This window comes from Streptomyces sp. Y7 (assembly GCF_043195415.1).
In the GTDB taxonomy this organism is placed as follows: domain Bacteria; phylum Actinomycetota; class Actinomycetes; order Streptomycetales; family Streptomycetaceae; genus Streptomyces.
Genome location: NZ_JBIDDQ010000010.1, coordinates 169,629 through 226,227, shown reverse-complemented (window position 1 = coordinate 226,227; position 56,599 = coordinate 169,629). Strand labels below are relative to the sequence as shown.

General features: G+C 71.5%; 54 protein-coding genes and 1 tRNA gene (1 of these 55 running past the window's edge). 32 read left to right on the top strand and 23 right to left on the bottom strand.

All coding sequences use genetic code 11. The annotated features are described in order from the left end of the window. A protein-coding gene (locus tag ACGFW6_RS25530; RefSeq protein ID WP_393514159.1) for a P1 family peptidase crosses the window boundary here: on the bottom strand, positions 1-508 show its 5' portion. Its footprint begins 521 nt before the window's first position; the window shows 508 of its 1,029 coding nt (coding positions 1-508); the start codon lies at positions 506-508; its stop codon lies beyond the left edge, outside the window. Between the two features lie 87 nt (positions 509-595). Continuing rightward, positions 596-1,834 (bottom strand): low temperature requirement protein A, encoded by a 1,239-nt coding sequence (locus ACGFW6_RS25525; RefSeq protein WP_393514156.1) that lies wholly within the window; start codon positions 1,832-1,834, stop codon positions 596-598. A 100-nt stretch (positions 1,835-1,934) separates the two neighbouring features. Here ACGFW6_RS25525 and ACGFW6_RS25520 point away from each other — a divergent pair, with 100 nt between their 5' ends. After that, the gene (locus tag ACGFW6_RS25520) at positions 1,935-2,120 is read left to right on the top strand and encodes a hypothetical protein (protein ID WP_393514153.1); all 186 of its coding nucleotides are present in this window, start codon (positions 1,935-1,937) and stop codon (positions 2,118-2,120) included. Between the two features lie 4 nt (positions 2,121-2,124). On the opposite strand, the gene mscL is transcribed toward ACGFW6_RS25520, so the two are convergent. From mscL to ACGFW6_RS25490, 6 genes are all read right to left on the bottom strand, one after another. Beyond that, positions 2,125-2,583: a large conductance mechanosensitive channel protein MscL gene (mscL, locus tag ACGFW6_RS25515; protein ID WP_393514150.1), complete on the bottom strand. Its 459-nt coding sequence runs from the start codon at positions 2,581-2,583 to the stop codon at positions 2,125-2,127. A 147-nt stretch (positions 2,584-2,730) separates the two neighbouring features. Beyond that, positions 2,731-3,372, bottom strand: a complete 642-nt coding sequence (locus ACGFW6_RS25510; RefSeq protein ID WP_393514147.1) for a hypothetical protein — start codon at positions 3,370-3,372, stop codon at positions 2,731-2,733. A gap of 292 nt (positions 3,373-3,664) precedes the next feature. Further along, positions 3,665-4,507, bottom strand: coding sequence for an S-methyl-5'-thioadenosine phosphorylase (locus ACGFW6_RS25505; RefSeq protein WP_393514144.1), 843 nt, complete (start codon positions 4,505-4,507; stop codon positions 3,665-3,667). 80 nt (positions 4,508-4,587) lie between these two features. Then, complete coding sequence (locus tag ACGFW6_RS25500) at positions 4,588-4,911, bottom strand: FmdB family zinc ribbon protein (protein ID WP_393514141.1); 324 nt, start codon at positions 4,909-4,911, stop codon at positions 4,588-4,590. A 67-nt stretch (positions 4,912-4,978) separates the two neighbouring features. Further along, a complete protein-coding gene (locus ACGFW6_RS25495; protein WP_393514138.1) occupies positions 4,979-6,271 on the bottom strand; it encodes an MFS transporter in 1,293 nt (430 codons plus the stop codon). Between the two features lie 281 nt (positions 6,272-6,552). Continuing rightward, complete coding sequence (locus ACGFW6_RS25490; RefSeq protein WP_393514214.1) at positions 6,553-8,049, bottom strand: potassium/proton antiporter; 1,497 nt, start codon at positions 8,047-8,049, stop codon at positions 6,553-6,555. A gap of 259 nt (positions 8,050-8,308) precedes the next feature. Between ACGFW6_RS25490 and ACGFW6_RS25485 the strand changes: the two genes are divergently transcribed. Continuing rightward, positions 8,309-11,071, top strand: a complete 2,763-nt coding sequence (locus tag ACGFW6_RS25485) for a penicillin acylase family protein (protein WP_393514135.1) — start codon at positions 8,309-8,311, stop codon at positions 11,069-11,071. A 70-nt stretch (positions 11,072-11,141) separates the two neighbouring features. On the opposite strand, the gene ACGFW6_RS25480 is transcribed toward ACGFW6_RS25485, so the two are convergent. Continuing rightward, complete coding sequence (locus tag ACGFW6_RS25480) at positions 11,142-11,756, bottom strand: 5-formyltetrahydrofolate cyclo-ligase (RefSeq protein WP_393514132.1); 615 nt, start codon at positions 11,754-11,756, stop codon at positions 11,142-11,144. Positions 11,757-11,849: 93 nt separating this feature from the next. Here ACGFW6_RS25480 and galU point away from each other — a divergent pair, with 93 nt between their 5' ends. From galU to ACGFW6_RS25440, 8 genes are all read left to right on the top strand, one after another. Then, positions 11,850-12,752, top strand: a complete 903-nt coding sequence (gene galU, locus ACGFW6_RS25475; RefSeq protein ID WP_393514129.1) for a UTP--glucose-1-phosphate uridylyltransferase GalU — start codon at positions 11,850-11,852, stop codon at positions 12,750-12,752. Positions 12,753-12,756: 4 nt separating this feature from the next. Continuing rightward, positions 12,757-14,079: a gephyrin-like molybdotransferase Glp gene (gene glp, locus ACGFW6_RS25470; protein ID WP_393514126.1), complete on the top strand. Its 1,323-nt coding sequence runs from the start codon at positions 12,757-12,759 to the stop codon at positions 14,077-14,079. Between the two features lie 86 nt (positions 14,080-14,165). Further along, a complete protein-coding gene (gene moaC, locus ACGFW6_RS25465) occupies positions 14,166-14,660 on the top strand; it encodes a cyclic pyranopterin monophosphate synthase MoaC (protein WP_393514123.1) in 495 nt (164 codons plus the stop codon). Next, the gene (locus tag ACGFW6_RS25460; protein ID WP_393514120.1) at positions 14,657-15,157 is read left to right on the top strand and encodes a molybdenum cofactor biosynthesis protein B; all 501 of its coding nucleotides are present in this window, start codon (positions 14,657-14,659) and stop codon (positions 15,155-15,157) included. The genes moaC and ACGFW6_RS25460 overlap by 4 nt, the downstream gene beginning before the upstream one ends. Before the next feature lie 20 nt (positions 15,158-15,177). After that, a complete protein-coding gene (locus tag ACGFW6_RS25455) occupies positions 15,178-15,837 on the top strand; it encodes a GNAT family N-acetyltransferase (protein WP_393514117.1) in 660 nt (219 codons plus the stop codon). Between the two features lie 196 nt (positions 15,838-16,033). Beyond that, positions 16,034-17,311, top strand: coding sequence for a gephyrin-like molybdotransferase receptor GlpR (glpR, locus tag ACGFW6_RS25450; RefSeq protein ID WP_393514114.1), 1,278 nt, complete (start codon positions 16,034-16,036; stop codon positions 17,309-17,311). A gap of 85 nt (positions 17,312-17,396) precedes the next feature. Continuing rightward, positions 17,397-17,470 (top strand) — tRNA-Ala (locus ACGFW6_RS25445). Positions 17,471-17,586: 116 nt separating this feature from the next. After that, positions 17,587-18,816, top strand: coding sequence for an MFS transporter (locus tag ACGFW6_RS25440; RefSeq protein WP_393514111.1), 1,230 nt, complete (start codon positions 17,587-17,589; stop codon positions 18,814-18,816). Between the two features lie 4 nt (positions 18,817-18,820). Here ACGFW6_RS25440 and ACGFW6_RS25435 read toward each other — a convergent pair whose 3' ends face one another. Beyond that, complete coding sequence (locus tag ACGFW6_RS25435) at positions 18,821-19,297, bottom strand: GNAT family N-acetyltransferase (protein WP_393514108.1); 477 nt, start codon at positions 19,295-19,297, stop codon at positions 18,821-18,823. Positions 19,298-19,374: 77 nt separating this feature from the next. On the opposite strand from ACGFW6_RS25435, the gene ACGFW6_RS25430 reads away from it, so the two are divergent. Then, positions 19,375-20,178 carry an exodeoxyribonuclease III gene (locus ACGFW6_RS25430; protein WP_393514105.1) on the top strand — a complete coding sequence of 268 codons (804 nt, stop codon included), beginning with the start codon at positions 19,375-19,377 and terminating at the stop codon, positions 20,176-20,178. A gap of 74 nt (positions 20,179-20,252) precedes the next feature. Here ACGFW6_RS25430 and ACGFW6_RS25425 read toward each other — a convergent pair whose 3' ends face one another. Next, complete coding sequence (locus ACGFW6_RS25425; protein WP_393514211.1) at positions 20,253-20,867, bottom strand: MerR family transcriptional regulator; 615 nt, start codon at positions 20,865-20,867, stop codon at positions 20,253-20,255. Between the two features lie 157 nt (positions 20,868-21,024). On the opposite strand from ACGFW6_RS25425, the gene ACGFW6_RS25420 reads away from it, so the two are divergent. The 4 genes from ACGFW6_RS25420 (at position 21,025) to ACGFW6_RS25405 (ending at position 24,742) form a co-directional block, all read left to right on the top strand. Next, positions 21,025-22,614 carry a flavin-containing monooxygenase gene (locus tag ACGFW6_RS25420; protein ID WP_393514102.1) on the top strand — a complete coding sequence of 530 codons (1,590 nt, stop codon included), beginning with the start codon at positions 21,025-21,027 and terminating at the stop codon, positions 22,612-22,614. After that, positions 22,611-23,555 (top strand): alpha/beta fold hydrolase, encoded by a 945-nt coding sequence (locus ACGFW6_RS25415; protein WP_393514099.1) that lies wholly within the window; start codon positions 22,611-22,613, stop codon positions 23,553-23,555. The genes ACGFW6_RS25420 and ACGFW6_RS25415 overlap by 4 nt, the downstream gene beginning before the upstream one ends. After that, positions 23,552-24,436 (top strand): SDR family oxidoreductase, encoded by an 885-nt coding sequence (locus ACGFW6_RS25410; protein WP_393514096.1) that lies wholly within the window; start codon positions 23,552-23,554, stop codon positions 24,434-24,436. The genes ACGFW6_RS25415 and ACGFW6_RS25410 overlap by 4 nt, the downstream gene beginning before the upstream one ends. A gap of 87 nt (positions 24,437-24,523) precedes the next feature. After that, positions 24,524-24,742 carry a hypothetical protein gene (locus ACGFW6_RS25405; protein WP_393514093.1) on the top strand — a complete coding sequence of 73 codons (219 nt, stop codon included), beginning with the start codon at positions 24,524-24,526 and terminating at the stop codon, positions 24,740-24,742. Between the two features lie 182 nt (positions 24,743-24,924). Here ACGFW6_RS25405 and ACGFW6_RS25400 read toward each other — a convergent pair whose 3' ends face one another. Continuing rightward, complete coding sequence (locus ACGFW6_RS25400; RefSeq protein WP_393514090.1) at positions 24,925-28,164, bottom strand: S41 family peptidase; 3,240 nt, start codon at positions 28,162-28,164, stop codon at positions 24,925-24,927. Between the two features lie 166 nt (positions 28,165-28,330). Here ACGFW6_RS25400 and ACGFW6_RS25395 point away from each other — a divergent pair, with 166 nt between their 5' ends. The 7 genes from ACGFW6_RS25395 (at position 28,331) to ACGFW6_RS25365 (ending at position 34,790) form a co-directional block, all read left to right on the top strand. Beyond that, entirely contained in the window at positions 28,331-28,930 is a 600-nt protein-coding gene (locus ACGFW6_RS25395) for a TetR/AcrR family transcriptional regulator (protein ID WP_393514087.1), read from the top strand. A gap of 104 nt (positions 28,931-29,034) precedes the next feature. Continuing rightward, positions 29,035-31,269 (top strand): MMPL family transporter, encoded by a 2,235-nt coding sequence (locus ACGFW6_RS25390; RefSeq protein WP_393514084.1) that lies wholly within the window; start codon positions 29,035-29,037, stop codon positions 31,267-31,269. Positions 31,270-31,400: 131 nt separating this feature from the next. Beyond that, a complete protein-coding gene (locus tag ACGFW6_RS25385) occupies positions 31,401-31,889 on the top strand; it encodes a YbaK/EbsC family protein (protein ID WP_393514081.1) in 489 nt (162 codons plus the stop codon). Beyond that, a complete protein-coding gene (locus ACGFW6_RS25380) occupies positions 31,886-32,731 on the top strand; it encodes an EamA family transporter (RefSeq protein WP_393514078.1) in 846 nt (281 codons plus the stop codon). Before ACGFW6_RS25385 ends, ACGFW6_RS25380 begins: the two co-directional genes overlap by 4 nt. Before the next feature lie 207 nt (positions 32,732-32,938). Further along, positions 32,939-33,349, top strand: coding sequence for a hypothetical protein (locus tag ACGFW6_RS25375; RefSeq protein WP_393514075.1), 411 nt, complete (start codon positions 32,939-32,941; stop codon positions 33,347-33,349). Between the two features lie 18 nt (positions 33,350-33,367). Further along, a complete protein-coding gene (locus ACGFW6_RS25370) occupies positions 33,368-34,510 on the top strand; it encodes a hypothetical protein (RefSeq protein ID WP_393514072.1) in 1,143 nt (380 codons plus the stop codon). 1 nt (position 34,511) lies between these two features. Beyond that, positions 34,512-34,790 carry a hypothetical protein gene (locus tag ACGFW6_RS25365; RefSeq protein ID WP_393514069.1) on the top strand — a complete coding sequence of 93 codons (279 nt, stop codon included), beginning with the start codon at positions 34,512-34,514 and terminating at the stop codon, positions 34,788-34,790. Positions 34,791-34,793: 3 nt separating this feature from the next. Here ACGFW6_RS25365 and ACGFW6_RS25360 read toward each other — a convergent pair whose 3' ends face one another. Then, the gene (locus ACGFW6_RS25360) at positions 34,794-35,507 is read right to left on the bottom strand and encodes a class I SAM-dependent methyltransferase (RefSeq protein WP_393514066.1); all 714 of its coding nucleotides are present in this window, start codon (positions 35,505-35,507) and stop codon (positions 34,794-34,796) included. A gap of 32 nt (positions 35,508-35,539) precedes the next feature. Further along, entirely contained in the window at positions 35,540-37,009 is a 1,470-nt protein-coding gene (locus ACGFW6_RS25355; RefSeq protein ID WP_393514208.1) for a metallophosphoesterase, read from the bottom strand. Positions 37,010-37,302: 293 nt separating this feature from the next. On the opposite strand from ACGFW6_RS25355, the gene ACGFW6_RS25350 reads away from it, so the two are divergent. Next, entirely contained in the window at positions 37,303-37,578 is a 276-nt protein-coding gene (locus ACGFW6_RS25350; protein ID WP_393514063.1) for a DUF1876 domain-containing protein, read from the top strand. 17 nt (positions 37,579-37,595) lie between these two features. Here the strand turns inward: ACGFW6_RS25350 and ACGFW6_RS25345 are convergent, their stop codons facing one another. The 6 genes from ACGFW6_RS25345 to ACGFW6_RS25320 form a co-directional block, all read right to left on the bottom strand. After that, positions 37,596-38,765: a serine hydrolase domain-containing protein gene (locus tag ACGFW6_RS25345; RefSeq protein ID WP_393514060.1), complete on the bottom strand. Its 1,170-nt coding sequence runs from the start codon at positions 38,763-38,765 to the stop codon at positions 37,596-37,598. 36 nt (positions 38,766-38,801) lie between these two features. Continuing rightward, complete coding sequence (locus ACGFW6_RS25340; protein WP_393514057.1) at positions 38,802-39,251, bottom strand: organic hydroperoxide resistance protein; 450 nt, start codon at positions 39,249-39,251, stop codon at positions 38,802-38,804. 123 nt (positions 39,252-39,374) lie between these two features. Beyond that, on the bottom strand, positions 39,375-39,836 hold the full coding sequence (locus ACGFW6_RS25335) for a MarR family winged helix-turn-helix transcriptional regulator (protein WP_393514054.1): 462 nt from the start codon (positions 39,834-39,836) through the stop codon (positions 39,375-39,377). Then, positions 39,833-40,639, bottom strand: coding sequence for an energy-coupling factor ABC transporter ATP-binding protein (locus tag ACGFW6_RS25330; protein ID WP_393514051.1), 807 nt, complete (start codon positions 40,637-40,639; stop codon positions 39,833-39,835). Before ACGFW6_RS25330 ends, ACGFW6_RS25335 begins: the two co-directional genes overlap by 4 nt. Continuing rightward, entirely contained in the window at positions 40,627-41,388 is a 762-nt protein-coding gene (gene cbiQ, locus ACGFW6_RS25325; RefSeq protein WP_393514048.1) for a cobalt ECF transporter T component CbiQ, read from the bottom strand. The genes ACGFW6_RS25330 and cbiQ overlap by 13 nt, the downstream gene beginning before the upstream one ends. A gap of 1 nt (position 41,389) precedes the next feature. After that, positions 41,390-42,454: an energy-coupling factor ABC transporter permease gene (locus tag ACGFW6_RS25320; protein WP_393514045.1), complete on the bottom strand. Its 1,065-nt coding sequence runs from the start codon at positions 42,452-42,454 to the stop codon at positions 41,390-41,392. 166 nt (positions 42,455-42,620) lie between these two features. Here ACGFW6_RS25320 and ACGFW6_RS25315 point away from each other — a divergent pair, with 166 nt between their 5' ends. Beyond that, on the top strand, positions 42,621-42,983 hold the full coding sequence (locus ACGFW6_RS25315; protein ID WP_393514042.1) for an SsgA family sporulation/cell division regulator: 363 nt from the start codon (positions 42,621-42,623) through the stop codon (positions 42,981-42,983). Positions 42,984-43,007: 24 nt separating this feature from the next. Here the strand turns inward: ACGFW6_RS25315 and ACGFW6_RS25310 are convergent, their stop codons facing one another. Beyond that, a complete protein-coding gene (locus tag ACGFW6_RS25310; RefSeq protein ID WP_393514039.1) occupies positions 43,008-44,684 on the bottom strand; it encodes a penicillin-binding transpeptidase domain-containing protein in 1,677 nt (558 codons plus the stop codon). Positions 44,685-44,788: 104 nt separating this feature from the next. After that, positions 44,789-46,426, bottom strand: coding sequence for a penicillin-binding transpeptidase domain-containing protein (locus tag ACGFW6_RS25305; RefSeq protein ID WP_393514036.1), 1,638 nt, complete (start codon positions 46,424-46,426; stop codon positions 44,789-44,791). A 233-nt stretch (positions 46,427-46,659) separates the two neighbouring features. Between ACGFW6_RS25305 and ACGFW6_RS25300 the strand changes: the two genes are divergently transcribed. Next, a complete protein-coding gene (locus ACGFW6_RS25300) occupies positions 46,660-47,649 on the top strand; it encodes a calcium-binding protein (RefSeq protein ID WP_393514033.1) in 990 nt (329 codons plus the stop codon). Positions 47,650-47,652: 3 nt separating this feature from the next. On the opposite strand, the gene ACGFW6_RS25295 is transcribed toward ACGFW6_RS25300, so the two are convergent. After that, the gene (locus tag ACGFW6_RS25295) at positions 47,653-49,404 is read right to left on the bottom strand and encodes a dolichyl-phosphate-mannose--protein mannosyltransferase (protein ID WP_393514030.1); all 1,752 of its coding nucleotides are present in this window, start codon (positions 49,402-49,404) and stop codon (positions 47,653-47,655) included. 62 nt (positions 49,405-49,466) lie between these two features. Here ACGFW6_RS25295 and rsmI point away from each other — a divergent pair, with 62 nt between their 5' ends. The 7 genes from rsmI to ACGFW6_RS25260 all read left to right on the top strand — a co-directional run bounded on the left by rsmI (position 49,467) and on the right by ACGFW6_RS25260 (position 56,563). After that, positions 49,467-50,315, top strand: coding sequence for a 16S rRNA (cytidine(1402)-2'-O)-methyltransferase (rsmI, locus tag ACGFW6_RS25290; protein WP_393514027.1), 849 nt, complete (start codon positions 49,467-49,469; stop codon positions 50,313-50,315). A 191-nt stretch (positions 50,316-50,506) separates the two neighbouring features. Further along, a complete protein-coding gene (locus tag ACGFW6_RS25285) occupies positions 50,507-50,917 on the top strand; it encodes a hypothetical protein (RefSeq protein WP_393514024.1) in 411 nt (136 codons plus the stop codon). 47 nt (positions 50,918-50,964) lie between these two features. Continuing rightward, positions 50,965-51,846 carry a TatD family hydrolase gene (locus ACGFW6_RS25280; RefSeq protein WP_393514021.1) on the top strand — a complete coding sequence of 294 codons (882 nt, stop codon included), beginning with the start codon at positions 50,965-50,967 and terminating at the stop codon, positions 51,844-51,846. A gap of 141 nt (positions 51,847-51,987) precedes the next feature. Beyond that, the gene (locus ACGFW6_RS25275; protein WP_393514018.1) at positions 51,988-53,385 is read left to right on the top strand and encodes a ubiquitin-like domain-containing protein; all 1,398 of its coding nucleotides are present in this window, start codon (positions 51,988-51,990) and stop codon (positions 53,383-53,385) included. A 42-nt stretch (positions 53,386-53,427) separates the two neighbouring features. Then, a complete protein-coding gene (rsmA, locus tag ACGFW6_RS25270) occupies positions 53,428-54,336 on the top strand; it encodes a 16S rRNA (adenine(1518)-N(6)/adenine(1519)-N(6))-dimethyltransferase RsmA (protein ID WP_393514015.1) in 909 nt (302 codons plus the stop codon). Next, a complete protein-coding gene (locus ACGFW6_RS25265) occupies positions 54,333-55,250 on the top strand; it encodes a 4-(cytidine 5'-diphospho)-2-C-methyl-D-erythritol kinase (protein ID WP_393514012.1) in 918 nt (305 codons plus the stop codon). The genes rsmA and ACGFW6_RS25265 overlap by 4 nt, the downstream gene beginning before the upstream one ends. Positions 55,251-55,480: 230 nt before the next feature. Further along, entirely contained in the window at positions 55,481-56,563 is a 1,083-nt protein-coding gene (locus ACGFW6_RS25260; protein WP_393514009.1) for a peptidoglycan recognition family protein, read from the top strand. Positions 56,564-56,599 lie beyond the last annotated feature (36 nt).

Below are 56,599 nucleotides of genomic sequence, written 5' to 3'. Positions count from 1 at the left end.
TGCCGATCCCGCCCTTGACCGGCCCGACGGTCGCCCCCGTGCCCGCGCCCACACAGCCCTGACGTACCGGTGCACCGGGTTCGCTCGCGGCGGCCGCCTCGACCGCCGCCCGCCCGGTGGCCGCGTCCGGCCGGGCCCGGAAGTCGCCGCCCCGCCCGAGGTCGAAGACACAGGCGGCGGGCACCACCGGCACCACATGCGCCGGATCCACCCCCACGCGCACCCCGCGCCGCTGCTCCTCCAGCCAGGCCATCACCCCGGACGCCGCGTCGAGCCCGTACGCGCTGCCCCCGGTCAGCACGATCGCCTCGACCTTCTGCACGAGGTTGCGCGGATCGAGCGCGTCCGTCTCCTTGGTGCCGGGCCCGCCACCGCGCACGTCCACGGCGGCGACGGCCCCGCCCTCCGGCGCGAGGACCACGGTCGTGCCGGTGAGCCAACCCCCGCCGGTCCGTGTCTCGTGCCCCACCCGGAGTCCGGCGACATCTGTCAGAGCGTCAACTGTCATGGGGCCAGTCTCGTCCAGCCCCCGCCGCGACGGGGCGCGCCGGCGTGAGGTCCGGCCATGTGGGGGGGGCTCCGCCGGGGCGGCCCGTCAGCCGACCGGTGTTCTCGTCTCCGTCCCGCGATCGTGGGTCGTCATACGTGCCGACAACGTCTCCCCGGTCGCCACCGCCAGCGCCGAGACGATGCCGGCCGCGAGCACCGCCCAGTCGCCCAGGAACGTGCAGCAGATCACCAGCAGGGCCGTGGTCGGGAGCACCAGCTGCTGGGCGATGCCGACCTTGAAGTAGCGCGAGTGCAGCAGCCAGACCGTGAGCAGATACAGCGCCGTCGGCAGGGTCACCGCGGCCGACGCCGCCAGCGTCGAGATGTGCGCCTTGCCCACGGCATGCTCGACCGCCACCTCCAGACCGGCCCCGATCGCGGCCGCCGAGGCGAAGACCACGTAGTGGCCGTAGCCCCACAGGAACGCCTGCCTGTTGGAGCGCAGATGACCGTGGATCGGCACCACGAAGTAGATCCACCAGGCGGCGAAGATGATCAGCAGGCCGCCGGCGGCGATCGGCAGCACCTCGCCCAGGGCGTCGTTCTCGTCGATGCCGGTCTTCACGGCGACCGTGGCCGCCGCGATGGTCTCGCCGAGGACGATGATCGTGAACAGGCCGTACCGCTCGGCGATGTGATGGGGGTGCCAGGAGGTGGGGTGCTCCCGCTCCGCGAACGGCGGCACGCACATCTCCAGGATCGCCATCACAAGGAACCACCAGGGCCGGACGTCCTCGGGCAGGGCCACCAGGCCCACCCAGCCGATCTGGCACAGCAGCACGCCGCCGGCGTACCGCAGGGCCATTCTCCGCTCCGGCCCCGAACTCGACCGGGCCACCCGCAGCCACTGACCCACCAGAGCGAGCCGCATGATCACATAGCCGAGGAGCACCGCCAGGTACTCGTGATCCTCGAACGCCCTGGAGATCCCTGCCGCCAGGACCAGTACCCCGGCGATCTGGAGCAGGGTGACGACCCGGTACAGGACGTCGTCGTTGTCGTAGGCCGAGGCGAACCAGGTGAAGTTCATCCAGGCCCACCAGATGGCGAAGAAGACCATCGCGTAGTCGAGGATCCCCTGGCCCGCGTGACCCTCCGCGACCGCGTGCACCAACTGGATGCCGGCCTGGGCGATGGCCACGACGAAACACAGGTCGAAGAAGAGTTCCAGGGGAGTGGCGACCCGGTGGGTCTCACCACGGCCACGGGCGCTCAGCCTGCGCAGCGGGCGTCGGCGTCCGTGAGGGCGGGGCGAGTCCGGCGCGGGAGTGGAACTGGACGTCATGGGGACAAGCACAGCAGATGGCGCGGGGAATTTCTCCTGTAGGGGATCACCCGCCCGCGGGGGACAGGGGCGGTCCGCACGGGGGCCGTACCCTGGACGCATGAGCACCGCCCCCGACCCCGCCCCGGAGCCGCGTGAGCCGAAGGCCGCGCTGATCTTCGACGACCCGCTGGACCAGCAGTCCTCGGACGACACGGACCGTGGATGGGGCGAACGGCAGGGCGGCGGCGACAGCGCGGCCGACCTGAAGCGGTTCCTCGACGAGAAGCCGCCCCACCACCTCTGAGCCGCTACTGCTCGTTGTGCCCCGAGCCGCGCTGCGCGACCAGCGCGTCGCGGATCTCCTTCAGCACCTCCAGCTCGGTCACCTCGATGACCTCGTGCGTGCTCTCCTTCGCCTTGCGACGGGCCTCCACGCGGGCCAGGTACTTCGCCATGGGCAGGACCATCAGGAAGTAGACGACGGCCGCGGTGATCACGAAGCTGAGCGCCGCTCCGAGCACCGAGCCCCACAGGATCTGGATGCCCTGCTCGCCCCCACAGGTCGAGCTGAGGCAGGAACTGTAGTGATCGAGGTTCTTCGTGCCGATCGCTCCGACCAGTGGGTTGATGACGCCCTTCACCACGGCGTTCACGATGTTGGTGAAAGCGGCACCGATCACCACCGCGACCGCCAGGTCGACGACGTTTCCGCGCATCAGGAAGGCCTTGAAGCCCTCCCAGACGCTCGGTCCCTTGTTCTCGCTCACTCCCGAGCCACCCCTCGCACACACAGCTTGTGGAACAGACCGCTCCGCAACCTACGTCAGCGCTCGGCCATCCTGTCCAATGGGGGCCCTCCAACGAGTGACTTGACAGCGGGTCGCCCGTGGTCCGGCTCGGCCCCATGATCCGGCTCAGCACAGGGTCACCGCCAGGCGGGCCGTGGCGCCGGCTCCCGCGAGACGGGCGGCCGTGGCACGCGGCACCGACAGCACGACCAGCGCCCCGCTCTCCACGGCGGAGTCCAGTGGTTCCGGCACCTTCGTCACCCGGGCCCCGCGCGCGACCACCCGTGCGGTACCGCCCGTCGCGGTCTCCTGCGCGGCGATCACGTCGACACGGTCGCCGGGCCGCAGCAGCCGCACGGTGGCCCCGTCGGAGATCCGCACGGGCGCGGACACCGGGGCGGACACGGGCTCGACGGCGCGGTGCCGGCGCGTCGGCTCCGCCACCGGGTGCCCCCGTGCCCGGTCGGCCTCCCGCGGCCCCGCCGCGACGAGCGCCGCGGCGGTCACGGCGAGCCCGGCCGCCAAGGCCCGCCTGCGATGCCGGACGAGCCGGCGCAGACGATGCCGCCCGCCGCGCACCCGTACCGGAGCGAAGTGCGGCACCTCGCAGGTGGCCGGGGCATCGCCGCCCGCCGGGAGCGGAACGGCCGGGGAGGAAGAGGACAGGAAAGGCGAGGACGGGAGGGACGGGGGCGACGACGGGAAGGGTGAGGACGCCGACGGGAAGGACGAGGGCGAGAAGGGCGAGAAGGACCGAGCAACGGACATGGGGGGCACCACCTGCGACGACGGAACGGCTTGCCCGCTCACGATGAGTCATCCCGCCGACGCGCGCCGGGCCCCGTGGACTACCGACCGGTTGTGGAAAACTCCCCCACCCGAATGAGGGCTTCCATCGCATCTGCGAGAGGCCCCGGCACCGGCAGGCCCGATACCCGAACCCGCCCCGACCACCGAGAGGCCCGTCACCCGGACCCGCCCCACCCCCTGCAGCAACGTGAACCCCGGATCCATCCCCCACCCCTACGGCAACGCGAACCCCGGATCCGTCCCCCCACCCCTACGGCAACACGAACCCCGGATCCATCCCACCCAGCGCCTTCGCGCACAGACAGTCCCGCTCCTCGTTCGCCGGCAGCCCCGCCACCGCGTCGAAGAGTACCCCCCGCAGTCGGTCCACGTTGGCCGCGAACACCCGCAGCACTTCGTCGTGGGAGACGCCCTCGCCGGTCTCGGCGCCCGCGTCCAGGTCGGTGACCAGCGTCAGCGACGTGTAGCAGAGCTCCAGTTCACGGGCGAGCGCCGCCTCGGGGTGACCCGTCATGCCCACCACCGACCACCCCTGGGCCTGGTGCCACAACGATTCGGCACGGGTGGAGAAGCGCGGCCCCTCCACCACGACCAGCGTGCCGCCGTCCACCGGCTCCCAGTCCCGCCCGCGCGCCGCCTTCAGCGCGGCCGCGCGCCCGGTGGGGCAGTAGGGGTCGGCCAGCGACACGTGCACCACGTTCGGCACGGTGCCGTCGGGCAGCGGCAGCCCGTCGAAGTACGTCCCCACCCGGGACTTCGTGCGGTCCACCAGCTGGTCCGGCACCAGCAGCGTGCCCGGCCCGTACTCGGGCCGCAGGCCGCCCACCGCGCACGGGCCGAGGACCTGGCGCGCACCGAGCGAGCGCAGCGCCCAGAGGTTGGCGCGGTAGTTGATCCGGTGCGGCGGCAGATGGTGGCCGCGTCCGTGCCGGGGCAGGAAGGCGACCCGCCGGCCGGCGATCTCGCCGAGGAAGAGGGAGTCGCTGGGCGGCCCGTAGGGCGTGTCCACCTGTATCTCGGTCACGTCGTCGAGGAACGAGTAGAAACCGGAGCCGCCGATCACGCCGAGTTCGACGTTCGCCTTGTTCGCCATGTCCGCACCCTAACCGGACCCGGACATGCCGAGGACCCTGTCGCCGTGCGAGGACAGGGTCCCGTAAGAAGTGGTGCGCCCTAGGCGGCGGAGCTGCTGGAGGAGCTGCCCGCGCTCGACGGCTTCGCGTCCGAGGAGGACGAAGTCGACGAGGAAGAGGACGACGAGGAGGAGTCCGACGAGGAGGACGACGGCTTCGACGAAGCCGGCGAGCTGCTCGACGAGGCACCGCGGCTGTCGTTGCGGTAGAAGCCCGAGCCCTTGAAGACGATGCCGACCGCGGAGAAGACCTTCTTGAGGCGTCCCTGGCAGTTGGGGCACTCGGTCAGGGCGTCGTCGGTGAACTTCTGCACCGCCTCGAGGCCCTCGCCGCACTCGGTGCACTGGTACTGGTAGGTCGGCACTGTCTTCCTCCTGGCACTCTCACTCGATGAGTGCTAACGACGGTCCATAGTGACGTATTCCAGCCGCTCAGTCCACTGCCACCGGCACGCGGTGACCCACGCCACGTGCGACCGTACGGCCGGCGGACCGCGTCGCGAGCCGCGAACGCAGTGCCAGCAGGGTCGCGAGGGCCAGCAGTGTGCCGCCCATCGGCACCAGGAAACCGGCGCCGCCCCACAGGCGGTCCTCCAGTTGCCCGGCGACCGTCACGGCGGCGGCCTGGCCGAGCGCCACCGCGCCGGTGAGCCAGGTGAAGGCCTCGGTGCGGGCACCGGCCGGAACCAGGCTCTCGACCAGCGTGTAGCCGGTGATCAGGGCGGGGGCGATGCACATGCCCACCAGCAGGCCGAGGCCCGCCAGGACGAGCACCGAGTGCGCGGCCCACAGGCCGGACGCGGCCAGCGCGAGGGCGGCGTAGCCGACGAGGAGGCGGCGCTGCGGGGCCACCTTCCAGGCGATCGCGCCGCAGGCGACGCCGGAGAGCATGTTGCCCGCGGCGAAGGTGCCGTACAGGACGCCGTTGAGGCCGGGTTCGCCGATCGACTCGGTGAACGCGGCCAGCGAGACCTGCATGCCGCCGAAGACGGAACCGATGCCGAGGAAGGTCACGATCAGCACGCGCACCCCGGGGACGCGCAGCGCGGACGTGTGCTCCACGCGTGCGTGGCCGGCGGCGGCGACCGAGGGCTGGGTGCTCTTCTGCGCGGCGAACAGCAGACCGCCGAGCAGTGTCAGCGCGGCCTCGGTCACCAGGCCCGCGGCCGGGTCGACGGCGGTGCACAGGGCGGTGGCCAGCAGCGGGCCGACGACGAAGGTCAGCTCGTCGGTGACCGACTCGAAGGCGGCGGCGGTCGTCATCAGGGGGGAGCCCTGGAGCTTCACGCCCCAGCGGGCCCGCACCATCGGGCCGACCTGCGGCACCGAGGCACCGGTCGGGACGGCTGCCACGAACAGTGCCCACAGGGGTGCGTGGGCCAGGGCCAGCGCCGTCAGGGTGAGGCCGGAGACGGTGTGCACGAGGATGCCGGGAACCAGGACGGCACGCTGCCCGTAGCGGTCGGCGAGGCGGCCGCTGTAGGGCGCGAACAGGGCCATGGAGACGCCGGTGACGGCCGCGGCGGCGCCCGCCGCGCCGTAGGAACCGGTGGTGTGCTGGACCAGCAGCACGATGGAGATGGTCAGCATCGCGAACGGCTGGCGTGCCGCGAAGCCGGGGACCAGGAACGTCCAGGCGCCGCGGGTGCGCAGCAGCTGTCCGTATCCGGGGCGGGAGGCGGCCGACGAGTCCTTCGACGGCTCGTGGGTGACCGTGGACGCCACGGCCCGTGCCTTTCTGCCGCCTGGTAGCACGGCCCCTGCGGGTGGGGGGCGGCGCCGAGAGCTGTCCTCTTGCGCGGAACTGCGGTAGATACCGGAGCCCACTTCGAGGAAGGACGTCCCGGCCGCCATACGGTCGCGCCAGCTCTGCGTCAGGCAGAGTTGGTTCGATCTGGGGTTACGCCTGCATAGTACAGGGAGCAGGGGGCCTCGACCTTGTGAAAATGAGCACTGCGCAGCGTCTCACCTGTGAACGGATCGCCTCGCGGGCGAGCCGCCTTCGATCAGCTTGCCCCGTTCGTCCCCAGCCATCCGGCCAGCTTGCCTCCGGCGCCCACGGCGCGCAGCCGGTGCTCGGCGGCGTCGCGCACCGGGTCGGTGGCGACGACGAGCAGCTCGTCCCCGCGCCGCAGCACCGTCGCCGGCATCGGAACGAACGATTTTCCCTCGCGCACGATCAGGGTGACGGCGGCCCCCGGAGGCAGCCGCAGCTCGTTGATCTCGACGCCGTGCATCTTCGAGCCCTCGGGGATCGCGAAGGACAGCAGATGCCCGCGCAGCCGCTCCAGCGGCGCCGACTCGATGCCCAGGTCGGCGGGCGTGGGGCCCTGCCCGAGGTCCAGCTTGCGGGCGAGCCAGGGCAGCGTCGGCCCCTGGATCAGGGTGTAGACGACGACCAGTACGAAGACGATGTTGAAGATGGCCTGGCTGCTCTCGACACCGCTCACCATCGGGATCGTCGCCAGGATGATGGGCACGGCGCCGCGCAGCCCCGCCCAGGACATCAGCGCCTGCTCGCGCCAGGGCACACGGAACGGCACCAGGCACGCGATGACGCTCAGCGGACGCGCCACCATGGTCAGCACCAGTCCGATGACGAGCGCGGGCAGGATGTCGTCGCCCAGCTCGTGCGGGGTGACCAGCAGGCCGAGCAGCACGAACATGCCGATCTGGGCGATCCAGCCGACCCCGTCGGCGAACCCGCGCGTGGCGGGCCAGTGCGGCAGCTTGGCGTTGCCCATCACCATCGCGGCGAGGTACACGGCGAGGAAGCCGCTGCCGTGCGCCATCGCGCCGGCCGCGTAGGCGGTGACGGCGATGGCCATGACGGCGATCGGGTAGAGGCCGGAGGCGGGCAGCGCCACATGTCTCAGACCCCAGGAGCCCAGCCAGCCCACCGCGAGTCCGATGGCCGCTCCGATGGCCAGTTCCTGGGCTATCTCACCGGCCAGCACGTACCAGTGCTCGATGGGGCCGGCCTGCGAGAACGCGACCACCAGGATGACCACGGGGGCGTCGTTGAAGCCGGACTCCGCCTCCAGGGTGCCCGTCACGCGCGCGGGGAGCGGGATCTTGCGCAGGACGGAGAAGACGGCGGCGGCGTCCGTGGAGGAGACGACCGCCCCGATGATGAGCGCCTGCCGCCACTCCAGCCCGACCAGGTAGTGCGCGGCCGTCGCGGTGACCCCGACGCTCACCGTGACCCCGACCAGCGCCAGCGCGGAGGCGGCCGGCAGGGCCGGCCTGATCTCCTTCCACTTCGTGCCCAGACCGCCCTCGGCCAGGATCACGACCAGGGCCGCGTACCCGATGACCTGGGTGAGCTCGGCGTCGTCGAAGCGGATGCCGCCGATGCCGTCCTGGCCCATGAGCACACCGATGCCCAGGTACACGAGCAGGCTGGGGAGCCCGCTGCGCGAGGAGATCCGAACCGCTGCGACGGCGACGAGCAGGACGAGCGAGCAGACGAGCAGGAGCTGGTTGAGGTCGTGGACAGTCAGCGGCCGTTCCCTTTCCCTGGCCTACGCGCAGGCGCGTAAGGGCTCACGTACATAGGACACGAAGTGGCGGTTCTCCGCACCCAACTACTTCGTTACCTTACCTAACTCTTGACGATTTCTTGACACTCTTGGAGGCATGATCGAACGTCCGTCCGTGCTGGTTCCCTACTCCGCGTCAAGTCCGACCGGACCCTGCGCCTATGGTTGCTCCAGCACTCCAGGACCGCCTGCCTCTCGCGTTAGGACAGCAAGGACAGCGATGCCCCCCAACACCACCGCCTCCACGGGTCAGCAGCCCGGCAAGTCCGGCAGGAAGAAGGGGCGCAGAGCCCGCCTGCTCGTCCTCGTGCTGGTACTGGCCGTCGTTGCGGGCGTCGCCGGCGGGGCGTACTGGTCCATCAGCACCGTCCGTGCCTCGTTCCCGCAGACCAAGGGATCGATCACGCTCAAGGGCCTGTCCGGGCCCGTGGACGTGAAGCGCGACGGCTACGGCATCCCGCAGATCTACGCCTCCTCCGACGAGGACCTGTTCATGGCGCAGGGCTTCGTCCAGGCCCAGGACCGGTTCTGGGAGATGGACGTACGCCGTCACATGACGTCCGGGCGCCTGTCGGAGATGTTCGGCCAGAGCCAGGTCGAGAACGACGAGTTCCTGCGCACCCTGGGCTGGGACCGGATCGCGAAGCAGGAGTACGACAAGACGCTGTCCGCGTCCACGAAGAAGTACCTCCAGGCCTACGCCGCGGGTGTCAACGCCTACCTGGACGGCAAGGACAGCAAGGACATCTCGCTGGAGTACGCGGCCCTCGGCTTCACCAACGACTACAAGCCCGGGAAGTGGACCCCGGTCGACTCGGTCGCCTGGCTGAAGGCGATGGCCTGGGACCTGCGCGGCAACATGCAGGACGAGATCGACCGCGCCCTGATGACCAGCCGCCTCGGCCCCAAGGAGATCGCGGACCTGTACCCGCAGTACCCGTACAGCCGCAACAAGACGATCGTCCAGGCGGGCCAGTACGACGAGGCCACCAAGACCTTCGGCTCGACGGGCTCCGCCGCGGGCGCCGGTTCGTCCGCGGGCGGCAGCACGGGCACGGGCACCTCGTCCGGCACCGCGGGCCTGCAGAGCCAGCTGGCGGGCCTGCAGGAGGTCCTGGACGACCTCCCGACGGCCGTCGGCGTGAACGGCAACGGCATCGGCTCCAACTCCTGGGTGGTCGGCGGCAAGTACACGATCACCGGCAAGCCGCTGCTGGCCAACGACCCGCACCTGTCGGCCTCGCTGCCGTCGGTCTGGTACCAGATGGGCCTGCACTGCCGCACGGTCTCCAGCAAGTGCCAGTACGACGTCAGCGGCTACACCTTCGCGGGCATGCCCGGCGTGGTCATCGGCCACAACCAGAACATCTCCTGGGGCATGACCAACTCCGGCGTCGACGTCACCGACCTCTACCTGGAGAAGCTCTCCGGCGACGGTTACCTGTACGACGGCAAGACGGTCCCCTTCACCTCGCGCCAGGAGACCATCAAGGTCGCCGGCGGCTCACCGAAGAAGATCGTCGTCCGGGAGACCAACAACGGGCCCCTGCTGTCCGACCGCAGCGACGAGCTCGTGAAGGTCGGCCGCAAGGCCACCGTCGACACCGCCGCTCCCGACCGCGGCGACGGCTACGGCATCGCGCTGCGCTGGACCGCGCTGGACCCGGGCACCACCATGGACGCCGTCTTCGCCATGGACAAGGCGAAGAACTGGACCGACTTCCGTGCCGCGGCGGCCCTGTTCGACGTGCCCTCGCAGAACCTGATCTACGCCGACACCGAGAACCACATCGGCTACACGCTGCCCGGGAAGATCCCCACGCGCGCGTCGGGCAACGACGGCTCGGTCCCGGTGCCGGGCTGGGACCCGAGGTCGCGCTGGACGGGCTACATCGACGACGACGAGCTGCCGTACGAGTACGACCCGGCGCGCGGCTACATCGTCACCGCCAACCAGGCCGTGGTCGACAAGGCCAAGTACCCCTACACGCTGACCACGGACTGGGGCTACGGCGCCCGCAGCCAGCGCATCAACGATCTGATCCAGTCGAAGATCGACGACGGCGGCAAGATCTCCACCGACGACATGCGCCAGATGCAGCTCGACAACAGCAGCGAGATCGCCAAGCTGCTGGTGCCCAAGCTGCTGAAGATCGACATAGAGGACCCCGACGTCCGCGAGGCGCAGGAGCTCCTGCAGGGCTGGGACTACACCCAGGACGCCGACTCGGCCGCCGCGGCCTACTTCAACTCGGTCTGGCGCAACATCCTCAAGCTCGCCTTCGGCAACAAGCTGCCCAAGGAGCTGCGGGTCGAGGGGCAGTGCCTGTACGTCGAGAAGGCCGACTCCACCGGTCCGGTGGACGAGGGCGAGAACAAGGTGCGCGAGTGCGGTGAGCGCGAACCCGACCAGGCGCAGCCGGACGGCGGCGACCGCTGGTTCGAGGTCGTGCGCAGCCTGATGGACGACGAGGACAGCGACTGGTGGACGACGCCCGACTCGGGTGCCCGTGAGGGCGCGGACCACAACCGCGACGACCTGTTCAAGCGCGCGATGATCGACGCCCGCTGGGAGCTGACCGCCAAGCTCGGCAAGGACATCGACACCTGGAACTGGGGCCGGCTGCACCGCCTGTTCCTGAAGAACCAGACCCTCGGCACCGAGGGCCCCGGATTCCTCCAGTACGCCCTGAACCGCGGCCCCTGGAAGCTCAGCGGCGGCGAGGCGACGGTCAACGCCAGCGGCTGGAACGCGGCCGGCGGCTACGGCGTCGTCTGGGTGCCGTCGATGCGGATGGTGGTCAACCTCGGCGACCTCGACAAGTCGAAGTGGATCAACCTCACCGGCGCCTCCGGGCACGCCTACAACGCGCACTACACCGACCAGACGGACAAGTGGGCCGACGGCGAACTGCTCGACTGGTCCTTCTCGGAGAAGGCGGTCGAGGACGGCACGAACGACACGCTCGTACTCAAGCCCTGACCCCGGTCGGCTGATGCGAAAGGCCGCCACGCGTGCGTGGCGGCCTCTCGCATCTCCCGGGCCGTGCGCGTCAGCCGAACCGCCGTACCCCCGACGGTGTCACCACCGCGTGCACCGGCCGGTCGTGCGGCTCCGCGGGGACGCGTTCGACGACCTCCGTGTCGTACAGCAGCACCACGAGCGAGGGCCGGGCGCCCGCGCGTTCGAGACGGGCGAGGACGCGGTCGTAGGACCCTCCGCCGCGCCCCAGCCGCATCCCGCGCGCGTCGACCGCGAGGCCGGGCAGCAGGACGACGTCCGCGTCGGTCACGGCGTCCGGACCGAGGCGCTCCCCGCCGGGCTCGAACAGGGCCATCTTCCCGCCGTGCCGGACGCGTTCCAGCGACTCCTGCCCGGCGTACACGCCCCAGTCGAGGTCGTTGTCGGGCAACAGCGCCGGGAGAAGCACGCGTACGCCCCGCGCGCGCAGCGCGTCCAACAGCGCGAGGGTGCCCGGCTCGCTCCCGACGGAGACATACGCCGCCACCGTGCCCGCGTGCGCCAGTTCGGGCAGCTCCCGTGCGCGGCCGGCCAACGCGGTCGCGGACAACCGCACGTCATCCGCCGTCAACCTGCTTCTCACCGTGAGGAACTCTCGCCGCAACGTTCGCTTGTCAGGCTCTGCCGGACGTCCGGTGTGACTCACTGGTTCTCCCGTACCCTTCCCAATGTGCTCATATGAGAGCCAAATAACCGGAGCCTCAGATTCCCTACAAAGGCACCGGATAAGGTTGCGGGCATGACTCAGTCTCACCCTCGGATCAGCAAGGCTGTCATCCCCGCAGCGGGTCTGGGCACCCGCTTCCTGCCGGCCACCAAAGCCACTCCCAAGGAGATGCTGCCGGTCGTCGACAAGCCGGCGATCCAGTACGTGGTCGAAGAGGCCGTCTCGGCGGGCCTCGACGACGTCCTCATGATCACGGGCCGCAACAAGCGTCCCCTGGAGGACCACTTCGACCGCAACTACGAGCTGGAGTCGGCCCTTCAGAAGAAGGGCGACGCCGGCCGGCTCGCGAAGGTGCAGGAGTCCAGCGACCTGGCCACCATGCACTACGTCCGCCAGGGCGACCCCAAGGGCCTCGGGCACGCCGTCCTGTGCGCCGCCCCGCACGTGGGCCACGAGCCCTTCGCCGTCCTCCTCGGCGACGACCTCATCGACCCGCGCGACCCGCTGCTCAAGCGGATGGTCGAGGTGCAGGAGCAGCACGGCGGCAGCGTCATCGCGCTCATGGAGGTCGCCCCCGAGCAGATCCACCTCTACGGCTGTGCGGCCGTGGACCCCACCGAGGACGGTGACGTGGTCAAGGTGCACGACCTCGTCGAGAAGCCGGCCGCGGCCGACGCCCCGTCGAACTACGCGATCATCGGCCGCTACGTCCTCGACCCGCACATCTTCGACATACTGCGCAAGACCGAGCCGGGCCGCGGCGGGGAGATCCAGCTCACCGACGCGCTCCAGCAGCTCTCGCAGGACGAGAAGGTCGGCGGCCCCGTGCACGGCGTCGTCTTCAAGGGCCGCCGCTATGACACCGGAGACCGTGGCGACTACCTGCGTGCCATTGTCAGACTCGCATGCGAACGTGAAGACCTGGGCCCGGACTTCCGGACCTGGCTTCGCAGTTACGTAGCCGAGGAGATGTAGCGAGTTGAGCACCGCCGCGCCCCGCCCCGCCGGTCAGGACCACCTCTGGTCGGTGGACGAGCACCTGGAGGACATCCTCACGACCGTCCGCCCCCTCGAACCCATCGAGCTGCAACTGCTCGACGCCCAGGGCTGTGTCCTGGTCGACGACGTCACGGTGCAGGTCTCCCTGCCGCCGTTCGACAACAGCTCCATGGACGGGTACGCGGTACGGGTCTCGGATGTCGAGGGTGCGAGCGAGGAGTTCCCGGCGGTGCTCGAAGTCGTCGGCGACGTCGCGGCGGGCCAGGCCGACGTGCCCCGGGTGGGCCCCGGCCAGGCCGCCCGCATCATGACCGGCGCCCCGCTGCCGCCCGGCGCCGAGACCGTGGTCCCGGTGGAGTGGACCGACGGAGGGCTCGGCGAGGGCCCGGTGAGCGGGATGCGCGCCAGCAGCCTCGCCCCCGAGGGCGCGCAGGGGCAGGTGCACATCTACCGGCCCGCGAAGGCACGCGCCCATGTGCGCGCCCAGGGCAGCGACGTCAAGGCCGGCGACAAGGCGCTCGCGGCGGGCACGGTCCTCGGACCGTCGCAGATCGCCCTGCTCGCCGCCATCGGGCGCGGCACGGTCCGGGTGCGCCCGCGCCCGCGCGTGGTCGTCATGTCCACCGGCAGCGAACTCGTCCAGCCCGACGAGCAATTGGCCGAGGGGCAGATCTACGACTCCAACAGCTTCTCCCTGACCGCGGCCGCCCGTGACGCCGGCGCCATCGCCTACCGCGTGGGTGCCGTCGCCGACGACGCCGAGACGCTGCGGTCCACCGTCGAGGACCAGCTCGTGCGCGCCGACCTCATGGTCACCACCGGCGGCGTCAGCGTCGGGGCGTACGACGTCGTCAAGGAAGCCCTCTCCCACGTCGGCGACGAGGACGAGGCCGGCAGCGGCATCGAGTTCCGCAAGCTGGCCATGCAGCCCGGCAAGCCCCAGGGCTTCGGCTCCATCGGCCCCGACCACACCCCGCTGCTCGCCCTGCCCGGCAACCCGGTGTCGTCGTACGTCTCCTTCGAGATCTTCGTGCGGCCCGCGATCCGCACCCTGATGGGCCTGGAGGACGTCCACCGGCCCCGGACCACCGCGACCCTCGCCGCCGACGAGGCGCTGACCTCGCCGAAGGGGCGCAGACAGTTCCTGCGCGGGAGCTACGCCGACGGCGAGGTGCGTCCGGTCGGCGGCGCCGGCTCCCATCTGATCGCGGCCCTCGCGCACGCGGACGCGCTGATCGTGGTCCCCGAGGACACCGAGAGCGTCGAGCCCGGCACCGAGGTCGAGGTGGTCCTGCTCGGCTGAGCGGCCCTGCTTGGCGGTACCGTGTCGCGCACAGCAGGCCCGTGCGCCGCACCGCGACGGGCCCGGACCGGGAGCGCCACACGAGCATGAGCACGCAGGACCGACCCACGCAGGACCGCCTCACGCACCTCGACGACGCGGGCGCCGCCCGAATGGTCGACGTCTCCGGGAAGGACGTCACCGCGCGCACCGCCCGCGCCGGCGGACGCGTCCTCGTCTCACCGCGCGTGATCGAGCTGCTGCGCGGAGAGGGAGTCCCCAAGGGCGACGCCCTCGCCACCGCGCGCATCGCGGGCATCATGGGCGCCAAACGCACCCCTGACCTCATCCCGCTGTGCCACCCGCTCGCTCTCTCCGGTGTGAAACTGGACCTGTCGGTCGCGGACGACGCCGTGGAGATCCTGGCCACCGTGAAGACCACGGACCGCACGGGCGTCGAGATGGAGGCCCTGACCGCGGTCTGTGTGGCGGCGCTGACCGTGATCGACATGGTGAAGGCGGTCGACAAGGGAGCGGTCATCACGGACGTACGGGTCGAGGAGAAGACGGGCGGCAAGTCGGGCGACTGGAGCCGGGCATGACGTATCGCGCACTCGTGGTCACGGCCTCCAACCGGGCCGCCGCCGGGGTCTACGAGGACAAGGGCGGCCCGTTGATCGCCCATGGCCTCAAGGGCTTCGGCTTCGACGTCGAAGGCCCCCAGGTCGTGCCCGACGGGGACCCGGTCGCTGCCGCCCTGCGCGCCGGTGTCGACGCCGGGTACGACGTCATCGTCACCACCGGCGGCACCGGCATCTCGCCCACCGACCGCACCCCCGAGGCGACGCGTGAGGTGATCGACCACGAGGTGCCGGGCATCGCGGAGGCCATCCGGGCGTTCGGCCGGGAGAAGGTGCCGACCGCGGCGCTGTCCCGGGGCCTGGCCGGAGTGGCGGGACGCACGCTGATCGTGAACCTGCCCGGCTCCAGCGGCGGGGTGAAGGACGGACTGGCCGTCCTCGAGCCCCTGCTGATCCACGCCGTCGACCAGCTGCGCGGCGGCGACCACCCCAGACCGAGCAGTGGGGGTGCGAGCTGAACACCCCATCCTGGCCCGTCGTGCTGGGGGACGGCGACATCGTCCTCCGGCCGATAAAGATGCGCGACCAGCGGGCCTGGCGCGAGGTCAACCGGCGCAACCGGGACTGGCTGCGCCCGTGGGAGGCGACGATTCCGCCGCCCACGCCCAGCGGGCCGATCGCGCACCGGCCGACCTACCGTCAGATGGTCCGGCACCTGCGTTCCGAGGCGGGCGCGGGCCGGATGCTGCCGTTCGTCATCGAGTACCAGGGGCGGCTGGTCGGGCAGTTGACCGTGGCCGGGATCACCTGGGGCTCGATGTGTTCCGGGCATATCGGCTACTGGGTGGACGAGTCGGTGGCGGGCCGCGGAGTGATGCCGACGGCCGTGGCGCTTGTCGTGGACCACTGTTTCCGCACCGTTGGTCTGCACCGCATCGAGGTCTGCATTCGCCCGGAGAACGGGCCGAGCCGCCGGGTGGTGGAGAAACTCGGATTCCGCGAGGAGGGGCTGCGTCCGCGATATCTCCACATCGACGGAGCCTGGCGCGACCATCTCGTCTTCGCGCTCACCGCGGAAGAGGTCCCGGAAGGACTGCTGGGCCGCTGGCAGCGGACACGCTCGCAGAAGGCGCCGCACTCGAACCCGCGGAGCACCCCGCAGAACACCCGGCAGAACTCGCAGGGGAATCCCGCGTAGCACTGAAGTGGCCCCGGTAATTGAATGCGTGTTCGAAATTGATCGCCGGATGACCGCCTCGGGGCATTAAATTCGCGCCCCGAGCGGGCTGCTGATCGCATCGGTCACAAAAAAAGTTCGAAATATCAGCCAGATCGTGCGACACACCGGCTCAATTGGCGGATGGCCTCACGCAAACCCCTCTACCGTGTGAGACGTGAGCAGCAGCGGCCTCATCTACGCAGTCATTGTCGGGGCCTGGGCCGCCTACTTGGTGCCGATGTGGCTCCGTAGGCAGGACGAGCTGAACGAGGCCCGTCCGACGGAACGCTTCAGCACAGCCATCCGGTTGCTGTCCGGACGGGCGGGGATGGAGCGCCGGTACGCCAAGGACCTGCGCGCGCGCTCCACCGCCGAGGGGGAGCCCAGCGCCGATGACCCGGGCGACGCCACCGAGTCGGTGGACGTCCGGGCCTTCGCCGTACCTCCGACCCGTCCGCAGCCCCAGGCGACGGCCCAGGCGCAGGCATCCGGGCGTCCGGAGCCGGCGCGAGAACCCGCCCGCGAACCCGCGGCCAGAACGACGCCCGAGCGCACCGCCCAGGCGGCCAAGCCGGCGCCCGAACGGGCCGAACCGGGCCCCGGCCCGGCGGGCAAGGGCGCCCCGGCACGTAAGCGGGTGCCGGCGGCACGGCGTCCCCCCGCGGACGAGGCGGCCGCCGCACGGGCCCGGCGCACGAAGGTGCTCGCCCGCCGCAGGCGCACCACCGTCGTCCTCTTCCTCGCCTTCACCCTCGGCGCGATCGTCGCCGCGGTCGGCGGACTCGCCTTCCTGTGGGCGCCCGGCATTCCCGCCGTGCTGCTCAGCGGGTACATCGCGTATCTGCGGTCGCAGGAGCGGCGCCGCTTCGCCTACCAGATGGACCGGCGCCAGGCCGAGGCCGCCGCGCAGCGGCTGCGCGAGCACGCACGCCAGTCCCGGCGCCGCGGGAGCGTCGACGCCTCCGCCGGTGCCGACGACCTCGACGAAAGGCCCGAACCAGGGACCGAGACCGGGCTGTCCGCCCTCGCCGCGGACCGGCGCGCCCTCGTCGAGCAGACCGATCACGCCGAGTGGGTCGACCAGCAGCGCGAGCGGCAGCGCCGGCCCGGCCACGGCGACAGCTGGGACCCGGTCCCGGTGCCGTTGCCGACGTACGTGACGGCACCCGTCGCGCCCCGCGCCTCCTCAGACGTGGACCTCGGGGCGCCGGACGCCTGGAGCTCGGCACGGTCGAGCTCCGTCGCCCGGGACCGGGAGACGGGCGCCGAGAGCGCCGACGCGGCCCGTGAGACGCAGGCGCCGGAGTCCGAGCGCGGCGACGACAAGGGCGAGGGGGGCGGCCGCAGCGACGCGCGACGGGCCGCTTCCGCCCGCCGGGCGCGTGAGCGGGGCCGTACGCCGCTGTTCGACCAGTACGAGGACGGCGACCGGCCGCGCGCCGCCAACGAGTAGCCGGCCCCCGGCGGCGAGCAGGCGGCCGACCAGGAACGGATTTTCAAGCAGGCCGATCGGGGTGCTAAAGTTTCACTCGTTGCAAGGGCCTGTGGCGCAGTCCGGTAGCGCACCTCGTTCGCATCGAGGGGGCCAGGGGTTCAAATCCCCTCAGGTCCACAGCAACGACTCCCCAGGGAAACCTGGGAAGTTGGCGAGATCCCGTCCGATCTGTTGATCGGGCGGGATTTTTGTTGCGCCCAGGACGCCCGGGGGGCCAAGGCTTGAGGGGGAGCGTGGAGAAGACCGTCGCACCGTTACCGACCGGGCGGACCGCGCTGCTTCGGATCGCGGCGTTCCGGCGGTTCGTGACCGCCAGTCTGATCTCGGCCACCGGATCCGCGATGGCGCCCCTCGCCCTCGCCTACGCCGTGATCGGCGAAGGCGGCGGAGCCGGGGACCTCGGTGTGGTGCTCGCCACAAACACCGTTCCCACCATCGTCTTCCTCGTCATGGGCGGCGTGCTCGCGGACCGGCTCTCCCGCAGCCGCATGCTCTTCCTCGGCAATCTGCTGGCCGCCGCCGCGCAGGGATCGCTCGCCGTGATCGTCGCCGTCGGGCAGGCGTCGACGACCTCGGTCGCGGTCTGCGGCTTCGTCTCCGGGACCGCCGTCGCCTTCACCGTGCCCGCCAACCAGGGCGCCGTGGCACAGATCGTGCCCGCCGAGCACCTGCAGCAGGCCAACGCCCTGCTCCGGCTGCCCGGCAACGCCGTCAAGGTGCTCGGACCGGCCGTCGGCGGTGCCGTCGTCGCGATCAGCGGCCCGGCCTGGGCGCTGGCCTGGGACGCGCTCACCTTCGCCGTCGCCGCCGTCCTGCTGCTCGGACTGCGCCTGGACGCGCCCGTCACCGTCACCAGCGCGCTCGGCGATCTGCGCGCGGGATGGACGGGCTTCTGGTCGCGTACCTGGCTGTGGACCTATACGGCCGCCGGGAGCGTCCTGGTCGCCGCCTGGCTCGCCGGGTTCCAGCTGCTCGGTCCGGTCGTCGCGGCGGAGCGGTACGCGGGCGCGCGTGACTGGGGGCTGGTGCAGGGGGCGTTCGCGGCCGGGCTGCTGGCCGGGACGCTGGTGTGTCTGCGCTGGCGGCCGTATCGCCTGCTGGCCGTGGCCGTCGCGGGCGGCATGCCGCTCGCCGCACCCCTGCTCGCCCTGGGGTGGGGACTGGCGCTGCCCTGGGTGCTGTTGGCCACGCTGCTCGCGGGCATCGGGCTCGATGTCGCGATCGTCGCCTGGGCGACGGCGTTTCAGCAGCACGTGCCGAAGGGCGAGTTGGGTCGCCTCGGCGCGTTCAACAGCGTCGGCGAACGGCTGGCGATTCCGCTCGGCTATCTGCTGACCGCGCTCGCGGCCGGCCTGTGGGACAACCGGACGGTGCTCGTGGCGTGCGCCTGTCTGGTCGTCGCCGCCGTCCTGCTCAACCTGTGCGTGCGGGACGTGTACCGCATCAACGCGACGGAGAAGTGAGCGCTCACAGCGCCTTGGCGAAACACAGGCTCAGGTCGTGGAAGCGGTAGTAGCCGAACTTCCCGCACGGCTCGTAGCCGCTGGACCGGTACAGGGCCACCGCCTCCGGCTGCTTGGCGCCGGTCTCCAGGACCATGCGGATACGGCCCGCCGCCCGGGCGTCCTCCTCCAGCGCCGCCAGGATGCGTCTCGCCAGGCCCCGTCCGCGCATCGCCTCGACGACGTACATGCGCTTGAGCTCGGCGTCCCCGTCCTGGTTGCCCTCGCCGTTGTCGTCCTGGGCGCGCCAGCCGCCGGACGCGACCGGGGTGCCCTGCCCGTCGTACGCGATCAGGTAGAGGCCGTTCGGCGGGGCGAAGTCGGTCGTGGCGAGGGGCGTGGCGTCGCCGTCGTCGCCGTAGCGGACCGCGTACTCGGCCTGGACCTGGTCGCTGAGCTTGACGGCGTCAGGGTGGTCGAAGGAGACGGGGTGTATATGCATGCTAGGTACCGTATATCAATTCAAGATCAAGGGCTTCCAGAACCGGACACCGTCCAGTGTGCCGGTAGGGTGCCGAGGTGCTCACTGTGACCTCTGTGAATGTGAACGGGCTGCGGGCCGCCACGAAGAAGGGCTTCGTGGAGTGGCTCGCCGGAACCGACGCCGATGTGCTGTGCCTGCAGGAGGTGCGCGCGGAGCCGGAGCAGCTGCCCGAGCACGTCCGCACGCCGGAAGGCTGGCACGTCGTGCACGCGCCCGCCGCCGCCAAGGGCCGCGCCGGTGTCTCCCTCTACACCCGCCGGGAGCCGGACCGTGTTCAGGTCGGCTTCGGGTCGAGCGAGTTCGACGGCAGCGGGCGCTACGTCGAGGCCGACCTGCCGGGTGTGACGATCGCCTCGCTCTACCTGCCCTCCGGTGAGGTCGGCACCGAACGGCAGGACGAGAAGTTCCGGTTCATGGGCGAGTTCCTGGCCCACCTGAAGGACCTGCGCGAACGCGCCGCCGCCGACGGCCGCGAGGTCCTCGTCTGCGGCGACTGGAACATCGCCCACCAGCGCGCCGACCTGAAGAACTGGCGCGGCAACACCAAGAACTCCGGGTTCCTGCCGGAGGAGCGGGACTGGCTGACCGAGGTCTTCGACCCGTCGACCGGCGGTTACGTCGACGTCGTGCGCGCGCTTCATCCGGATGTGGAGGGGCCGTACTCGTGGTGGTCGTACCGGGGGCGGGCCTTCGACAGCGACACGGGATGGCGCATCGACTACCACGTGGCGACGCCGGGTCTGGCCGCGCGGGCGGTCAAGGGTCACGTCGAGCGCGCGGCGACGCATGCCGAGCGGTGGTCGGACCACGCGCCGGTGACGGTGGTCTACGACCGCTGAGCACCGCGACGTGCCGCCGCTGGGGTGCGGCACCGGCGTGGTCGTTCGCCCGGTTCCCCGCGCCCTTCGGGGCGCTACTGCTTGCGCAGGCGGCGGTCCAGGGCCAGTGACAGTTCCGCCTCCACCACGCTTCGGGCCAGGGGGCGCAGGCGTTGGAGGTCGTCCTCGTGGGCGTGGCGGAGGACGAGTTCGGCGAACATCTCCGCCAGGTCGTCGACGTGTTGGCGGACGTGTTTGCCGGCGGCCAGGACCTCGGCGAGGGGGATGCCCTCGCGGACCAGGGCTGAGGAGACGTCCAGCAGACGGCGGCTGATGTGGACGATCTCGTCGCCGTCGGTGCCCAGGTAGCCGAGATCCAGGGCGGCGGCCAGGTTCTCCGGGGTGACCTGGCCCTCGAAGCGGGCGGCGAGTTCCTCGGGGGTGAGGCGGACGGGCTCCTCCTCGGTCGGGGTGACGCCGAGGACGTCGGCGACATCGCGGCCGTGGTCGAGGGCCTCCGCCAGCTCCGCGATGCCGGTGAGGGTGTGGCCCCGCTCCAGCAGGGCCGCGATGGTGCGCAGTCGGGCCAGGTGGTGTTCGTCGTACCAGGCGATGCGGCCCTCGCGGCGCGGCGGCGGGATCAGCTTGCGTTCTCGGTAGAAGCGCAGGGTGCGCACCGTGATGCCGGCCAGTCGGGCGAGCTCCTCCATGCGGTATTCACGCTTCTCGGTCACTCGGGAACCTTAATTCGTACCGGCGGTAACTTTCCTCGTCCCTACCCCTACCGGTCGGTACGGACCTCCTCTACGCTCCCCATTGCGCCAGTGTTCACTGGCATGGTTCCGGTTCGAGTGTGGAGGCACAGGCATGGCCGAACGCGAACATGTGCGGGTCGCGGTGGTCGGGTCCGGGTTCGGCGGGCTGGGTGCCGCCGTGCGGCTGCGGCGCGAGGGCGTGACCGACTTCGTCGTCCTGGAGCGGGCCGGCAGCGTCGGCGGCACCTGGCGGGACAACAGCTATCCGGGATGCGCCTGCGATGTGCCGTCCCACCTGTACTCGTTCTCCTTCGCGCCCAACCCCGACTGGCCGCGCACCTTCTCCGGGCAGGAGCACATCCGCGCCTACCTGGAGCACGTCACGGACACCTTCGGGCTGCGGCCGCACATCCGCTTCGACTCGGAGGTGAAGCGGATGGCCTGGAACGGCGAGCGGCTGTGCTGGGACATCGAGACCAGCAGCGGAAGCCTGTCCGCCGACTTCGTCGTCTCCGCCACCGGGCCGCTGTCCGACCCCAAGACGCCGGAGATCCCGGGCCTGGACTCCTTCCCCGGCAAGGTCTTCCACTCCGCCCGCTGGGACCACGACTACGACCTGCGCGGCAAGCGGGTCGCCATGGTCGGCACCGGCGCCTCCGCCATCCAGATCGTGCCGTCCATCCAGCCCGACGTGGAGCGGCTCACGCTCTTCCAGCGCACCCCGCCCTGGGTCATGCCCCGGATGGACCGCGCCATCAGCGGCGCCGAACGCTCCCTGCACCGGGCCCTGCCCTTCACCAGCCGGCTGCGCCGCGGGCTGCTGTGGGGCATCCGCGAGCTGCAGGTCCAGGCGTTCACCAAGCATCCCAACGAGCTGGGCTTCATCGAGCGGCTGGCCAAGCAGAACATGGCCCGCGCGATCAAGGACCCGGCACTGCGCGCCAAGCTCACCCCGGACTACCGCATCGGCTGCAAGCGGATCCTGCTGAGCAGCGCGTACTACCCGGCGCTCGCCAGGCCCAACGTGGACGTCGTCGCCAGCGGGCTCAGCGAGATCCGCGGCTCGACCGTCGTCGCCGCCGACGGCACCGAGGCCGAGGTCGACGCGATCGTCTTCGGCACCGGGTTCCATGTCACCGACATGCCGATCGCCGAGCGGGTGGTGGGTGCGGAGGGCAAGACGCTCGCCGAGACGTGGAAGGGCGGCATGGAGGCCCTGCGCGGCGCCTCCGCCGCCGGGTTCCCGAACTGGATGACCGTCATCGGGCCCAACACCGGCCTCGGCAACTCCTCCATGATCCTGATGATCGAGTCCCAGCTGAACTACATGGCCGACTTCGTACGGCAGCTCGGCCTGCTCGGCGGCCGGGTCGCCCTCGACGCCCGCCCCAGCGCCGTGCACGCCTGGAACCGGCAGGTGCAGGAGCGCATGAAGCGGACGGTGTGGAACACCGGCGGCTGCACCAGCTGGTACCTGGACGCCAACGGGCGTAACACGACCGTCTGGCCCGGCACCACGAGCGAGTTCCGGCGGGCCACCCGGCGCGTGGATCTCGCCGAGTACGCCGTCGTGCGGGCGTCCGCCGGGGCGCGCGAGGAGACCGGCGGGAGCGCGGAGAAGGGCGACAGCGTGAAGACCGGCGGGAGCGCCAAGAAGGGCGCGAGCGCGAAGGCCGGCGAGAGCGCGGAGGTGTCCGCGTGAGCCGCCTGATGAACGCCGCTTCCGGGCCGTACGCCCCGCCCGTCCCCGCCCGTGAGCTGACGGTGGTGTCCGCCGACGGCGCCCGGCTCCACGTCGAGGTGCACGGCCGCGTCGACGACCCCGACGCGCCCGCCGTCGTCCTCGCGCACGGCTGGGCCTGCTCGACCGCCTTCTGGGCGGCGCAGATCCGCGAACTCGCCGTCGACCACCGCGTCATCGCCTACGACCAGCGCGGCCACGGACGCAGCCCGGCGAGCCTTGCCTGCACCGCCGACGCCCTCGCCGACGATCTGGAAGCCGTCCTGAAGGAGACCCTCGCACCCGGCGAGAAGGCCGTGATCGCCGGGCACTCCATGGGCGGCATGACGGTGATGGCCGCCGCCGCGCGCCCGGGCTTCCGCGAGCACGCCGCCGCCGTCCTGCTGTGCAGCACCGGGGCCTCGCGGCTGGTCGCCGAGTCGACCGTCATACCGCTGCGCGCGGGCCGGCTGCGCACCTGGCTGACCGGGCGCGTCCTCGGCTCCCGGGCGCCGCTCGGACCGGTCACGCCGGTCGCCCGGGCGATCCTGAAGTACGCGACGATGGGCCCCGGTTCGGCCCCGCACATGGTCGAGGCGTGCGCGCGGATCGTGCACGCCTGCCCGCGCAAGGTGCGCCACGCCTGGTCGCGGGTGCTCGACCTGCTCGATCTCGACCACGGCGTACGCCAGTTGACGGTGCCGACCGCGGTACTCGTCGGCACCGCCGACCGGATGACCCCGCCGGTGCACACGCACGCCCTCGCCGCCGCGCTGCCGCAGCTCATCGACGTCACCGAACTGCCCGGCCTCGGGCACATGACGCCGGTCGAGGCGCCCGACCTGGTGACCGCGAAAATACGGGAACTCGTCACCACAGCACCCAAGGCCACGAAGAACACGCAGGTGAAGGAGGGCGCATGAGCAAGGTGAGCCTCGAAGGACAGGTCGCCGTCGTCACGGGCGCGGCGCGGGGCGTCGGGGAGCTGCTCGCGCGCAAGCTCTCCGCACGCGGTGCCGCCGTGGCGCTGGTCGGGCTGGAGGCGGACGCCCTCAAGCAGGTCTCCGAGCGGCTGCACGGCGACAGCGACCACTGGTACGCCGACGTGACCGACCACGAGGCGATGGCGCGCGTGGCGCAGGAGGTCAAGGAGCGGTTCGGGAAGGTCGACATCGTCGTCGCCAACGCGGGCGTCGCGACCGGCGGTCCGTTCGTCGACTCCGACCCGGACGCCTGGCGGCGGGTCATCGAGGTCAACCTCATCGGGTCGGCGGTCACGGCTCGCGCGTTCCTGCCCGTGCTGATGGAGAGCCGGGGCTATCTGCTCCAGATCGCCTCGCTCGCGGCGATCACCCCGGCGCCGATGATGACCGCGTACTGCGCGTCCAAGTCGGGTGTGGAGGCGTACGCGCACAGCCTGCGTGCCGAGGTCGGGTACAAGGGTGTGCGGGTCGGGGTCGGTTACCTGTCCTGGACCGACACCGACATGGTGCGCGGGGCCGATCAGGACGACGTCATGCGGGAGTTGAGGCAGCGGCTGCCGTGGCCGTCCAACAAGACCTACCCGCTGGGGCCGGCGGTCGAGCGGATCGTGGCCGGGATCGAGCGGCGCTCCAGCCATGTGTACGGGCAGTGGTGGCTGCGCGGGATGCAGGGCGTGCGCGGATATCTGCCCGCGCTCATCGGGACGGTGGGGCAGCGGGAGATGCGGCGGTTCGCGGACCGGCTGGAGGGCATGCGCACGGGGCTGGTCGGAGCGGGCGGCGCGGCCGATGAGCAGGAGCGTATTACGCGGCGTAACTGATCGACATGCGCAGGGTTATCGCCCGTGTGAATCTGGTCGAGGCCCCACCGAGGGGCCAATCCCCACCCACTACGGGAGTGAACCCACATGGGCATGAAGGACCAGTTCAAGGAGAAGTCCGAGCAGCTTCAGGAGCGTGCTCGCCAGCACGGTCAGCAGGAGCGCGGGCGTCCGCAGGGGCAGCCGGAGCGGGGCCGTCCGCAGGGGCAGCCGGAGCGGGGTCGCCCGCAGCGTCCGGAGCGGGACCACGAGCCCGACCGGATGCGTGAGGACGAGGAGCGGTTCGACGAGGACTACGACCGGTAGTCAGTCGTCGCGCTGAACGCGACGCGGGGTGCCCACGGTTTGGTGGGTGCCCCGCGTTTTGCGTTGCCCTCGAGGGGTGCGTTGCCGGGTGCGGGCCGGTGGGGGCTGGTCGCGCAGTTCCCCGCGCCCCCTGGGGAGTTGGTGGAGCTGTGCCTCAAGAGGTGAGCGGTTGGTCGTGCCGCTCAGGGCGTTGTACGCGGCGGCAGCTTGGGACGTGAGCGGTCCGGGACGTGGGAGTAGTCCGGGGGTGTCGCCGCCGGGTTGGACTCCAGGAGTTCCAGGGCCAGTTCGACCGCGTCGGCGAGCTGGGCGTGGCGGCCCTCCGCCCAGTCCAGTGGGGTGCGCAGGATCTCCAGGTCGGGGGTGACGCCCTTGTTCTCGATGGACCAGCCGTACGCGTCGAACCAGGCCGCGTTCATCGGGACCGTGATCACCGTGCCGTCGCCGAGGCGGTGGCGGCCGGTCATGCCGACCACTCCGCCCCAGGTGCGCTGCCCGACGACGGGGCCGAGCCTGAGGAGCTTGAAGGCGGCCGTGATCATGTCGCCGTCGGAGGAGGTCGCCTCGTCGGCCAGCGCGACCACGGGGCCGCGCGGGGCGTTCGAGGCGTACGACACCGGCTGGGCGTTGCGGGTGAGGTCCCAGCCCAGGATCGTGCGGGTCAGCTTCTCCACCACCAGCTCGCTGATGTGGCCGCCCGCGTTGCCGCGGACGTCGACGATCAGCGCGGGATGGGACATCTCCCTGCGCAGGTCCCGGTTGAACTGGGCCCAGCCCGAGCCGCCCATGTCCGGGATGTGCAGATAGCCGCAGCGGCCGCCGCTCAACTCCCGGACCACCGCACGGCGTTTGGCCACCCAGTCCTGGTAGCGCAGGGGGCGCTCGTCGATCAGCGGGACCACGGCCACGCGGCGCGCCCGGCCCGCCACGCCCTCCGCCGGGGTGAACGTCAGCTCGACCGTGGTGCCGCCGGCGCCGGCCAGGAGGGGGTAGGGGCCGGCGGCCGGATCCACGGGGCGGCCGTCGACGTGGGTGAGGACCGCGCCCTCGCGGATCCCCGTGCCCGCCAGCGGGGAGCGGGCCTTGGAGTCGGAGGAGTCGCCGGGCAGGATGCGCTTGACCGTCCAGCCCTCGTCGCGGTGGACGAAGTTGGCGCCGAGCAGGCCCTGCCAGCGCTGGTAGTGCGGTGGGCCCTCGTTGCGGCGGGCCGCCGTGACGTAGGCGTGCGAGGTGCCTAGCTCGCCGAGCAGTTCGCGCAGCAGGTCCGCGAAGTCGTCGGGGGAGGCGACGCGTTCGACCAGGGGCCGGTACTGGTCGAGGACCGCGTCCCAGTCGATGCCGCACATGCCCGGCTCCCAGAAGTACGCCAGGATCAGCCGGCCCGCCTCCTCGTACGACTGCCGCCACTCCGCCGCCGGATCCACCTCGTGCAGGATGCGGCGGGCGTCGATCCACACCGTGGAGTCGCTGTCGCCGGACTCCGTGGCGGGCACCGCGCGCAGATCGCCCTCGTCGACCACGACCAGCCGGCTGCCGTCGCCGCTGACCGTGAACCAGTCGAGGTGGTCGACGAGTTCGGACTTCTTGGCCTTGCTGATGTTGAAGTGCTCCAGGGTGGGCCGCCCCGTCGTGTCGTCCGGGTTGGCGAACGTCTCACCCAGCGCGCCCGAGATCGGCCAGCGCAGCCAGACAAGACCGCCGCCGGAGACCGGGCACAGCGCCGAGTACTTGGAGGCGGCGACCGGGAAGGGGGTGACCCTGCTCCCGAGGCCCTCGACCTCGACGATCGTCGCGCCGCCGCCGTCGCCCTCGTCGTCCTGCACCGGGTCCAGACCCCCGGCGGCCGGGCGGCCCTCGGGGGTCAGGGCGAAGGGGGAGGGGGTCGCGGAGGACAGCGGCACCAGATAGGGGCGGCAGCCCAGCGGGAAGGACAGGTCCCCGGTGTGGACGTCGTACACCGGGTCGAAGCCCCGCCAGGACAGGAAGGCGAGGTAGCGGCCGTCGCGGGTGAACACGGGGTTCTCGTCCTCGAAGCGGCCGTCCGTGACGTCGACGATCAGGCGGTCCTTTATGCGGGCGAGCTTGATCTGCCGCAGTGAACGGCCGATCCCGGGATGCGACCAGGTCAGCCAGGTCCCGTCCGGGGAGAAGGCCAAATCCCGCACGGGGCCGTTGACCGACCGGATCAGCTCCGTGACCTCGCCGTTGGAGTCCTCCGTCGCGTCGAGGAGGAGCAGCCGTCCGTCGTGCGCGGCGATGGCGAGGCGCTCGCCCTTGGGGTCGGCGACCATCTCCAGGACCCGGCCCACCTCGCCGGAGGCCAGCCGGCGCGGGTCGCGGTCGCCGGTCGCGCGGGGCAGGTAGGCGATCTCGATCGCGTCCTCGCCCTCCGCGTCCGTCACATAGGCGACCTGGCCGACCGAGCCGAGCATCTCCGGGAGCCGGACGCGTACGCCGGGGGTGTCGGTGATCGTGCGGGCCGGGCCGTCCCGGTGGGTCAGCCAGTACAGGCTGCCGCGGACGACGACGGCGCTCGCGCGGCCCGTCTCGTCGACGGAGACGCCGTCGACGTGCTGGGAGGCGGGCACCTGGTAGGTGCGGCGGCCCGTGCACGACCCGCTCAGCCGGACGTCCAGGCGGCGCGGTGCGGAGCCGGCGCTCAGGTCGTCCACGAGCCACAGGTCGCCCGCGCACTGGTACACCACCCGGGTGCCGTCGCTTGCGGCGTGCCGGGCGTAGAAGGCGTCGTGGTCGGTGTGCCGGCGCAGGCCAGTGCCGTCGTGGGCGCAGGAGTAGAGGTTGCCGACGCCCTCGTGGTCGGAGAGGAAGGCGATCCGGTCACCGACGAACATGGGGGAGGCCAGATGGCCGTCGAGGTCCGGGAGCAGACGTTCGCAGTGCAGCCACAGCCGGCCGGTGGCGCCGCCCCGGTACCGCTTCCAGGACGCCGGTTCGTGCGGCGGGGTGCCGGTCAGCAGCAGGGTCCTGCGCTCGTCCTCCAGGCCGGCGACCTGGATGTCGGAGCAGGGTCCCCAGGGCAGCTTGCGGCCGGGGTCGCCGTCGGGGCGGACCTTGTAGGCCCAGGTGTAGTGGGAGAAGGGCTCGCCGTGGGAGGCGACGGCGAGGATGACCCCGTCCGGGGTCCAGCCGCACACCTGGGTGTCCGCGGAGCCCCAGTGGGTGAGCTGCCGGCCGGGGCCGCCGTCCACCGGGACGAGATGGATCTCGGGGACCAGGCTGCGCCAGCTCGTGTACGCGATGTGGCGGCCGTCGGGAGCGAAGCGGGGGTGGCCGATCTTGGTGCGGTCCACGGTGAGCCGCCAGGCACGGCCCGGGCCGTCCAGGGGAGCCAGCCACAGGTCGTCCTCGGCCACGAAGCACAGCAGGTCGTCATGGAGATGAGGCAGGCGCAGATAGCTCACCTCCCCATGCTTTTCCCGCGGACGGATCGGAGCAACTCGTGACGTCCCGTGTCATCGGGACCCGGCGTGAGCCAGAACACGAACGAAACAGTTTCGTTTCGCTTGTGGGTGCGCTATCGTCGTTGGTGTACGAAACCGTGTCGTTCGGAGTGGGAAGGTGAGTTCGGTGGCCGAGGTCGCAACTGCACGTCGCAGCCGGATCACCCCCGAGCGCGAGGCCGAGCTGTACGAGGCCGTGCTCGATCTGCTCCGGGAGGTCGGCTACGACGCCCTCACCATGGACGCCGTGGCGGCCCGCACCCGGTCCAGCAAGGCGACGCTCTACCGCCAGTGGGGCGGCAAGCCGGAGCTGGTGGCGAAGGCGATCCGGCACAACAAGCCGGGCGGCATCTCCGACGTCGACACCGGATCCCTGCGGGGCGACCTGCACGCCCTCACCTCCCGTGAGGACGACTGCGCCATGCAGCAGAACGCCGCGCTGATGCGGGGTCTGTTCATGGCGGTGCACGGCAATCCGGACCTCCTCCAGGCGTTCAAGGAACTGCTGGTCGAGCCGGAGATGGACGAGTTCCGCCGGGTGCTGCAACGGGCTGTCGACCGCGGTGAGGTCCGCGCCGACCGTCCTGCGCTGGACTACGTCGTGCACATGCTCGTCGGCGCGTTCGCCACGCGCACGCTGATCGACGACCAGCCGCCGACCCAGTCCTTCCTCATGTCGTACATCGACGCCGTGGTCCTCCCCGCCCTCGGCGTCCCCGTCAACTGACGAGTCCCCTTCAGCTAGCCCTCCACCTGACGTAACCGCTCACGTCGTCGGGCTGATCACCCCTGCCCAGAACCAACCCCACGACCTGACCGGGAGTCGCCCTCGTGGCCACGTTCCTCTACAAAGTCGGCCGGCTCGCCTTCAGGCGACGGCACTTCGTCGCCCTGATATGGGTCGCGCTGCTCACCCTCGCGGGTGTCGGCGCGGCCAGTGCGCCCGCTGCGGGCACCACGTCCTTCTCCATCCCCGGCACCGAGGCGCAGAAGGCCTTCGACCTGCTGGACCAGCGCTTTCCCGGCATGAGCGCCGACGGCGCCACCGCCCGCGTCGTGTTCGAGGCGCCGCACGGCCAGAAGATGACCGACGCCGGCAACAAGGCGACCGTCCAGGACACCGTCAAGGAGCTGTCCGACGGCTCCGAAGTCGCCTCCGTCGCCGACCCGTACACCGCGAAGGCCGTCAGCAAGGACGGCACGATCGCGTACGCGTCGGTGAAGTACGAGGTCTCCGGCATGGAGCTCCAGGACGCCTCCCGTGAGGCCCTGGAGGACGCCGCGCAGGACGCGCGGGACGCCGGGCTGACCGTGGAGATCGGCGGTGACGCGCTCCAGACCACGCCGGAGACGGGCGCCACGGAGGTCATCGGCATCGCCGTCGCCGCGGTCGTCCTCGTCATCACCTTCGGCTCGCTGATCGCCGCCGGGCTTCCGCTGCTGACCGCCCTGATCGGCGTCGGCATCGGCATCTCCACGATCACGGCGCTGGCGAACGCGCTGGAGCTGGGCTCCACCACCTCGACACTGGCGATGATGATCGGCCTCGCGGTCGGTATCGACTACGCCCTGTTCATCGTCTCCCGTTATCGCGCGGAGCTGGCGGAGGGCCGCGAGCGGGAGGAGGCGGCCGGCCGGGCCGTCGGCACCGCGGGCTCGGCGGTGGTCTTCGCCGGTCTGACCGTCGTCATCGCGCTGGTCGGTCTGTCGGTGGTCAACATCCCGATGCTGACCAAGATGGGCATCGCGGCCGCCGGCACCGTCGTGATCGCCGTGCTGATCGCGCTCACCATGATCCCGGCTCTGCTCGGATACGCGGGCGGGAAGGTGCGCCCGGCGGGCACCAAGAGCCGCTGGATGGGCGGCAACCGGGCGAAGAAGAAGGCGGCCTCCGGCAGGACCAGGCCCAACATGGGCACCCGCTGGGCCAGCTTCGTCGTACGCCGTCCCATCGCCGTGCTGCTGCTCGGCGTCATCGGCCTCGGCGCGGCGGCGATCCCCGCGAGCTCCCTCGAACTGGGCCTCGGCGACGACGGCACCCAGCCGACGTCCACCACCCAGCGCCGCGCTTACGACCTGCTGTCCGACGGTTTCGGGCCGGGCTTCAACGGCCCGCTGATGGTCGTGGTCGACGCCAAGGGCCAGGACGACCCGGACGCGGTCTTCCAGCAGGTCGGCGACGACATCAAGGGCCTGAAGAACGTCGTGACGGTGACGCCGGCCGCGCCCAACAAGGCGGGCGACACCGCGACGATCACGGTCATCCCGAAGTCGAAGCCCTCGTCGGTGACGACCGAGGACCTGGTGCACTCCATCCGCGACAAGGGCGCCGAGGTGAAGGCCGACACGGACGCGACCGTGCTGGTCACCGGCTCGACGGCGATGAACATCGACGTCTCGCAGAAGCTCAACGACGCGCTGCTGCCCTACCTGGCGCTCGTGGTCGGCCTCGCCTTCCTCCTCCTGATCGTGGTCTTCCGCTCGATCCTGGTCCCGCTGAAGGCGGCGCTCGGCTTCCTTCTGAGCGTGATGGCGGCGCTCGGCGCGGTGGTCGCGGTCTTCCAGTGGGGCTGGTTCGCGGGCCTCCTGGGCGTGGAGGAGACCGGCCCGGTGATGTCCATGATGCCGATCTTCATGGTCGGCGTGGTCTTCGGCCTGGCGATGGACTACGAGGTGTTCCTCGTGACGCGGATGCGTGAGGCGTACGTCCACGGCGAGAAGCCGAGCCAGGCGGTGGTGACCGGGTTCAAGTACGGCGCGAGGGTCGTCACGGCCGCCGCCGTGATCATGATGGCGGTCTTCGCGGGCTTCATCGGCTCGTCCGAGTCCATGGTCAAGATGATCGGCTTCGGCCTGGCGATCGCGGTGTTCTTCGACGCCTTCGTCGTGCGGATGGCCATCGTGCCGGCCGTCCTGGCCCTGCTCGGGAAGAAGGCCTGGTGGCTCCCGCAGTGGCTGGACCGGGCCCTGCCGAACGTGGACGTGGAGGGCGAGGGCCTGCGCGCCGAGGACGAGTCGGGCAAGGACGCCGACCCCGACGAGGACCGCGCGCTGGCAAGGGTCTGACCTGACCCGACCGGGTGGACCGGCCGGTGAGGGCCCCGTGGGGACGGGGTGCCCTCACCGGCTTCCCGCGCGCCCGGCGTGCGGAGAATCCCATTCGCGTGGCCCTTACAGGCACCGCTAACGTGCCCTGCATGACGACAGCCGCCCACCCCCGTTTCGCCGCCGCCCTCGAAGAGCTGGGACTCGGTGACGTGCACGCGCGGATCCGGCGCTTCCCGGACGCGACCCGCACCGCCGCCGAGGCCGCCGCCGCGATCGGCTGCGAGCTCAGCCAGATCTGCAAGTCGCTCGTCTTCGCGGCCGACGGGGTGCCGGTGCTGGTGCTCATGGACGGCGCCTCCCGCGTCGACGTCGAACGGGTGCGCGCGGAGCTCGGGGCCGAGAAGGTCACACGGGCCAAGGCGGAGGTCGTACGGGAGACGACGGGCTACGCCATCGGGGGAGTACCGCCCTTCGGGCATGTGACGCGGACGCGGGTGCTGGCCGACCGTTCGCTGCTGGAGCACGATGTCGTGTGGGCCGCGGCGGGCAACCCGCATGCCGTGTTCCCCATGGAGCCCAAGGCTCTCGTCGCCCACGCGGGCGCCGCCCTGGTGGACGTGCGCGAGCAGACTTCGTGACCCCGCTGGTCACCTCCGCGGTCCTGCTGGCCGCGGTCACCCACGCGGGCTGGAACGCCATCGCGCACAGGATCACCGACAAGCTCGTCGGGTTCACGCTCATCGCGGGCGGCGGGGTGCTGATCGGGCTGGCGCTGATGCCTTTCGGGGCGTTCCCCGCGGCGCGGGCGTGGCCCTACCTGCTGGCCTCCGCCCTCGTCCACATCGTGTACTTCGCGCTGCTCATGAAGTCGTTCCGGCTGGGCGACTTCGGGCAGGCCTACCCCATCGCGCGCGGTACCGCGCCGCTGGTCGTCGCCGTCTTCGCGGCCGTCTTCGCGCACGAGGTGCCGAACGGCTGGGGGGCCGCCGGGATCGCCCTGTCCTGCGCCGGACTCACCGGTGTCGCCCTGTGGGGGCTGCGCGGGCGCCGGCCGAACTGGGCGGCGATCGGAGCGGCGCTGGCGACCGGGCTGAGCATCGCCGCGTACACCGTCCTGGACGGCCTCGGCGTCCGTGCCTCCGGCTCCTCCCTCGGCTACATCGCCTGGCTGATGGCGATCGAGGGCCTGGTGATCCCGGCGTACGCGGTGTGGCGCTGGCGCGGTGAGACGGTCGCGGTACTGCGCCCGTTCGCCTGGCTGGGGCTGCTGGGAGCGGCCCTGTCCGTCACCGCGTACGCCCTGGTCCTGTGGGCCCAGACGAAGGCGGAGCTGGCCCCGATCTCCGCGCTGCGGGAGTCGTCGATCCTCGTGGGGGCGGCCATCGGGGCCGTCGTCTTCAAGGAGCGCTTCGGAGCGCCCCGGATCGCGGCGGCGGGGCTGCTGGTCGCCGGGATCGCCCTGATGCTGCGCGCGGGTTGACGCCCGGTGCGACAGCACGGACGACACGACGTCCGAGCGAGGCGTGCGGGCGTTATGGGCTGATCCGGGCCGTTCGTGCCGCCCCGTCGCGTCTCTGTGACGCGCGGGGCGTGTGACAGATCTGTGATTGCATCGCCTCGGGGGTGTCGTGCCGGGCACCCTGGTTTCGCCATGCACGGCATCTGTGATCTGCCCAAGGGAGGACATGTGGCCGAGAGTCCGGACTCGGAGAAGCAGTTCGACGACTCCGAACTCCTGGAGATGTCCCAGGGCGACCCGGCGCAGGCGAGGCTGCTGCGCAAGTCCCTGGAGACCCTCGCCGCCGGGCACGGCGGCGACGCTCTGAAGGAGATGGCGCAGGAGGTCCTCTCGGGGCGGGTCGGCCTGCGGGACGCGGCGAACGTGTCCGCGTACGCCGACCAGCTGGTGGAGCAGGCGGCCCCGATGGCGGAGAAGTGGGCCGCGCTCTCCGAGGCCGAGCGCGAGGAGCTCGCCGCTGAGGGCAGGCGCGCGATCGCCGCGGAGCAGGAGCAGATCGACGAGGAACGACGCGCGGTGCCCGACAAGGGCGCCGGCCACAAGTCCCGGCACGAGGGCCGGGGCTGGTCACTGTACTGACGGGGGCAGGAGACGACTGTGGGTTTTCAAGTAGAGCCGGACGCGATCCAGGGCTTCGCCTCGCTCGTGTCGCGTGGCGCCGACGGCGCGACGAAGGCCGTCGAGTACGCGGGCAACCACACGCAGATCGACAAGGCGGGCGGCGGGCAGCTCTGGGATCTCGTCGCGGGAAGTCACGACGAGTACGTGGAATCCGCCAAGAAAGCCCTGCGGAAAGCACAGAGCGTCCTCAACTCCTCCCAGTCGGAACTGTCCAAGTCCGCCACGTACTACCGCGAGACGGACACCGATCAGGCCGCGAAGATGGACGCCACCTACCCGGGCTCCAAGGGCGGCGGTGGCGCGGCGGCCGGCGGCGGCAACGGCAGCGACTTCGCCGACGCGCAGGACGCGTCGGCCGCCCTCAAGGCGCCGGCCGGGGACAGCGACAACCCGCTGATCAGCTACGGCCAGGGGCACGCCGACGAATACATGATGAACCCGGTCCAGAAGACCCTCGGCACCGTCCTGGACCTGGGCAGCCCCTCGACCGTGGCGGTGGAGGCGGTGAAACTCCTCTTCGGCTTCGACATCTTCGGCGAGATCAACAACTGGGTTCTCGGTGACTGGAGCAAGTACAAGGACTGCGCCGAGGTCTGGGCGAATCTCGGCTCGTTCTGCGACGCGGTCGCCGCGAACCTGAAGAAGGGCACCGCGAACGTCGGCGTGACCTGGCAGGGGAACGCCTACGACGCCGCGAAGGTCTACTTCGACGAATTCGGCAAGAAACTCGCCGACTTCAAGGAGACCTTCGACTCCCTGAGGACCTGCTACGACGCGGCGGCGCAGGAGGTCTTCCAGCTCGCCGAACTCCTGAAGGCCGGCGTCGTCTTCCTCGCGGACATGGCGATCATCTGGATGGCGAACATGGCGGCGGCCACCGCCGTCAACGCCATCCCGATCGGCGGGCAGGCGGCGTCCGTCGCCATGTTCGCCCTCGCCGCGGCCCAGGCCGTCATGATCATCGACCGGTTCGCCGCGCTGGTGAAGGCGTTCGACGCGACGATGGCGGCCATCACCGTGCTCGGCGCGGCACTGTCCGCCGCGGTCAACGGCTTCACGGCGGCCGACGACTTCCCCGAGGCCAGCTCCGCCGGCTACGACAACCGGGTGGTGGCCTGAGATGTCCTTTCCCGCCTCCGGCGAAAGCCTGGAGCTGTTCCTCTCCCGCGCCCGGATGATGTCCGCCGGAGCCGTCCCCGTGTACCTGGCTCTCCTGCTCTTCCTCACGAAGGAGGAGGGCTGGCAGTGGAGCTTCCTGGCGTTCTGCCTCCTGCCGCCCGTCGCCGCGGTGGCGGGCTTCGTGGGGAAGCGGGACATCCGGCCGGGGCTGGCGGTGGCGGCACTGGTCCTGGCGATCGCCCCACTGCCGCTGATCGGCGGACTCGAGGCGTTGTTCTAGGGGTCAGGCGAGCGCCGGCTTGGCCACCCGGAACGCGAACTGGCCGCAGTACGTCAGCTTGCGCAGATTCACCAGCGCCGTCTTGCGGCGCCCGCTCCTCGCCCACTGGTCGATCTCGTCGTTCAGCGGCGACTGGGTGTCCCAGTACCGGCTGTACTCCGGTGGCCTGCCGAGATAGCTGCGCATGATCAGCGCCACCCCGTCCAGCGAGGGCCGGATCTCCTCCAGCACCAGCCCCGCCTCCTCCACCAGCCTGCGGAACCCGTACGGCGTGTAGTTCCACAGGCTGAAGGAGTGGTACGGCTCGAACTGGGACGTCGATCCGATGAAGCGGCCGCCGGGCCGCAGCACCCGCGCGATCTCGGCGAGCAGCTCGCGCGGCCGGGCCACGTGCTCGAAGACCTGGTGGGAGTAGATCAGCGGCAGCGAGGCGCAGCCGAGGGGCAGATGGACGCCGTCGTAGTGCACCACCGGGTCGCCGCCGGGCGTGCGCTGCCCGGCCTCCGGCGAGTCACCGATGTCGACGCCGATCCAGCGCACCTCGGGGTCGTGCTTGCGGAACAGCGCGGCCGAGGTGCCGCGGCCGCACCCCAGGTCCACGACCAGCCCGGGCGCGCCGGGGGCGGCCATCACCTCGTCCACGTAGTAGCGCGAGGTGACCTGCCGGGCGTGGTCGTCGGGGATGCAGTCCCGCATGAGGTCCCACAGGGTCGCCATGTCTCGATGCTACGAACACGGAAGGTCACGCGCTATTCACGGACCGCGACTCCGGACAGGTCGTGCGGCCGCATGCTGTTGCGGTCGGTGACCGAGCGGCCCAGCGCGTGGTGCGGCCACAGGCCCGCGGCCACCCGCCGGCTGCGCTCGCTCCACTGCCGGGCCGCCACGTCACCGGCCTTGAAGTGGTTGAGGGCGTAGCCGCCGGAGTGGATGCGCACCAGGGTGAAGCCGCCCGGATACTCCTTGGCGGCGGCGACCTCCTGATGGGTGACGTGCGGGGCCCGCGTCAGCACGGTGCGCTTGTTGCGGTGGGTGTGGCCGGCGTGGTGGAGGAAGACGCCGGGCGCGGAGGCGTAGGCGTCGACCAGGGCGCGGGCCTGGCGCCGCTCCAGGCACTGGCCGCGGGTCACCGGGAAGAGGGAGTCCCGCACGGTCAGCGGATGGTGGCCGAACACCAGCGTCGGCTGGTCCGGCTGCTGCCGCAGCTGCCCCTGGAACCATGCCAGTTGCTCGGCCCCGAGCCCGCCCGCGTCGGCGCCGTTGCCGGACTTGGCGTAGGTGTCGAGGCCGATGATCCGCAGTCCGCCGAGGTCCCGGGCGAAGTACCCGGGCCCGTCGCCCCCGCCCGGGAACGTGGTGTGGAAGGAGCCGTCCCGGGAGCGGTCGTGGTTGCCGCGTACGACGAAGTAGTCCTCGCCGTGCGCGCCGAAGCCGTCCAGGATCCGCCGGGCCTCGCCGAGGTCGTGGGCCGACCCGCCGGCCGAGATGTCGCCCCCGGCCAGCAGCAGGTCCGCCCCGCGCCGCCGGGCCTCGGCGACGAGGGCGCGGCTCATCAGTTCCGGGTAGGGCGCGCGGCCCGGCTGCTGGACGACGCCGCGCAGCAGGGGCAGGCCGCCGACGAGGCCGGCGGTGGTCTCGCCGAGATGCAGGTCGTTGCAGAGCGCGATCGACAGCAGATGCCGGCCGGGCGGGGGCTGCGGGGTGGTGAAGGAGTACGGCCCGCCGCCCGAGCCGAGCCCGAACGCCGAGGTGCCCACGGCGTTGCCGCGCACCAGGTGCAGCGGGGTGGGTGTGGCGGCGACGGCCCGGGAGCGGGCCTGGTAGTAGTACGTCTGCCCCGGCTCCAGGTCGGTGAGTTCGACCTGGTGGTGGGCGGTCCGGCGGCCCTCGGACGCGGTGCGGTTCAGCCGCGCGGGGTGGGTGCCGTAGACGATCTCGCCCTCGGTGATCGCGGGCAGGGGGTGGCCGAGGCCGTCATCGGTGCCGGGGATGCCGGTGTACCAGGTGATGACGGCGCGGTCCTCGGTCAGGGTGACCAGTTCCAGGTTGACGGCGGTCAGGTCGTCGGGGTGCCACGAGCGGACCCGGCGCACGGCGGCGGAGGCCGAGCGCAGCAGGGCGGGGGCGAGGCGCGCACCGGAGCGCAGCACCTCGCAGGGGCCGGGGAAGGCCGACAGTGCTGCGAGAGCGGGGAGATGAGCGGAGAAGCAGCAGCGCATGTCCTTCATGTGGCCCGGAGTGGTGAACAGGGGACGTGGCGGTGGCGGCGGGGCCAGGGCCGGCGCGCGACATCTCCATGGAAGCAGCCCGCGACCGCCCGCCGAAGCGACTGTGCCGAGTCTCACCTGATCCCGAGTTGCGGGCTTCGTCCGGGTGTGTCACCGGTGAGGTCAGGGTGCAGAGGGGGACGGAACGGGCGCAGGGGCGGCTTCGGGGGATTTGCCGTGCAGCCGACTAGTCCGCGGCTCTCGACAGGCGCACCCTGGAATCAGTACTTCCGGAGGTGATCGTCATGATGCACACCACAGTCGGATGGCATGTCGAGATGGAGTTCATGGAGGACGACGAGCACACGAGGGCGGTCGCGATGGTGCGGCTGCCCGACGGGACCGAGGTACGGGCCCACGGGCACGCCGCCCGGCACCACACGGACTCCAATCAGCCACGGGTCGGGGAGGAGATCGCCGGCGCCCGCGCGCTGAACGAGCTCGCGATGCAGATGCTCAGCAAGGCGCACGGCGAGATCGACGCGGCTTCGGGGCGTACGTCGCATCCGATTCACGTGTGACGCCTGTCCGCACGGCGTCAGCGCAGCGACGCCCGCAGTGCCCTGATCAACCCCTGCGCCCTCGGATCCGCCGTCACCGTCTTGCGGAAGCCGTTCGTCACGTAGCCGAACGCGATGCCCGTCTCCGGATCGGCGAAGCCGAGGGCGCCGCCGCGTCCGGGGTGGCCGAAGGAGCCGGGGCCCAGCATCGGTGACGCGGTGCCGTGCAGCATGTAGCCGAGGCCGAAGCGGGTGTTCACGACCAGGATGCGGTCCGGGCCCGACGACTCCTCCGCCCTCGCCAGCTCCACGGTCGCCGGGTCGAAGAGCCGTACGCCGTCGACCTCGCCGATCAGCGCCGCGTACACGCGGGCCAGACCGTCGGCGGTGGCGATGCCGTTGGTCGCGGGCAGCGCCGATGCCCGGTACGCCGGGTCGTTCTGGTCGGGGAACGGGGTGATCGCGGCGAAGGCCCGGCGGGTGAGGGAGTCGGGGTCGGTGTAGGCCTCGGTGACCGAACGCTTCGGACGGGCCTTGAGGACCGCGCCCGACGCGGGCTCGGGTGCCTCGACACGCCCGACCCGGCCCGCCCGCCCGGCCGCCTCCTCCACGGCCGGCAGACCCAGCCACAGGTCGGCACCCAGCGGACCGGCGAACTCGTCCGCGATCCACTCGCCGGTGCCCTTCCCGGTCACGCGCCGCACGATCCCGTCGAGCATCCAGCCGTACGTCAGCGCGTGGTAGCCGTGCGCGGTGCCCGGCTCCCACACGGGCGCCTGCGCGGCGACGGCCTCCGGGCCCCGCCGCGGGTCCAGGGACTCCTCCGGGGTGAGCGGGTGCTCCAGGACGGGCAGTCCGGCCCGGTGGTTGAGCACATGCCTGACCAGCACGCGCTCCTTGCCCAGGGACTTGAACTCCGGCCAGTACTCGGCCACCGGCGCGTCCAGGTCCAGCTCGCCGCGCTGCCGCAGCGCGAGGAGTACGGCGGCGGCGACGCCCTTCGTCGCCGAGCGCACGATCTGCGCGGTGCCGCGCCGCCACGGCTCGGTCCCGTCGACGTCCTTGGTGCCGGCCCACAGGTCGACGACCTTGCGGCCGCCCCGGTACACCGCGACCGCGGCGCCCCGCTCGCCCAGCGTCTCGAAGTTCCGCACGAACGCGTCCCTGACCGGCTCGAAGCCCTCGGCCACTGCGCCGTTCACGTCCACGTCCGTCTCCTCGTCCTGCCTCGTGCGGGTGCCCTTCTACCCAAGCAGGATGGTGACGTCGATGTTCCCCCGGGTGGCGTTGGAGTACGGGCAGACCTCGTGCGCGGCGTCCACCAGCTTCTCCGCGAGGCCCGCGTCCAGTACCGGCAGGGACACGCTGAGGGCGACCGCGAGGCCGTAACCGCGGTGCTTGTTGGGGCCGATGCCGACCTTCGCGGCGACCGTGGAGCCGGAGAGGTCGTAGCCCTCGCGGTTGCCGACGAGGATCAGCGCGTTGTGGAAGCAGGAGCTGTAGCCGGCGGCGAACAGCTGCTCCGGGTTGGTGCCGTTGCCGTCGCCCCCGAGCGCGGGCGGCATCGCGACCTTCAGTTCGAGTTGGCCGTCCTGGCTGGTGACATAGCCGTCCCGGCCGCCGTGCGCGGTGGCCTCGGCGACGTACATGATCTTTGTCGGACGGGTGTCGACGGCGGTGCCCTCGTCGGTCATGGGTGGCCCTCCCCACGGAACAGTGCGCCCAGGAAAAGGTGCGCACAAGTACATCGTGCACAAGGTACTGGCCGGTATGGAGCCTGTCATTACCAGGGGGTAGCAACCGCGGGTAACCCGAGATCAGCGGGTGCGTTCGGCCGCCGCCGCGGCCTTCGCCGCGAGCTGCCGCAACTCCTCACGCAGCCGCGCGACGTCCGTTCCGTCCAGCCCGGTGGCCGTGAGCAGGGAGCCGGGCACATGCTTCGCGCGCTCCCTCAGTTCCTGGGCGCGCCCCGTGCACGCGATCAGCACCGAGCGCTCGTCGCGTGCCGCGCGCTCCCGGCGGACCAGGCCCGCCGACTCCAGCCGCTTCAGCAGCGGCGACACCGTGCCGTAGTCGAGCCTCAGCGCGCCGGCCAGCTCCTTCACCGTCGTCTCGCCGCGCTCCCAGAGGAAGAGCAGGGCGAGGTACTGGGGATAGGTCAGGCCCAGCTCGTCGAGAAGCGGGCGGTACGCGGCCGTCACCGCGCGCTGGGCGGCGTACAGCGCGAAGCAGAGCTGGTCGTCCAGGGACAGCGAGCCCGCGTCCTCTTGATGCGTCACGCGCCCTCCCTCACGCTCGAACCGGCTTCGCTCGGCTCGCGCGGGGGCACCCCCCTCACGGACCGCGGGTCGAAGCCGAAGGGCAGCTCCAGCCGGTGGGCGCGCATCAGCTCGTCGTCCGCGAGGAGTTCACCGGTCCTGCCGTCCGCCGCGATCACGCCCTCGCTCAGGATCAGGGAGCGCGGGCACAGTTCGAGGGCGTACGGCAGGTCGTGCGTGACCATCAGCACCGTCACGTCCAACGAGCGCAGGATGTCGGCCAGTTCACGGCGCGAGGCGGGGTCCAGGTTGGAGGAGGGCTCGTCCAGGACGAGGATCTCCGGCTCCATCGCGAGCACCGTCGCCACCGCCACCCGGCGCCGCTGACCGAAGGAGAGGTGGTGCGGCGGACGCTCCTTGAACTCCGCCATGCCGACCCGCTCCAGCGCCTGGTCGACACGCGCCTCCAGCTCCGCGCCCTTGAGCCCGGCCGCCGCCGGCCCGAACGCGACGTCCTCGCGGACCGTCGGCATGAACAGCTGGTCGTCCGGGTCCTGGAACACGATGCCGACCCGGCGCCGGATCTCGGCCATGTGCTGCTTGCCGACGGGCAGCCCGGCGACCTGCACCGAGCCGGTGCCGCCGGTCAGGATGCCGTTGAGATGCAGCACGAGGGTCGTCTTGCCGGCGCCGTTCGGGCCGAGCAGCGCGACCCGTTCGCCGCGCGCGATCGAGAAGTCCACGCCGAACAGGGCCTGGTGGCCGTCGGGATAGGCGAAGGCGAGGCCGGAGACCTCGAGAGATGCGGTACTCACAGGGTCCATCCCAACACGCAGACGGCGAGGGCGGCGACGGGCAGCGCGAGGGCGTACGACCACTGCGCCCGGGACGCGGTCACCTCGTCGATCACCGGCATCGAACCGGCGTACCCGCGGCTGACCATGGCCAGGTGCACCCGCTCGCCGCGTTCGTAGGAGCGGATGAACAGCGCGCCCGCCGACTTCGCCAGGACGCCCCAGTGGCGCACGCCCTTCGCCTCGAAGCCGCGCGACTCGCGCGCGATGCGCATCCGCCGCATCTCGTCCGCGATGACATCGCCGTAGCGGATCATGAAGGACGCGATCTGCACGAGGAGCGGCGGCAGCTTCAACCGCTGGAGGCCGAGCAGCAATTCACGCAGCTCGGTGGTGGAGGCGAGCAGGACCGAGGCGGCGACGCCCAGGGTGCCCTTGGCGAGCACGTTCCAGGCGCCCCACAGTCCGCTGACGCTCAACGACATGCCCAGCACCTCGACCCGCTCGCCCTCCGCCACGAACGGCATCAGCACCGCGAACGCGACGAACGGCACCTCGATCAGCAGCCGCTTGAGCAGAAACCCGGCCGGTACCCGCGCGGCGACGGCGACGATCCCGAGCAGGACGGCGTACAGGCCGAACGCCCACATCGCCTCCCGCGGCGTCGAGACCACGACGACCACGAACGCGAACGTCGCGGCGAGCTTGGTGTGCGGCGGCAGACCGTGCACGGGCGAGTGCCCGTGCCGGTAGAGCCGGTGCGCGTGCCCCGCACCCATCTCAGGCGCTCGAACCCGCGGTGGTGCTCGTGCTCGACGGCGAGACGTCGTCCGCACGGCGCCTGCGCACCGCCCAGAACACCGCGCTGCCCGCGACCACGGTCACTCCGACCCCGATCACGCCCGCGAGACCGCCGGACAGCCGGGCGTCGGTGACGTCCTTGACGCCGTAGTCGGCGAGCGGGGAGTCGGCGTTCGCGTGGTCCTCGGCCTTCTTGTCGATGCCGTGGTCGGCGGCGACCTTCTCCAGACCGTCGGGGCTGGCGGACGCGTAGAAGCTGACGAAGCCGGCGAGCACCAGGGAGGTGACCAGGCCGACGGCCCACACCTTGCGCGAGGAGCGTGCGGCGACCGGGACGGCCGGCTCGGCGACGGGCGCGTCGACCAGTTCGCCGCCCACCCGCAGCCGCAGGCGCTGACGCAGGTCGCGGGCGCCGTACACGAGGTCGGGGCGTACGGCCACGACCGCGCCGACGGTCAGGGCGGTGATGGCGGCCTCGCCGATGCCGATGAGGATGTGCACGCCGACCATGGCGCCGGCGACCTTGCCGATGGAGACGTCGGTGGTGCCGCCCACCGCGTACATGAGCGTGAAGGCGAGTGCGGCCGCCGGCACCGACAGCAGGGCGGCGACGAAGGAGGCGACGGTGACCGAACGGCGGCTGCGCGGCAGCACCTTCACCAGGCCGCGGAAGACGGCGTAGGCGACGACGGTCGTGACGATGGCCATGTTGGTGATGTTCACGCCGAGGGCGGTCAGGCCGCCGTCCGCGAACAGGATGCCCTGCATCAGCAGGACGACCGAGACGCACAGCACCCCTGTGTAGGGGCCGACGAGGATCGCCGCGAGCGCCCCGCCGAGCAGATGGCCGCTGGTCCCCGCGGCGACGGGGAAGTTCAGCATCTGCACGGCGAAGATGAACGCCGCCACCAGGCCGGCCAGCGGTGCGGTGCGCTCGTCGAGCTCACGGCGTGCGCCGCGCAGGCTCACGGCGACCGCGGCAGCGGCGACCACTCCGGTCACGGCGGACGTGGGGGCGTCTATGAATCCGTCAGGTACGTGCACCCGTCGATGATAGTGGCTTGTTGCGAACTCCTTGCAAGAGCGAGGAGCTGGGAACTGCGGACGGACACCCTTTTCCCCGGCGGGCAGGATCCAGGAAATATGCGACATTGGAAGGGGTGCGGAAGTACAGCTTTCGCAAAGGTTGCGCAGCGTAAGGGGTCGACCGATGTCCGTAGTCGAACAGTACGCGCGAGCCCATGTCGTCACGGACGCGGACATCCTCGCGCAGGATCAGGACGCGGTGCCGGTGGTGCTGCGGTACGACCCGGAGTCCGATCCCCGCTCGGTGCGGCTCGGACTGCCCGGGCGTGAGGCCCATGAATGGACCTTCTCGCGCTCACTCCTGGAACAGGGACTGCGCGCCCCCGCGGGAAGTGGAGACGTCCGGGTGTGGCCGTGCGGCCGTGTCCAGGCCGTCGTGGAGATCCACTCCGCGCAGGGGGTGTCGGTGGTGCAGTTCGAGACGAAGGCGTTGATGCGGTTCCTGCGGCGGACCTATCTGGCCGCCGAGGCACCCGTACCGCACTGAGGCTCAGCCGCGCGGCACCGGGGTTCAGCCGCCCGCCTTCAGCAGCGCCGCCACGATCGGGCCCGCGGTGTCGCCGCCGTGGCCGCCCGACTGGACGACGCCCGCCGCCGCGAGGTCGTCGCGGTACGCGGTGAACCAGCCGTTCGGCTTCTTCTGGCCGTCGACCTCCGCCGAGCCGGTCTTGGCGCCGACGTCACCGGTGACCCCGGACATCGCCTCGGCCGCCGTGCCGTAGGCCGCCGTGTAGGCCATCAGGTCACGCAGCTGGGACAGGGTGCCCGCGGACATGGTGCGCGACGCCGTCGCGAGCTGCCGTCCGTCGACCTCGGGGGAGACCAGGTACGGCTGCTTGAAGGTGCCCGTCTTCACGGTCGCCGACACCGACGCCATGTTCAGCGGGTTCATCCGCACCCCGCCCTGCCCGATGAGCTCGGCCGCCATCTGCGCCTGCGACTGCACCGGGACGGCCCCGTCGAAGGTGGAGACGCCGACGGACCAGTTGTTCAGGGAGAGACCGAAGACCTGCTGCGCCTGCTGGGTGAGGCTGTCGTCGTCCAGCTCGGGCGCCTGGCTGATGAAGGCCGTGTTGCAGGAGCGGGCGAAGCTCGCCTTGAACGTGCCGCCCTTGATCTCGAACTTGTCGTCGTTCTGGAACTTCCAGTGCCCGTAGGTGAAGTACTTCGGGCAGGGGTGCTCCTTCTCCGCCGACGCCAGGCCCTTCTCGATCAGCAGCGAGGAGGTGATGACCTTCATCGTGGAGCCGGGCGCGAGGGAGCCCTGGAAGGCGGTGTTGAAGCCGTGCGAGGAGTTCGCGACCGCGAGGATCTCGCCGGTCGAGGGCCGCAGCACGACCACGGACGCCTTCTCCTTCGCGGCGACCTGCTGCTCCGCGGCGGCCTGCAGCGCCGGGCTGAGCGTCGTCTTCACCGTGCCCGGTGTGCCCTCGCTCAGCTCCAGCAGCGTCTTGTCGGACAGCTCGGCCTTCTTGGACTCCTTGCCCCGGACCACCTGGAGTTCGACGCCCGCCTTGCCGCCGGCCTTCTCGCCGTACTTCTCGCGCAGCCCGTCCAGCACCGAGCCCAGCGACGGGTACTCCTTCTCCGTCAGCTCGCCGCCGTCCCGGTCCAGCGCCTTGACCGGCGGGGTGCCGGACGCGCCCGTGACGAGGGTGTCGCCGTCCTTGAGCTCGGGGTGGACGACCGCCGCGTGCCACTGGACCAGCGGCTTGCCGTCCTCGGCGCGCCGGACGACGGTCAGCGCGCTGTCGTAGGCCAGCGGCTTGGTGGTGCCCTTGTAGGACACCGTGCCCTTCACGGAGAAGGGGACCTTGGCGCCGGCGCGGGTGCCGGCGGTCAGGGTGACGTCCTTGATGTGGGCGTCCTGGGTGTAGCCGGTCAGCAGGGCCTTGGCGGCGGTGGTGTCGTCGGTGGCGGCGGCCGCCTCGGTCACCTGGCCCGCCTGCCAGGCGGTGAGGAAGTCCCGGGCCGCGGTGGTGACCTCGGTCGCCGAGAGCGGCCCGGTCCTGACGGACTTGGACTTCTGGCCGGAGCTCGTCGCCTCCGTGCCGTTCTCGGCGGCCGCGCCACTGCCGAGCAGCGCGTAGACCCCGAACCCGGCGCCGCCGACGACGACGGCGATCATCCCGCCGAGCATGGCGGGGTTGGTCTTCCGTCGCTCGGCGACGCGCCTTCTGTTGCCCACTGCTTTCCGTTCCCTCGCGTATTCAGGAGCCCCCGCCGCCCCGCCGACCTCACGCATACCAACGACGAGGCCCACCCTAGAGTCCCGTGCCGCGGGGGATGAGTTCAGCCGGACGCTCGTAGCACGGCTGCGACAATCGGCCCCGCCGCGTCGCCGCCGTGTCCGCCCTGCTGGGTCATGGCCGCGGCGGCCACATCATTGCGGAAACCGGTGAACCAGCTGTCCGAGGTGGCCTTTCCGTCGACCTCGGCGGAACCGGTCTTGGCGCCGATGTCACCGCCGACGGACGACATGGCCGGCTGCGCGGTGCCCTGGGTCGCGGTCAGCCTCATCATCTGCTTCAGCTGGGCCGCGGTGCTCGACGACAGCCCCTTGGCGGTGGCCAGTTGGCGCCCGTCGAGCGAGGGCGAGATCAGATACGGCTGCCGGAAGTCGCCGGTGATCGCGGTGGCGGTGACCGACGCCATGTTCAGCGGGCTCATCTGGACCTGGCCCTGGCCGATGGCGTTGGCCGCGCGGTCCGGGCCGGTGGAGGCGGGCACGCTGCCGTCGAAGGAGACGATGCCGGTCTTCCAGTCGTCCCGGCCGAGCCCGAAGCGCTCCTGGGCCTCGTTCATCAGCGAGGCGTCGGTGAGCGGGTCCTCGTCGACGAGCTTGATGAAGGCCGTGTTGCAGGAGCGCAGGAAGCCGTTGGCGAGCGTGGCGTTCGCGCTCTCGTCGGGCTTGAGGCCGTCGAGGTTCTTGAAGGTCTGGCTCTGCCAGGTGGCGGTGGGCGGGCAGGGTGCCGGGCCGTTCATCGTGGTCACGCCGTTGTCGATGAGCATCGCCGCGGTGAGGATCTTCATCGTGGAGCCGGGCGCGACCCGTCCCTCGAAGGCGGCGTTGAAGGCGTCGCTGCGATGGTTCGCCACCGCCAGCACCTCGCCGGTGCCGGTCCTCAGGGCGACGACGGAGGACTCGGCGTACTTCTTGACGGCCTTCTCCGCGGCCGCCTGTACGCTCGCGCTGAGCGTCGTCTCCAGCTTTCCGGGCCTGCCCTTCGACAGGGTCAGCAGCGAGGTGTCCGGCGACTCGTCGGCATGCCGGATCGACAGCTCGACGCCCGGCTCGCCGCCCGCCTTGTCGCCGTACTTGGCGCGCAGGGCGTCCAGGACCGGGCCGAGCGAGGGGTACTTCTCCTTCGTCAGCACGGCGCCGTCGCGGTCGACGGCCTCGATGGGCGGGTTCGCCGCCTCGCCGGTGACGAGGGTGTCGTCCCGCTTCAGCTGCGGGTGGATCACGGTGGGCTGCCAGTCGACGAGGGCCCGTTTCGTGGTCCGGCCGCGCACCACGGTCAGCTCGCTCTTGTAGGTGAGCGGCTTGGATCTGCCCTCGTAGGAGACCTTGGCCTGCACCGTGAACGGCACGGTGGCGCCGCGTGCCGCACCGGGCGTGATCCGCACGCCGGTGATGTGGGCGTCCTCGCCGAAGGAGGCCAGCAGCGCCCCGGCCGCCGTGTCGTTGTTCGTGTACGTCGAGGCCTGCGCGGCCTCCCCCTTCTCCCACGCGGTGAAGAACTTGGACGCGGTGTCCTCGACCTCCTCCGCGCTCGGCGGCCCGGTCCGCTCGGGTGCGGGCCCCGCGGCCCCCGTCACCCCGCCGCCGTTCAGTGCCGACACGATGTTGTAGGCGCCGTAGCCGGCTCCGCCCACCATCACCGCGAACACACCGCCTATGACGGCGGCCTTGACCCCCTTGGACATGGTCCCCTCCCCGTTATGTCTTCCGCACTGTAAGTGACATGCGGGAAACCAGTGGGACTTGTTTCCTTTTGTTGTCCGAATGCGTGACCGATTCTTGGCCGAAGGGCCGGCACGCCCCGACAGGGGGACGGGCAACCAAGGGCGGGGGTCGTGAGTCGGACGTGTCGTCGGACACCGCCTCAGGAGGGCCTGCCGTGCACTCTTTCCTCACCCGACGCCCAGCGTTGTGCGCCGTGTCGGTACTGGCCGTCGCCCTCGGCACGGCCCTGGCGCTTCCGGCAGCGCCGAGCCCCCGTCGGGGGGATCCGCCGCCGCTCGCCACGGCCGGGGCGCATGGAGCGGTCGGGAACCGGGCGGCCCCGGTCACCCGGATCGCATACCTGGCGGCCCCGGGCCAGGACAACCGGGTGATCATCTCCGTGTCGTCGGCACGCTCCGGGCAGATCACCTATGTGATCGACGACGTGGTACCGATATCCCCGATGCCCGGCTGCGCCCACCTCGGCGACACCGACGACACCAAGGTCTCGTGCGTGGTGGAGATCGAGGAGATGGCCACGGACCCGTACCGCACGCTGTTCGTGGAACTCGGCGACGGCGACGACACCATCAGCGGCCGCAAGGTCGACGGCCCCGGCAGGACCTACCCCATGGGGTACGCCGTGTTCAGCCTCGGTGCGGGGGACGACACCTGGGCGGGCACCTCCAGCGAGGTGAGCGTCGTCTACGGCGGACCGGGCGACGACACCCTCACGACGCTCTACGGCACGTCGGTCTCGGGCAACGACGGCGACGACACCCTCACGGCGATGAACGAGGCCTCGGTCTCCGGCGACGCGGGCGACGACACGATCCACGCCGGCCCCGAGGTCACGGCCAGGGGCGGCCACGGGAACGACCTGATCCGGGGAGACGAGGGCGCCCAGACCCTCCTAGGCGAACTGGGCGACGACACGATCCACGGCGGACCGGGCGACGACGTGCTGTACGGCAACGAAGGCGACGACACCCTGTACGGCGACGGCGGCGGCGACGTCATCTGGGGCGAGGACGAGATCCTGTCCGTGGGCGAGAAGCTCGGCAGGAGGCGCGACGACAGGCTCTACGGCGGCCCCGGCACGGACAAGCTGTACGGCGGCCCGGGCCCGGACGAGCTCTACGGCGGCCCGGGCCGGGACCGGCTGGACGGCGGCACCAGCCCGAACACGATCGTCCAGGACTGACCGCTACACCCAGGTGTCCAGCCACATCCGCGACCGCCAGTCGTCGATCGGGATCGCCTGGCCGGTGTACAGGGGCCAGAAGTAGATGAAGTTCCAGGCGATCAGGAGGACCAGGACGCCCGCGCCCGTCGCGCCCGCCACGCGGCGGGTGTCGCTGGAGCCCGGTGGGCCGATGATCGCGCCGAGGAGCATCGCCACGGCCAGGCAGAGGAAGGGGAGGAAGACGACGGCGTAGAAGAAGAAGATCGTGCGTTCCTGGTAGAGGAACCAGGGGAGGTAGCCGGCGGCGATGCCGCAGGCGATGGCGCCCGCGCGCCAGTCGCGGCGGAAGAGCCAGCGCCACAGGACGTACAGGACCGCGAAGGCGGCCACCCACCACAGGAGGGGGGTGCCGAGGGCCAGCACCTCGCGGGCGCACTTCTCCCCGGCGTCGACGGGACAGCCGTCCTTGCCCGGGGTGGGGGACTCGTAGAAGTACGACACCGGGCGGCCGGCGATGATCCAGCTCCACGGGTTGGACTGGTAGGTGTGCGGCGACGACAGGCCGACGTGGAAGTCGTAGACCTGGTGCTCGTAGTGCCACAGGCTCAGCCACCAGTCGGGGAACAGCCATGACCAGCTGCTGGAGCGGCCGTTGGCGGTGGCCCAGTCGCGGTAGTAGCCGCCGGTGCCGTCGGTGGGCGAGAGGATCCAGCCCGTCCAGGACACCAGGTACGTGACGATCGCCACCGGCACGGTCGCGAGGAAGGCCAGGCCCAGGTCGCGCTTGATCACCGCGGTGTACGGGTGGTGGGCGCCGGCGACCCGGCGCGCGCCGACGTCCCAGAGGACCGTCAGCAGGCCGAACGCGACCAGGAAGTACAGGCCGTTCCACTTGGTGCCGATGGCCAGGCCCAGCATCAGACCGGCCAGCCAGCGGTAGGGACGCCATCCCAGACGCAGGGTCTCGGCGATGTGCGCGTCGGGGCGGACCCGCCCGTCGGCGTCCACCGGCAGCGCGGCGGCGAGTCTCGCGCGCGCCCGGTCCCGGTCGACGACCAGCGCTCCGAACGCCGCCAGCACGAAGAACATCAGCACCCCGTCGAGCAGCGAGGTGCGCGCCATCACGAACGCCAGCCCGTCGACCGCCATCAGCGTGCCCGCGAGGCAGCCGAGGAAGGTCGAGCGGAAGATGCGGCGGCCGATGCGGCACAGCATCAGCACGGCGAGCGTGCCGAGCAGCGCCGTCATGAAGCGCCAGCCGAACGGGTTGAACCCGAACATCAGCTCGCCGAGCCCGATGACGTACTTGCCCACCGGGGGATGCACCACGTACGACGCGTCGGTGGGGATGTGCACCTGGTCGCCGAGCCGCAGGACGAGGTCGTTGGCGTTCTTGTCCCAGTCGACCTCGAAGCCGCGATGGACGAGCGCCCACGCGTCCTTGGCGTAGTACGTCTCGTCGAATATCACCTTCCTCGGGTTGCCGAGGTTCCAGAACCGCAGCACGCCGGCCAGCAGCGTCACCAGCAGCGGACCGCCCCACGACGACCAGCGCGCTAGCCGCTCGGCGAGCGGCTGCGAGATGCCGAGGAACTGCCACATCCGCGGGCCGGGCCGGACGTAGGGCGGCACGAGCTGGTCGCGCACGTCGCCTCTGGGCGCCGCCGTGTAGCCGAATCGGCGCAGCCGCTGCTGCCACGACGGCCGCTGCTCGTGCGGTGCCTGGCCCTGCTGGATGTCCGTGGAGTCCATCGACGACGCTGTACTGGTCACCGCGCCATCGTAGGGAACACGTCTGTGGGAGTCGCGTGGATGCGCCCTGCGAGGATGGAAACGTGACAGGAACCCTTGTTTTGGCAGGCACCCCCATCGGCGACGTCAAGGACGCCCCGCCCCGGCTGGTCGAGGAACTCGCCGGTGCGGACGTGATCGCCGCCGAGGACACCCGGCGGCTCAAGCGCCTCACCCAGGCGCTGGACGTGCAGCCCGCCGGGCGGGTCGTGTCGTACTTCGAGGGCAACGAGTCGGCCCGTACACCCGAGCTGGTCGAGACGCTGCTGGCGGGCTCGCGGGTGCTGCTGGTGACCGACGCGGGGATGCCGTCGGTGTCCGACCCCGGGTACCGGCTGGTCGCGGCCGCGGTCGAGAAGGACATCCGGGTCACCGCCGTGCCCGGTCCCTCCGCCGTGCTCACCGCGCTTGCGCTGTCCGGGCTGCCGGTCGACCGCTTCTGCTTCGAGGGATTCCTGCCGCGCAAGGCGGGGGAGCGGCTGTCGCGCCTGAAGGAGGTCGCCGGGGAGCGGCGCACGCTCGTCTACTTCGAGGCACCGCACCGCCTCGACGACACCCTCGCCGCGATGGCCGAGGTGTTCGGCGGCGAGCGGCGGGCCGCGGTGTGCCGGGAGCTGACGAAGACGTACGAGGAGGTCAAGCGGGGCGGGCTGGCGGAGCTCGCGGCCTGGGCCGCCGAGGGGGTGCGCGGCGAGATCACCGTCGTCGTGGAGGGCGCTCCGCAGAAGGGGCCCGAGGAGCTCGACGCGCAGGAGCTGGTGCGCCGGGTTCGCGTCCGCGAAGAGGCCGGGGAGCGTCGCAAGGAGGCCATCGCGGCGGTCGCGGCGGAGGCCGGACTGCCCAAGCGGGAGGTCTTCGACGCCGTCGTGGCGGCCAAGAACGCGGGGGCGTGAAACGCAGGGTGAGCAGGGCGTATATCGCATGAGCGTGCGCCCCATGCCGGGGTAAAGCGCCCCGGGCCTTACGGCAAGGAACGCCCAAGTCGGCGCCAACACTGGACAGATTGCGTGCGTTCACTCCTGCGGAGGAGTCCACTGGGTTGTGGGGCGTGAGCCGTCCCACCCAGCGGACCACAGGAGCTGGCATGAGTGAGAGCGCACAGCAGACCACGGGCCTTCGCAGCGCCGCGACCGCCGTCGTCCACGAGTCGTATTCGTTCGCCTGCATGCGCTGCGGGCATGGCTGGGAGCAGTCGTACGAGATAGAGCACCACGTCGACGGCGACGGCCGTGAGTTCGTGATGTACGTGGCGAACGGCCAGGTCGTACCGTCCCCGCTCAGCAGTCCCACGTGTCACAACTGCGACGGGCACATCGTGCGGATCATGCGTCCCGGGCAGGTGTCCTCCGTACAGAACTCCCTGCACCGTCCCGCCCCCGTCCCCGCTCCGTCGAAGCCGCGGTCCGACGCGGAGACGGAGCCGGCGCCCGCCGAACCGCACCACCACTGGCACCTGTCCGATCTGCTGCACGTCTTCCACCGCAAGGCGAGCTGAGCCGAGCGCCCGGCCGGCGGGGCATGCCCCTTTCGTAGGATCGGGGCATGCCTTCGAACGCCGCCGACAAGAACGCCGCCCCGCCGCTCCCGGAGCCGCTGCGGGTACCGGTCGCCGACTCGCACACCCACCTCGACATGCAGTCCGGCACCGTGCGGGAGGGCCTGGACAAGGCGGCGTCGGTGGGGGTCACGACGGTCGTGCAGGTGGGCTGCGACGTACGCGGCTCGCAGTGGGCGGCCGAGACCGCGGCGCAGTACGACGCCGTGCACGCGACCGTCGCGCTGCACCCCAACGAGGCGCCGCGCATCGTGCACGGCGACCCCGACGGCTGGTCGCGCCAGGGGGCGCGTGAGCCGGGTGGCGCGCAGGCGCTCGAAGAGGCGCTCGCGGAGATCGACCGCCTCGCCGCACTCCCGCAGGTGAAGGGCGTCGGCGAGACCGGCCTCGACTACTTCCGCACCGGGCCCGAGGGCAAGGAGGCGCAGGAGGCGTCGTTCCGCGCCCACATCGAGATCGCCAAGCGGCACGGCAAGGCCCTGGTCATCCACGACCGCGACGCCCACGCGGACGTGCTGCGGGTGCTGAAGGAGGAGGGCGCGCCCGAGCGGACCGTCTTCCACTGCTACTCCGGCGACGCGGAGATGGCGCAGGTGTGCGCCCGCGCCGGGTACTTCATGTCCTTCGCCGGCAACGTCACCTTCAAGAACGCCCAGAATCTGCGGGACGCGGTGGCGATCGCCCCGCTGGAGCTGCTCCTGGTGGAGACCGACGCGCCCTTCCTCACGCCGGTGCCGTACCGCGGACGGCCCAACGCGCCGTATCTCATTCCGATCACGGTGCGCGCCCTGGCGGCCGTACGGGGCATCGACGAGGACACGCTGGCGACGGCCCTCGGGACGAACACGGCACATGCCTTCGGCTACTGAACGATCACCGCGCGGTAACGCTCGCACAGGTCCACGTCCGGGCGACGGCCACGTTGCGTAGTCGCGTCGCTTTGGAGAGTGACGGCCCCTCCGCTAGGTTCTGGTGGCCCGAAACGGACCCCTCCGGTGGAGCGTGTCGTCGTGAGCAACGCGCAGTTCGAGACGTACGGCCCGAGCCCGGCCTTTGAGCCCTCGGGGTACGCCGGCTTCGACCCGTACAGCGCACAGACGCTGGCGTACGGAGTGCCGGCACCCTACGAGACGCGTACGGAGAGTTACGGAACCGGGTTCGACCGGTCGGCGCCGCATCCGCCGTACACGGCGTACGAGGACACCTACCGGCCCGCGTACGAGATCGCCGAAGAGGCGCATGAGCCCGTCGCGCGCCCCAGGAGCGGCCGGCGGGCCGCGCACCGGCGCCGGGCGCGGGCCGCCGAGCGGAGCGACGGGACCATGCGCAAGCTGGTCCCGCAGGCGCTGGTCGTGGCGTTCCTCGCGGGCGGCACCAGCGCCTTCGTGGCCAAGGACAAGGCGGTCGAGCTGAGCGTCGACGGCGGCAAGCCGCGCACGCTGCACACCTTCGCGGACGACGTCACCGAACTGCTGGCCGAGGAGGGCGTCGGTGTGGGGGCGCACGACCTGGTCGCACCCGCTTCCGACGGGGGGCTCGCCCACGGCGACGAGGTCGCCGTGCACTACGGGCGCCCCGTGCGGCTCACCCTCGACGGCCAGAAGCGCGAGGTCTGGACGACGGCCCGCACGGTGGAGGCGGCGCTCACCCAGCTCGGAGTGCGCGCGGAGGGCGCGTATCTGTCGACGTCGCGCTCCCGGCGCATCGGGCGGGAGGGCCTCGCGCTGGATGTGCGCACCGAGCGGGCGGTGACCGTCATGGCGGACGGCCGGGCCCGCACGATCCGGACGAACGCGGCGAGCGTGAGCGAGGTGGTGGAGCAGGCCGGGATCACCCTGCGCGGGCAGGACACCACCTCCGTCCCCCTGGAGAGCTTCCCGCGCGACGGGCAGACGGTCACCGTGCTGCGGATCACCGGGCGCAAGGAGATCCGCGACGAGGCGATCCCGTTCGCGGTGGAGCGCGTCGACGACCCGTCGGTCTTCAAGGGCACGGAGGTCGTCGAGCGGGCCGGGCGGGCGGGGCTGCGGCGGATGACGTACTCGCTGCGCACGGTCAACGGCGTACGGCAGAAGCCGCGTCGGATCAGGACCGAGGTGGTGCGCGAACCGCAGACGCAGGTGGTGAAGGTGGGCACGAAGCCGCTGCCGACGTCCGTCGGCGGCGCCGGCCGGCTGAACTGGGACGGGCTCGCGGCGTGCGAGTCCGGGGGACAGGCCGACGCCGTGGACTCGTCGGGGACGTACGGCGGGCTGTACCAGTTCGACACCCACACCTGGCGCGACCTCGGCGGGAAGGGCAGGCCGCAGGACGCCTCCGCGGAGGAACAGACGATGCGGGCGAAGAAGCTGTACGTGCGGCAGGGCACCAGCCCCTGGCCGCACTGCGGGGCGCGGCTGCACAGGTGAGCGGCGGCGGGCCGGGCCGGCGGCGCCCCGTACCCTTGTCGGGTGAGCAGTCCCACCCCCGACGCCCTCCTGGGCCCCGCCGACGTCCGTGAGCTGGCGAGCGCCCTCGGCGTACGCCCCACCAAGCAGCGCGGCCAGAACTTCGTGATCGACGCGAACACGGTCCGCCGTATCGTCCGCACCGCCGAGGTGCGGCCCGACGACGTGGTCGTCGAGGTCGGCCCGGGTCTCGGCTCCCTCACCCTGGCGCTGCTGGAGGTCGCCGACCGCGTCACCGCCGTCGAGATCGACGACGTCCTGGCCGGCGCGCTCCCCGCGACCGTCGCGGCCCGGATGCCCGAGCGCGCCGAGCGGTTCGCGCTGGTGCACTCCGACGCGATGCAGGTCGACGAGCTGCCCGGGCCGCCGCCCACCGCACTGGTCGCCAACCTCCCCTACAACGTGGCCGTGCCGGTGCTGCTGCACATGCTCGCCACCTTCCCGAGCATCGAACGCACCCTCGTCATGGTGCAGTCCGAGGTCGCCGACCGCCTCGCGGCCGCGCCCGGCTCGAAGGTGTACGGCGTGCCCTCGGTCAAGGCGAACTGGTACGCCGCGGTCAAGCGGGCCGGCGCCATCGGCCGCAACGTCTTCTGGCCCGCGCCGAACGTGGACAGCGGGCTGGTGGCGCTGACCCGGCGCACCGAGCCGATCAAGACCACCGCCGCCCGGCGCGAGGTCTTCGCCGTCGTCGACGCCGCCTTCGCGCAGCGCCGCAAGACGCTGCGCGCCGCCCTCGCCGGCTGGGCCGGTTCGGCGGCCGCCGCCGAGGCCGCCCTGGTCGCCGCCGGTGTCTCCCCGCAGGCGCGCGGGGAGTCCCTGACGGTCGAGGAGTTCGCGGCCATCGCCGAGAACAAGCAGGCCACCGCGCCGCCGTCGTCCGCCGCCCAGCACGAGGAGTCCGGCAAGTGAGCGCGAGCGTCGTCGTACGCGTCCCGGCCAAGGTCAACGTCCAGCTCGCGGTGGGCGCCGCGCGCCCGGACGGCTTCCACGACCTGGCCAACGTCTTCCTCGCCGTCGGCCTCTACGACGAGGTCACCGTGACCCCCTCACCGGGCGGGCTCCGCGTCACCTGCGAGGGCTCCGACGCCGACCAGGTCCCGCTGGACCGTACGAACCTCGCCGCCCGCGCGGCCGAGGCGCTCGCCGCGCGGTACGGCATCGCGCCCGACGTGCATCTGCACATCGCCAAGGACATCCCGGTCGCCGGCGGCATGGCGGGCGGCAGCGCGGACGGCGCCGGCGCGCTGCTGGCCTGCGACGCGCTGTGGGGCACCCACGCCTCCCGCGAGGAACTCCTCGACATCTGCGCCGAGTTGGGCAGCGACGTGCCGTTCAGTCTGGTCGGCGGGGCGGCCCTGGGGACCGGGCGGGGCGAGAAGCTGCGCCCGCTCGACGTGGGCGGCACCTTCCACTGGGTGTTCGCGATGGCCGACCGCGGACTGTCGACGCCCGCCGTCTTCCGCGAGTTCGACCGGCTCGGCGAGGGCACCGACATCCCGGAGCCCGTCGCCTCCCGGCCGCTGCTCGACGCCCTCGCCAAGGGCGACCCGGACGCGCTCGCCGCCGCCGTCTCCAACGACCTCCAGCCCGCGGCGCTCTCGCTGTTCCCGGAGCTGGCCGACACCCTCGCCGCGGGTCTCGCGGCGGGCGCGCTGACGGCGCTGGTCTCCGGCTCGGGCCCGACCACGGCGTTCCTCGCCCGGGACGCCGAGTCGGCCGTGAAGGTGGCCGACACCCTGCGTACGTCCGGGACTTGCCGTGCGGTGCGCACCGCGGCCGGGCCCGCGCAGGGCGCCACGGTCGTGCGCGCCGCCGGAGCGTGACGCGGTACCCGCGCGGACGCGTTCTTCGCTCGATCTCCACACGGAAGTACTGCGATCGCGGTACACGCGGGGCTGCTGGGGCGTCTAGGGTCGCTTGAGGGTTCAACTGTCGGGCCGCTGCGCCCGGCCCACCGTCAAGCGCACTTCTGGAAGGGGACACTCCTGTGTCCGAATCCCCCACACCCGACCGGTCGTCTCACCGTAGAAAGCGCTCCCTGTCCCGTCGCGGCATGATCGCCGCGGGCGGGGCCGTGGCCGCCGGAGCCGCGCTCACGCCGATGGTGTTCGCCGCCGGCGACTCCGGCGGGACGGACAACTCCGCCTCCGGATCCGGTGACACCGGCAACTCCCCCTCCGGGTCCGGTGGTTCGGGTACGACGCCGGAGAAGTTCCCGGCCACCCGCACCGAGGCCGCCACCGGCACCGGCCCGGCCACCACCGCCTTCGCCGCCTCCTACGTCGGAGTGCGCTGGTCCGGCGCGAAGGAGGGCGCCGCCATCCGGCTCGCGCACGGCGACTGGCAGAACCTGACCAGCGGCTGCGCGGCCGTCGAGGACGGCGGCACGGCCCTGGTCGCCGCCGGCGAGGCCGAGGTCTACGAGCTGAGGGCGCCGACCGGCATCGACGGCGTGCGCTCACTGGCGATCGACACGACCGGCGGCCCCGACCGCACCGTCCAGGTGCCGAGCGAGCCCACGCGCGTGCGTGGCGTCGGCTACCTCTCGCGCCCCGCCTGGGGCGCCGACGAGTCCAAGCGGTACAAGGACGGCAAGGTCAACTCGCCCGAGGTGTACTACCCGCTCCAGGTCATCACGGTCCACCACACCGCGACGCCGAACGACGACCCCGACCCGGCCGCGACGGTGCGCGCGACGTACGAGTACCACGCGATCACCAACGACTGGGGCGACATCGGCTACCACTTCCTCATCGACGAGGCCGGCACCGTCTACGAGGGCCGCTACTCCGGCGACGACGGCATCCCCGCCTTCAACCCCGACGGCGACCTCGTCACCGCCTTCCACTCCGTCGGCTACAACTCCGGCGCTCTCGGCATCGCCCTGATCGGCAACCTCCAGGAGAGGCCCCCGACGGACGCCGCCAAGGCCTCCCTGATCCGGCTGATCAAGGTGATAGCCGGGTTCAAGGGGCTCGACCCGCAGGCGCGGGTGACGTACACCAACCCCGTCAACGGCACCAAGAAGGACACGAACACGGTCGGCGGCCACCGCGACTACTTCGACACCGAGTGCCCCGGCCAGGTCATGTACGACCTCCTGGCCGAGGTCCGCGCGGCGGCGGCCCGCCGCTGACACCGGGCACGGCGACGCGCCCTGGGAACCCCGGTG

What these genes read in the sequence shown, in the direction of transcription:
- ACGFW6_RS25525 (WP_393514156.1), bottom strand. Translation starts at nt 1,834, where the DNA reads ATGACGTCCAGTTCCACTCCCGCGCCGGACTCGCCCCGCCCTCACGGA.
- ACGFW6_RS25520 (WP_393514153.1), top strand. Translation starts at nt 1,935, where the DNA reads ATGAGCACCGCCCCCGACCCCGCCCCGGAGCCGCGTGAGCCGAAGGCC.
- ACGFW6_RS25510 (WP_393514147.1), bottom strand. Translation starts at nt 3,372, where the DNA reads ATGTCCGTTGCTCGGTCCTTCTCGCCCTTCTCGCCCTCGTCCTTCCCG.
- ACGFW6_RS25505 (WP_393514144.1), bottom strand. Translation starts at nt 4,507, where the DNA reads ATGGCGAACAAGGCGAACGTCGAACTCGGCGTGATCGGCGGCTCCGGT.
- ACGFW6_RS25485 (WP_393514135.1), top strand. Translation starts at nt 8,309, where the DNA reads ATGCCCCCCAACACCACCGCCTCCACGGGTCAGCAGCCCGGCAAGTCC.
- galU (WP_393514129.1), top strand. Translation starts at nt 11,850, where the DNA reads ATGACTCAGTCTCACCCTCGGATCAGCAAGGCTGTCATCCCCGCAGCG.
- moaC (WP_393514123.1), top strand. Translation starts at nt 14,166, where the DNA reads ATGAGCACGCAGGACCGACCCACGCAGGACCGCCTCACGCACCTCGAC.
- ACGFW6_RS25460 (WP_393514120.1), top strand. Translation starts at nt 14,657, where the DNA reads ATGACGTATCGCGCACTCGTGGTCACGGCCTCCAACCGGGCCGCCGCC.
- ACGFW6_RS25435 (WP_393514108.1), bottom strand. Translation starts at nt 19,297, where the DNA reads ATGCATATACACCCCGTCTCCTTCGACCACCCTGACGCCGTCAAGCTC.
- ACGFW6_RS25425 (WP_393514211.1), bottom strand. Translation starts at nt 20,867, where the DNA reads ATGGAGGAGCTCGCCCGACTGGCCGGCATCACGGTGCGCACCCTGCGC.
- ACGFW6_RS25420 (WP_393514102.1), top strand. Translation starts at nt 21,025, where the DNA reads ATGGCCGAACGCGAACATGTGCGGGTCGCGGTGGTCGGGTCCGGGTTC.
- ACGFW6_RS25410 (WP_393514096.1), top strand. Translation starts at nt 23,552, where the DNA reads ATGAGCAAGGTGAGCCTCGAAGGACAGGTCGCCGTCGTCACGGGCGCG.
- ACGFW6_RS25405 (WP_393514093.1), top strand. Translation starts at nt 24,524, where the DNA reads ATGGGCATGAAGGACCAGTTCAAGGAGAAGTCCGAGCAGCTTCAGGAG.
- ACGFW6_RS25385 (WP_393514081.1), top strand. Translation starts at nt 31,401, where the DNA reads ATGACGACAGCCGCCCACCCCCGTTTCGCCGCCGCCCTCGAAGAGCTG.
- ACGFW6_RS25365 (WP_393514069.1), top strand. Translation starts at nt 34,512, where the DNA reads ATGTCCTTTCCCGCCTCCGGCGAAAGCCTGGAGCTGTTCCTCTCCCGC.
- ACGFW6_RS25360 (WP_393514066.1), bottom strand. Translation starts at nt 35,507, where the DNA reads ATGGCGACCCTGTGGGACCTCATGCGGGACTGCATCCCCGACGACCAC.
- ACGFW6_RS25355 (WP_393514208.1), bottom strand. Translation starts at nt 37,009, where the DNA reads ATGCGCTGCTGCTTCTCCGCTCATCTCCCCGCTCTCGCAGCACTGTCG.
- ACGFW6_RS25350 (WP_393514063.1), top strand. Translation starts at nt 37,303, where the DNA reads ATGATGCACACCACAGTCGGATGGCATGTCGAGATGGAGTTCATGGAG.
- ACGFW6_RS25340 (WP_393514057.1), bottom strand. Translation starts at nt 39,251, where the DNA reads ATGACCGACGAGGGCACCGCCGTCGACACCCGTCCGACAAAGATCATG.
- ACGFW6_RS25330 (WP_393514051.1), bottom strand. Translation starts at nt 40,639, where the DNA reads ATGGACCCTGTGAGTACCGCATCTCTCGAGGTCTCCGGCCTCGCCTTC.
- cbiQ (WP_393514048.1), bottom strand. Translation starts at nt 41,388, where the DNA reads ATGGGTGCGGGGCACGCGCACCGGCTCTACCGGCACGGGCACTCGCCC.
- ACGFW6_RS25315 (WP_393514042.1), top strand. Translation starts at nt 42,621, where the DNA reads ATGTCCGTAGTCGAACAGTACGCGCGAGCCCATGTCGTCACGGACGCG.
- ACGFW6_RS25305 (WP_393514036.1), bottom strand. Translation starts at nt 46,426, where the DNA reads ATGTCCAAGGGGGTCAAGGCCGCCGTCATAGGCGGTGTGTTCGCGGTG.
- ACGFW6_RS25285 (WP_393514024.1), top strand. Translation starts at nt 50,507, where the DNA reads ATGAGTGAGAGCGCACAGCAGACCACGGGCCTTCGCAGCGCCGCGACC.
- ACGFW6_RS25280 (WP_393514021.1), top strand. Translation starts at nt 50,965, where the DNA reads ATGCCTTCGAACGCCGCCGACAAGAACGCCGCCCCGCCGCTCCCGGAG.
- ACGFW6_RS25260 (WP_393514009.1), top strand. Translation starts at nt 55,481, where the DNA reads ATGATCGCCGCGGGCGGGGCCGTGGCCGCCGGAGCCGCGCTCACGCCG.